The organism is Epilithonimonas sp., from assembly GCF_056329745.1.
Genome location: NZ_JBWEYV010000007.1, coordinates 57,301 through 114,033 on the forward strand (window position 1 = coordinate 57,301; position 56,733 = coordinate 114,033).

The window sequence follows — 56,733 nt, forward strand, 5'->3', positions numbered from 1 at the left end:
ACAAAACTTCCCTCATCTGCCAATCCATTGATATAATCCAATGTATATGGCCTGTCCGGATGTCTAGAAAGCTGTACTCTTTGCCACGGTGTAAGATTACCATATATTTTTTTCTTGGTATCTTCTATTTTATTTTTGATTTTTTTGCAGGATTCATCTACATCTATTCCGCTTTCTGTGCCCAGCTGGACGCATTTTTCGTATTGTTCGATGAGTTCCTGTACAGGTTGTTCAAATTGTAAATACTCCATAAGATGTTTGGCTTAAACCAGTCCAAAAATAGTCTTTTTTTTTGAATTATTTTTAAAGTTTCCAGGAGCCATCTATTGATCATTTCAATCTTTAAATAATCAATATGAACTCACTTAAGATTTTTTTATTGATTTGAATGAACAGCTTTTTCTATTCTTGCAAGCGTTTCTTCTTTCCCTATGATATTCATAATGTCCGGTACGTCTGGGCCTTTAAGCTCACCAACCAACGCAAGGCGAAGCGGCATCATGACTTTCCCCATTCCCAAAATATGCTTTTCAGCAAAATGATGAATCGTTTCTTTAAGAACTTCAGGTTCAAAATTTTCTAATGTGGCAAGCTCCGCAGACAAATTAGAGAGTGTTGCAGATGTAGTATCGTTCCATGCTTTTTTTAGGGCTTTCTCATCGTAGGAAGTAGGTGCCTCGAAAAAGAATTTTCCATCATTGTAGATATCTGTTACAAAAGTGGCTCTTTCTTTCATCAAGGAAATAATTCTAAGCAATTTCATATCTGACAAACCAAAATGAGTGACGCCGTCAATCTCTTTTAACAAAGCTAAAACATCTTCGTCCGATTTCAGTTTCAGATACTCATGGTTAAACCATTTGGCTTTTTGAGGATCAAATCTTGCGCCTGCTTTATGGACTTTGTGCAAGTCAAATTCAGCAATCATCTCATCCATGGAGACAATCTCTTTATCGTTGGCGGGTGTCCAACCCAATAGCGCTGTCATATTGATAAAAGCTTCTGGGAAATAGCCGGATTCTTTGTAGCCTTTCCAGATCTCACCACTTTCAGGATCTTTGAAATCCATTGGAAAAACCGGGAACCCAAATTTGGCGCCATCTCTTTTGCTTAATTTTCCTTTGCCCTCTGGCTTTAGGATTAATGACAGATGCGCAAATTCCGGTGCTTCCCATCCCATAGCTTCGTACAGTAAAACGTGTAGTGGCATTGATGGCAACCATTCTTCCCCGCGGATAACGTGGGAGATTTTCATTTCATAATCATCTACAACGTTAGCAAAATGATAAGTTGGCATGCCGTCATTTTTAATCAAAACTTTGTCATCCAGCGTACTGGTATTCACAGTGAAATTACCTCTAATAATATCCTGAAGATGCAAAACGCGATCCACCGGCATCTTGAAACGCACTACATAAGGCACTTTATCATCCAAAAGTTTCTGAACTTCTTCCTGGGAAAGTGATATGCTGTTCCTCAATTGCTGCCTAGTCTGGTAATTGTAAGAGAAAACATCACCTTTGGCTTCAAATTCTTTACGGATGTTGTCCAGTTCTTCTGGCGTGTCGAAAGCTAGATAGGCATAGTCTGTTGTAAGGATTTGCTCTTTGTACCGGTCATAGATATCTCTTCTTTCCGACTGGCGGTATGGGGCATAAGGTCCTCCGATTTTGGGACTCTCATCAGGTATGATACCGCACCAGTCGAGGGATTGCATAATGTAATCTTCGGCACCTTCTACATATCTTGCAGTATCTGTATCTTCGATTCTTAGAATGAACTCTCCACCTTGGTTTTTTGCAAAAAGGTAATCGTATAATGCTGTTCTTACACCGCCAAGGTGTAATGCGCCCGTTGGACTTGGTGCAAATCGCACTCTTACTTTCTTCATTTTAAAAAATTGTTGTGCAAAATTAATAAATTTTTAACCGTTTAAGGGATTCGAGTTTGGTTAATCGTCAAGTAAATCATTATTTTTGACAGTCAAATTGATGACTATCTTAGAAATTGGAGAATAGCCTTGGGGTAAATATTATGTGTTGGCAGGTGAGCCTAACTAAAAACTTCAAAGAATAGAGGTAAACCCTGGTCAGAAATTATCTTACCAATACCATTACAAGAGACAGGAGCAATGGACGATCATAGAAGGCCATGCTACAATTGTGTTGGATGATGTAGAAATTCCGTTGGCTTATGGGCAAAGCATATTCATTCCGCAAGGTGCCAAGCACAGGATCATGAATCTTACAGACCAGCCCGTTGTTTTCATCGAAGTGCAGACTGGTACTTACTTTGGAGAAGATGATATTGTGAGGTTGGAGGATGATTATGATAGAAGTTGATTAAAAATATGTTAATATGAAAATAACTTTAAGTATTTTATGTATAGTATTTTGTAATATTATTCTTTTTGCCCAGAGTATAATTGCCGGAAAAGCTTTTGTAAATGAAAGAAAATATTATTCTGAGAATCGTCAATATTATTTAGTGTTCCAGAATGATGGCAATTTGGTGATGTATAATAAAAATCGTTCTTCTGTATGGGATTCTAAAACTACAAATAAAGGAATGAGAGCAGAGTTTCAAAGGGATGGTAATCTGGTCGTTTACAATAGTTCCGGAGTTCCTGTATTTAGTACGAATACAAATGGAAGAGGAAATAGCTTAATAGTTCAAAATGATGGAAATGTTGTAATATACGGCAACAGAAACAGTGTTGTTTGGGCATCTAAAGATAATGGAAGCAGTCAATCCGGAAATTATAATACGGGTATTATATATAAAGACAAAAGGATTATTAAAAACAGTAAGATATATTCTGAAAATGGAGAATATTATTTAACCTTTCAGACGGATGGTAATTTAGTTGTATATTATAAAAATTCAACATCTCCATTTTGGGCTTCTAATACTGTTGGAGTAGGAAACAGAGCTATATTTCAATCGGATGGTAATCTGGTTGTTTATGATAAATCGAATCGCGCGGTTTTTAATACCAATACAAGTAATAAAAACTCAGATCGACTTGTAATCCAGAATGACGGGAATCTTGTTATTTATAACACTTCTGGTGCTTCTGTTTGGGCTACGAGATAAAATAGTGTGTATTGAAAATTATGTTGTTTAATTTTCAATAAATCTTAATAATATTAGTACTAATATTATTTAGCCTTTCCCAGAGATTACATAGCAGTCAATAAATATATATTACATTTGTTTAGGATAAATTTTTTTTATGAGTATTAAGTTGATTTTTGATGTAGAAGTTATTGGAAACTCTTTCCGGATAAATGAAACGGGAATTTTTAGGGTCGCGTATGAGTTGTTTAGTCGTCTAAATAGTCATCAGGAGATAAGAATGCTACATTCAAATTTTAATTTCAATAATCATAGACAAACCAATGAAAAAATAAATCATTTTTTTGAAGAAAAGAATTTAATCATCCCTAACGTTAATAATTGCGATAGAGTAAAGTTCATACCATTTAGAAAAGAAAAACTATTTAAGTTTTTTTATAAAAAACTGGGTATAACTGATTATAAAATTAGTTATAATGAATCAATTAATGATTCGCAAATATACCACTCCGTTTATTATCCCCTACATGAGAGCTTGAATACTTACCCTCATTTAAAAAAAATTGTTACAATTCATGATTTGATCCCTATTTTGTATCCCCAGTATAACGAAAATACAGAACTTCTCAAAAATACAATACAAAGTATAGGTAAGGATAATTATGCAATTTGTGTTTCAGATAATACAAAAAAAGATCTGCTAGAGTATGCACCTTATTTAGATCCTGACAAAATTTTTGTGAGTAAGTTAGCGGCATCTTCGGATTTATTTTATCAATGCTGTGATGCTGAAAAAATTGAAAGAATTCGGGAAAAATATGGCCTTCCTAAAAAATATTTTTTAAGTTTAAGTACTTTGGAGCCACGTAAAAATATTGATCATGTGATTAAATGTTTTATCAAGTTTGTTAAAGAATATAATATACAAGATCTAAGTTTGGTACTGGTAGGCTCAAAAGGTTGGGATTTCGATAAGATATTTAACGAGTATGATGCAGCGCAAACCCTCAAAGACAAAATTATTATTACAGGACGTATACCAGACGAAGATTTGGCAACTATCTATAGTAATGCAGAGGCTTTTTTTTATATGTCTTTTTACGAAGGTTTTGGTTTACCCCCGTTAGAAGCCATGCAATGTGGTACCGCAACTGTGGTTTCTAATGTGTCATCTTTGCCAGAGGTTGTAGGTGATGCAGGAGTACTTCTTGATCCCCAAAACCAATCCCAGCTTATAGAAGAAATGTGGAAGCTTTATAGTGATAAAGATTATAGAAATGATCTTGGGAAACGTGCGTTAGAAAGATCAAAATTTTTTTCTTGGGATAAAACTGTTGCAGAGCATATAAATATCTACAAAAAGATTCTTCATTTTTAATACATTTGTTGATAAATTATTAATTTCTTGAAGAAGCGCATTCTTTATTTCATGCCAGATAACCCAGTTTCTGGTAAAGCTGGTAATACTGCAAGGCTTAATCAGTTGCTTTCATTCTTTAATGATTGTGACAATTTGGATGTTCATTACGTTTCTTTAAAAGATTGGGGAATGTGGAAATCCATTGATTTACAGCTATTTGAAACCAAATATCCAAATGTAAAATTGCATCTTCTGGATAAAAAGCACAAAAATAATTTTTTTAGGTATTTTTTCCTTTATAAAATTCCTTATCTGTTTAAACAAAATTCAATTGATCTTACGAGCTATATCCTACGAAAGGAATTTCGTGATATTTTTTTTAGTTTTGGTCATTTTGATACAGTTTTGATAAGTTATGCTTCATGGGGTAGATTAATTGATAAGTTGGATGAAAAATCATATAAAATAATTGATACTCATGATTTTATTACTGCTCAAAATAATAAGAAGGGTAATTTAATTGGAAAAATGTTCCAAGATGAGATGAATATCCTAGATCAATATGATGAGATATGGACTTATTCTATTGAGGAGGAATATATTTTTGAACAATTTACAAATAAGAAAGTGGTATTGATGCCTGTTTCTTATCCTCAGAAATTCATTTGTAATTCCGGAAATTATAAATATGATGTTTTATATGTCGCCAGTGAAAATCCTCATAACATAAAGGGAATTACTTGGTTTCTTGATAATGTTTTACCGTACTTGAACAATATCCAAATTCATATAATAGGAAAAATTGGAAATACAATAAAAAATGAATATTCTAATGTTGTAAAATATGGAGTGGTTGATGACTTGGAGGATTTCTATAACAATGCAAGAATGGTAATCTGTCCAATGTTAAGTGGAACAGGTGTGAAGATTAAAGTCCTAGAAGCTTTATCTTTCGGGTTGCCTGTAGTTACTAATAGAAGAGGAGTTGATGGCTTGATCAACAAAAGGAATAATGGTTGTATAGTGACGGAAGACCCCAAAGAATTTGCTGAAGCTATTGAAAAATTGATCTTTGACAATAAGCTATACGAACTTATTAGATCAGAAGGAATTTCCTATTTTACCGAAAATCATAATTTGGAAAATGAAAAAGAATTAATAAATCTATCTTTACAAAAAAAAGTTTGAAAAGAAGAATCCTCATAGACCTCGAACGTTTGCGTTATCCCAACTCTGGGATTGCATTTGTATTTAGAAATCTTGCTAAGGGATTATTACAGTCAAAGTCAGGTTTGTCTTATGACTTTTACGGTCCAGAAAAAGAACTGAATTGTTTTTTAAAACCCAAACATATTGTTAAACGATTATTCTGGCATAAGATGGTTGATTTTTTTAGTTCGACTTATGATTTAATCCATGTCAGCCATCAGCTTTCACCTTATTTCAAAAAGAATTATAAGACTTGCAAAAAATTGGTTACCCTGCACGATCTTAATTTCTTGCATGAGGATTTGCCTGTTCGGAAAAAAGGTAAAATGCTGAAGAAAGTGAATAGAAGCCTAAGGTATGCAGATGCCATAGTCTGTATTTCCAATTTTGTCAAAAATGATTTTGAAAAAAATAGGCACCTTCTGGATCTTCAAAAACTAAAGACTGTGGAAGTGATTTATAACGGGCTGATTTTTCCGGAAGAAAGGCAATACGATCTGAAACAGTTTTCCGATTTGGGTAATAGAAAATATTTTCTTAACATCGGTGTGCTTTTTAACAAAAAAAATCAACTGGCATTGGTGAAAATGCTGCAGTTTGTAGAAGAAGATTTGGTACTTGTTGTCTCGCAAAGTAATAAGAATTATGAGGAAGAAGTACTGTCATTCATTCAGCAAAATAACTTGGGAAGCAGGGTTCATATACTCAGAAATGTTACCAATGAAGAAAAGTATGCCCTCTTACAAAACTGCGAAGCACTTTTGCAGCCCTCTTATGCCGAGGGTTTTGGGATTCCTCCGATAGAGGCGATGTATTTTGGGAAACCTGTATTTTTGTCGACATTTACCAGTCTGCCGGAAGTTGGTGGAGATCTGGCGTATTTTTTCCATGATTTTGAGCCAATGTCGATGGCAGATGTTGTGAAGGACGGTCTCATAAAATACAAAACCCAACCGGAACTGAAAAAACAGTTGACCAATTGGGCTCTTAAGTTTGATTACAAGATTATGGCTAAACAATACAACGACTGTTATGAGCGTTTACTGAAAGTTTAGGTGTTAAACTCCAAAACTGTTTTCTCTATAATTTTCACACAATCCAAAAGTTGGTCTTCGGTAATAACCAAAGGCGGCGCCAATCGGATGATATTGCCATGGGTTGGTTTGGCAAGGAGGCCGTTATCTTTCAGTTTTAGGCAAATATTCCAGGCAGTTTTGCTTTCAGGCGTGTCATTAATAAGGATCGCGTTTAAAAGGCCTTTTCCTCTTACCGCGGTAATTAAATCTGTTTTTTCTATCAGTTTCTCAATCTCGGAACGGAATAATTTTCCCAATTCTTCAGCTCTCTCAGATAACTGTTCATCTTCCACAACATCCAAAGCTGCAACAGCCACCGCGCAGGCGATAGGATTTCCTCCGAAGGTTGAACCATGTTGCCCAGGCTTGATAACGTTCATAATATCATCATTTGCCAAAACGGCAGAAACCGGATACATCCCGCCAGATAACGCTTTCCCGAGGATCAAAATGTCGGGCTGAACATTCTCATGATAACAGGCAATGAGTTTTCCGGTCCTTGCAATTCCGGTTTGTACTTCATCGGCAATAAAAAGAACATTGTGTTTTTTGCAAAGTTCCGATGCGGTTTTCAGATAACCTTCATCGGGAACAAATACGCCAGCCTCACCTTGAATAGGCTCCACCAAAAATGCCGAAATGTGCTGCGCTTCGTTGGTTAAAACCTCTTCAAGAGCGGTTAAATCATTAAAAGGGATTTTTATAAAGCCTGGTGTAAAGGGACCGTAATTTTGATTGGCATCAGGATCATTGGAGAAAGAGACAATTGTAGTGGTTCTCCCGTGGAAGTTATTTTCGCAAACGATAATTTTTGCTGCATTTTCAGCAATTCCTTTCACTTCGTAGCTCCATTTTCTGGCTAATTTTACAGCTGTTTCTACAGCTTCTGCACCCGAATTCATAGGGAGGACTTTGTCAAAACCGAAAAGCGTTGTTATTTTCTTCTCGTATTCACCTAGTTTATTATTGTAAAATGCCCTGGATGTCAAGGCCAGTTTTTGAGCCTGATCTGTCAAAGCCCTGACGATTTTTGGATGCGAATGACCTTGGTTGACAGCCGAATAAGCGGAGAGGAAGTCGTAATATTTCTTTCCTTCCACATCCCAAACATACACGCCTTCGCCCTTTTCCAAAACTACAGGAAGCGGGTGGTAATTGTGTGCACCATGTTGGTTTTCTAACTCAATAAAATATTGTGAAGACTTGTTTTCCATAAAAATATTTTTTCAAAAATAACGAATTTGATAGCTATAATGCTAATAAAAATGCCCAACTTATAAAGTCAGGCATTTTATCTTTAAGGATAATATTTCTTAGATATTATTATCAAAATTTTTGTCCATTACAAAAGTTTCCATAAATTTTGTAGTGTAGTTTCCTGCTACAAAATCCTCATTTTCCAATAGTTGTCTGTGGAAAGGGATGGTTGTTTTCACACCTTCGATGTAGAATTCTTCCAAGGCACGTTTCATTTTTGCAATCGCCTCTTCTCTGGTCTGCGCCGTTACGATTAGTTTTGCAATCATAGAATCGTAATTAGGTGGAATAGAATATCCGGAATAAACATGCGTGTCAACTCTCACACCATGACCGCCGGGGATATTTAATTCTGTAATTCTGCCTGGAGAAGGTCGGAAGTCAGCATAAGGATCTTCTGCATTAATTCTACACTCGATCGCATGCATTTTTGGATAATAATTCCTACCGCTAATCGGTGTGCCTGACGCCAACAAAATCTGCTCACGAACCAGGTCATAATCTACTACCTGCTCGGTAATAGGATGTTCTACTTGGATCCGGGTATTCATCTCCATAAAGTAGAAGTTCCTGTGTTTATCAACCAAGAATTCAATTGTTCCAACTCCTTCGTATCCAATGAATTCTGCTGCTTTTACCGCTGCAGCGCCCATTTTTTCACGAAGTTCGTCTGTCATAAAAGGAGACGGCGTTTCTTCTATCAATTTCTGGTTTCTTCTCTGTACAGAGCAGTCCCTTTCTGAGAGGTGACATGCTTTGCCAAACTGGTCTCCAGCCACCTGAATCTCAATGTGACGAGGTTCTTCGATCAGTTTTTCCATGTACATCCCACCGTTTCCGAAGGCTGCTACAGCTTCCTGAATGGCAGAGTCCCAGTGATCTTTCAGGTCTTCTTCTTTCCAGACGGCTCTCATCCCTTTTCCGCCACCACCTGCCGTAGCTTTGATCATCACAGGATAACCAATTTCTTTGGCAGTTACTTTAGCATCTTCATAAGAATCGATTAGGCCGTCAGATCCGGGAACACAAGGGATGCCGGCAGCTTTCATTGTTGCCTTGGCTGTTGCCTTGTCACCCATTTTTTCGATCTGTTCTGGCGTGGCACCTATAAATTTGATCCCGTTTTTTGCACAGATTCTTGAGAAATTTGCATTTTCCGAAAGGAAACCATATCCCGGATGGATGGCATCTGCATTGGTAATCTCTGCAGCGGCAATAATGTTAGGGATTTTCAGGTAGGAGTCTTTGCTCATTGGAGGGCCAATGCACACAGCCTCATCAGCAAAACGCACATGTAGGCTGTCTTTGTCGGCCGTAGAGTAGACCGCTACTGTTTTTATGCCCATTTCTTTGGCAGTCCGCAAAATACGCATGGCAATCTCGCCACGGTTTGCGATCAATATTTTTTTGAACATCTTAAATATGGTTTGAAATTTGAAAATTTGAAATTTGAAATTGATTTTGTGATCAATTATCAATCATCATAAATCAATTATAATTAAGATGGATCAACTAAGAATAGCGGTTGGTCATATTCTACCGGAGAAGAATCTTCTACCAATATTTTTACAATTTTTCCGCTGATTTCTGATTCTATCTGGTTGAAAAGTTTCATTGCTTCAATTACGCAAACCACTTTACCTTCTGTAACAGAGTCACCTACGTTAACAAAAACGTCTTTGTCTGGTGATGGCTTTCTGTAGAAAGTACCAATCATAGGAGACTTGATGGTGATGTATTTGCTGTCATCTGCAGTGTTTGCAGTTTCAGAACTTGCAACGGGAGCTGCTACAGGCGTTACTGCCGGAGCCGCTGCCGGCTGATAGGCTACCTGAGGCGTTACATAGCTTACAGGTTCTCCACCCAGCGGTGTTTTGATATAGATTTCGAAGTCTTTATTTTTATATTTAACTTCGGAAACACCTGCCTTTGCAACAAATCTTACAAGATTCTGAATGTCTTTTATATCCATATAATTTTTAAATTGTTTTGAACGCCAAATATAATAAAAAACCACTCAAATTGATAAAATCCGAGTGGTTTTTTATGCTAAGTATAAGATTATCAAAGATAGATCTTAGTTTTCTTCTGTTGTTTCTACAGTTTTCTCTAATACAACTTTTCCTTTGTAATAAAGTTTTCCTTCATGCCAGTGCGCTCTGTGATACAAGTGTAGTTCACCAGTCGTAGCATCTTTTGCCAACTGTGGCGCTACAGCTTTGTAGTGAGTTCTTCTTTTATCTCTTCTTGTAGACGACTGTCTTCTCTTAGGATGTGCCATTGTAAATTATTTTAAAAAAATTCTAAAGAATTATATTGTTATTATCTTAATTATTGTCTTTTAATTTTTTCAAAGCTGCCCAACGCGGGTCTATGCTTTGTTCCTCTTCTTCTTCAACTATTTTTGGACTGTATTGGTCAAGTAACTTTTGGTACTCGTCATTATCACTTACCGATGGTGCCAGTTTCTTCATGGGAATGGCAAGCACTACGGCTTCGTAGATAAGGTTGGCGATATTAAACTCGCTGTCTTTATGAGGAATAGTGATGATGTCTTCGTTACTGTCATCATATTCTTCACCAAATTTTACAAGAACTTTTATATCATTACTAATGTTTTCGGAAAACTCATCATTGCTGATGTCGCAAATTAATTGCACCGTTCCGGAAACATTAATGTAGAACTCCAAAAAAGTGGTGTGTTTGTCCAGATGAACGGTTACCTCTATTTTTGGGTTAAAAAACTCCTGCTCAGTCTCAAATAAATCAAAGAACGCTTGATTGATCTCAAATTTGAAATCATGCTTTCCGGTTTTTAGACCAGAAAAAGCAATATCGTAGTTTCTAAATCTGTCCATAAAAATGGTGTGCAAAAATAATTTATTTTTTTTAAATAACAAAATCTTTTTGGAAATACTTGACTTGCAAAAAATTACTTCCTTTATTTTGCCTTATTCAGTCACGGTTGGCAGGTCTTCGTCAACACCGTTTTTCAGGTGTGTGGATTTGGGACGCAGTCGGTTGGCCATTAAGTCCTGATATTCTGTCCTGTTGTTAAATATTTTAATGGCAGTAAAAATAGCTTCGGAAAAAGAGGTCTCGTCTGCCAGGTTTTTTCCCGCAATGTCATAAGCCACACCATGATCCGGCGATGTCCTGATAAAAGGCAATCCCGCAGTGTAGTTAACGCCATCTTCATAAGCAATGGTTTTGAAAGGTGCCAATCCCTGATCGTGATACATGGCCAAAACAGCATCGAAGGCGCGGTATTTTTCTGGTTGGAAAAAACTGTCCGCCGGATAAGGGCCAAATGCCATGATGTCTTGATCAAACAATTCCCGTATTGCCGGTTCTATAGTTTCGATTTCTTCCCTTCCGATGGCGCCGCCATCCCCGGCATGTGGGTTGAGACCCAGAACCGCAATTTTTGGTTTTTCTACGCAAAAGTCTTCTTTAAGCGTAGAAACCAGCTGTTTGATTTGTTTTTTGATTTTCTCTTTAGAGATATTGGCGGCAATTTCAGATACCGGAATGTGGTGTGTGGATACTGCTACTTTGAGGTCGTCTGTCACCATGAACATGACGGCTTTTTTCTGTGCCTTTTCTTCAAAATAACCGGTGTGCCCAGGGTGCGAAAAACCAAACTTCATCATCTCATCTTTGTTGATAGGAGCTGTCACCAGGACATCTATTTCATTTTTGAGAAGAGCTTCTGTAGCGGCATCCAAGGATGCAATGGCCATCTTGGTTGATTCTTCGGTTGGTATGCCAAATTCTATGGTGCTGTTTTCTTTGGTAAGGTTCACCATATTAATCTTGCCGTTCTGTGCTTCTGTGGCAGAATTAATATAATTAAAATTAGTCTGTAGCTTAAAAACATTCTTCTGATAGGTGAAGAGTTTTCCTGAACCAAAAATAATGGGCGTGAAAAAGTCGGTGATGCTTTTGTCTTTCAGAGATTTTAAAATGATCTCGGGTCCGATGCCATTGAAGTCACCGATGGAAATTCCTACTCTGATTTTATGATGTTTGGAGCTCATTTGTTTATCTTTGAAGATTAAAAGAATTGTACAAATTTACAATTTTTTAGGATAGGATTAAAGTTAGAAGTGATTATCAATAGGCCAGCAAACCCGGAAATGCAAAATTTTATATAATCCAAACTATAAGTTGGGTTGTAAAAGTATGACCATTGAGTGGGTTGGATCTGGAAAGGTCTTATGCAGACAAAGCCCATAGCCCCGATAGAAGCGGCATCCTTTTTTTGCGATGGCTTGCAAAAGGCGGAGGCAAAAAAGATACAGCGGATAGCGGGATCAAGCTCCTAAAAAATTTGAGAAATATTAGAAATAACATGTTTACAGGAATTATAGAAGCGACAGGGAAAGTCGAAAAAATTGAAAAAAACGAAGGTAATATTGATTTTACATTAAGCTGCCCGTTTACGCAGGAACTGAAAATAGACCAAAGTCTGGCGCACAACGGCTGCTGCCTAACGGTGGTGGAAGTGAACAGTGATTCTTATAAAGTGACGGCGATTAACGAGACGCTTGAGAAAACCAATCTCGGGTTTTGGAAAGAAGGAACGGAAGTGAATTTGGAACGTTGTTTGAGGTTCGAAGGCAGGCTGGATGGTCATATTGTACAGGGGCATGTGGACAAAACTGGGAAAGTAGAAAGTATAGAGGATCGCGATGGTAGCTATTTTATCACGGTTTCTTACGAAGAATCTGCAGATTATACCACGGTGCCGCAAGGTTCTGTAACGATGAACGGGACGAGCCTGACGGTGGCGGCAAGTGGCGATAACCGTTTCTCTGTGGCGATCATCCCTTATACCTGGGAATTTACCAATATGAAACATTTGAAGCCTGGCGATGTGGTAAATCTGGAATTCGATATTATCGGGAAATATGTTGCCAAGCTTTTGCAGTCGCCGATGGCTAATCTTTTGCAGAAATATCAATAAAAGATTTGATGCATAATCACCGATGAAAAATAAACACATTTGAAAACACACCATGCCATTAAGCGAATATAAAGGTTACAGGTTAAGGAATAGGGTATTTATAGGGTTTTTGGCGATCTGCCTGCTCAGTGTGGCAACGTCGGCGGTTTTGTCATTTGTCATTCTGAGGGACAATGCCAAAATGCAGAGCAAGACGGATATGCAGAACAAATCTGAAGCACTAATGTCTTCCTTGGATTATGCGCTAAGCCATACCCAAGTGCAAACCAAACAAATACCGGAAGTCTTGGATAACAAGATTTATGAGATTGCCGATATCAATAAGCATGATATTGTCATCTATGATCTTCAGGGAAATTATCTGCTATCCAATAAGGATCCGAACCTTGTAGCACAGAAAAAAATCCCGGCTTCAATTATTAAGGCAATCAAGAGAAACGGGAAACGCTATGATGACAAGTCTTATGATAATAAGCTGAATGCCACGGTCATATCTTCCTATATGGTTCTCAAGAATAATATGCTGGAAGATATTGCTTACGTCTATTTTCCTTACTATCATAATGAGAGTGCTTATATGGATGTGTTCAAACATTATTTTGCATACATCATTGGTGTTAATCTGCTTATAGTGCTGTTTGGTATCTGGCTCAGCTGGATTATCTCCAACAACTTAACTGATGCCATTACTAGGTTTACATCTATGATCAGCAAGATTAACCTGTTTGATAAAGATCTGAGGCCTATCAAATATTATAAAAACGATGAGCTGAATGCCTTGGTAAAATCGTATAATAAAATGCTCTCCGAAATTGCAGATCAAAGGGAACGTTTGAGTTATATAGAGAAACAGGCGGCATGGCAGGAGATGGCCAAGCAGGTAGCGCATGAGGTGAAAAATCCATTGACGCCTATGAAGCTCATGATGCAGAATTTTGAACGGAAATTTGATCCCAACGATCCCAATATAGCCGCCAAAGTGAAGGGTCTTAGTGAAGTGATTATTGGGCAGATAGATGTCATCAGCCGAGTGGCGAATGCGTTTTCAGAATTTGCACAGTTACCGCAGCGTCATGATGAGGAAATCTCCCTCAATAAAGAAGTGAGAAATGTCCTAACGATCTTTAGCGACGAAAATGTGTTTGTTCATGCCAGTCACGATGACATCCGGATGAAGATTGATAAATCTTACCTAACCCGCATTATCACCAATCTTGTGACCAATGCCAGCCAAGCCAAGGCAGACGACAGAAAATCGGTGATTAACGTAGATCTGGAGAAAATCGAAAAACGCATCAGGATCACGGTAGAAGATAATGGTATTGGCATCCCGCATGATCAGCTGGATAAGATTTTTGACCCTAATTTCACTTCCAAAAACAGCGGAATGGGGATCGGTTTAACAATGGTGAAAAGAATGGTAGAAGACTACAACGGGACAATTACCGTGCTGTCTACGGTGGATAAGGGTGCGATTTTTACCATTTCTATGCCTTCTAAATTTATAGATGAAAGCGTTCCGATTCCAGCAGTTTGATATCCGGCAAAGCAAAGACGTTTTCCGGGTTGGGACAGATGCGGTGCTTCTTGGTGCTTTGGCAGATGTTTCCCATGCAAAGCAAATTCTTGAAGTGGGTACAGGAACAGGGATTATTTCCTTGATGCTCGCACAAAGAAATCCACATGCTCATTTTACAGCAATAGACATCAATCCGAAGGCTGTCACACTATCACAAGAAAATTTTTCAGCATCGCCTTTTTCCGGTCGGATGGATGTGGAATGTGTTGATTTCAAAACAATGAAACCAGATGAAAAATATGATTTCATTGTTTCCAATCCGCCATATTTTGAGATTAACACTTCTTCCAAAGATGTTTTGGCAAGGCAAAGGCTGGAGTTGGATTTCTCGGATTTAATTAGAAAATCTTCCGAATTGCTCTCGGCTGATGGATTGTTTTCCGTCATAATTCCCATCTCTTATGAACCGGAATTTACAGGGATATGTTATGAAAATTCCTTGTTTATCAATAGAAAAGTCATCATCAAAGGTATCAAAACCGCCGATGCAAAGCGCGTGATTTTAGAATATTCTTTTAATGATAAAGAAGGCAAAATAGAAAATTTTGTCATAGAAAAATCGCCTAGGGTTTATTCTGATGAATATCTTGCGCTGACACAAGATTTCCATCTGTTCAACAAAAAACCTCTCTGAAATTTCAGAAAGGTTCCGTATTTTAAATGCTTTAGAATTTAAATCTAAATTCTAACGGCTCTTATTCAAAAAGTTCTGCCGTATCCAGCACAGAGACCTGTCCGTTTTCGCAACGGATAGCTTCCCCGGGATAGTTCTGGATCATGTGGTAATCATGCGTAGCCATTACCACAGCACAATTGTTTTCTTCTGCCAGGTTTTTGAGCAGCGTCATAATATCGTTGGATGTTTCAGGATCTAGGTTTCCTGTAGGCTCATCGGCAAGTATCAATTGCGGATGATTTAGGAGTGCTCTTGCAATGGCAACACGCTGCTGCTCACCTCCGGATAGTTGGTGTGGCATTTTGTGTTTTTTGGTTTTCATGCCAACACTCGAAAGCACTTCGTCAATCCGGGCTTCCATCTTTATTTTATCAGTCCAGCCGGTGGCCTGAAGTACAAAAAGGAGGTTCTTTTCAATATTCCTGTCGGATAGCAACTGGAAATCCTGAAACACGATTCCTAACTTTCTTCTGAGGTTGGGGATGTCAGACTGTCTTAGTTTTTTGAGGTCAAAACCTGCAACCTGTCCGCTGCCACCCTGTAGAGGTAGTTGGCCGTAAAGCACTTTCAGGAGGGAACTTTTACCCGAGCCGGTTTTCCCAATAAGATAACAGAATTTACCTTTCTTGATGTGCAGGTCGACATCATTCAGTACCGTAAAATTTTTCTGTACAACTTTAGCTTTGCTCAGGTCAATAATGTCGGATCCGGGATCATTTCTGTGTGGCATAATTTTGAAAATTTGTGAATTTCAAAAATAGCAAAAACTTAGTTTTTAGCTTTTACTTTTGGCAAATTTTAACAACAAAAAATGTCCGGAACTGTGCCCGGACATTTTTTTTATATGATAATTAAAGAAAAATTATCTCTTAGCGCGTGCTGCACTAACAGTTAAACTCTTTCTGCCTTTTGCTCTTCTAGCTGCCAACACTCTTCTTCCGTTTGGAGTTGACATTCTTTCACGGAAACCGTGTTTGTTTCTTTTTTTTCTTTCAGATGGTTGGAATGTTCTTTTACTCATCACTAATATATTTAGTTCGTAATTATCTATTAATTTTCAGACTGCAAATATAGGGTTTTTATTTATCTCGGCAAATATTTCAAAACTTTTTTGTGTTAATTTTTTGCTTTCTTTTGAAACTAATAATTTGGGCGCCTTTATCCGTCCTCCGTTCCCGCTTTTTTATTTTTTCCAATACTTTTCTCCACGCAAAAAAATAAAAAGAGCTCCACTCAGGCCGGGGCGCAGATGCCACGCCGATTCAATTTATTCTACAATACCGAGTTTACATCAACAAACAGAGTTTCAAACTATGAAAGGGTTAGATCTTTTCTTTATTTTCTAAAAGAGTCAATTAATTTGTATCAGAAAAGATAAAAACCAATCCAGAAAAGATTTGGAATTTCTTGTCATACCCAATCCTTCAACAAATAATGATAAATTTGCATTAGAAAATTAAAGGATGAGATTTCTATACAATATCTTCGTTTACCTGATGGTCTTTGGGATGAATATTTTTGCATTGTTTGATGCCAAAACCAAGAAAGGGATCCGGGGAAGAAAACTTTCACTCAAAACGGTGCGCGAAAAACTTGGCGGGCAAAAATTGATCTGGATGCACGCCGCAAGCCTGGGAGAGTACGAGCAAGGCCTGCCAGTACTGGAAAAATTTAAAAAACTGCATCCTGAATATAAAACCTTGGTAACCTTCTTCTCACCTTCCGGCTACGAAAATGTGAGGAAAAGAAAACAAATTGCCGATGTAATCTGCTATTTGCCGTTTGATAAACCTGGAGAAATGAAAGCTTTTGTGTCTTCATTCCGGCCTCAGATCTTTTTCACGGTGAAGTATGATTACTGGTACAACCTTTTGGCAGAGTTGAGAAAATCAGGCTGCAGAAATTACGTGATCTCGGCATTGTTTTATGAGAACCAGTTTTACTTCAAATTTTATGGTAAATGGTTTGTGGAACAGCTTCGGCAGAATATCGACTGGTTTTTTCATCAGACAGTCAAGTCTTCGACACTGGCCAAGAGTATCGGACTGGTCAATTCATCGGTGTCCGGGGATACGAGATTTGACCGTGTAAAACAGTTTTTGGAAAAAGATAAGCATCTTGATTTTATTGAGGAATTCAAAGAAGATAAAAAGCTGGTGGTTTTTGGCAGCAGCTGGGAGGCGGAAGAAGATATTGCCCAGATTCTTTCCAAAAAGTTGCCGGATGCCAAGTTGGCTATTGCACCACACGATTTGCAACGGGTTCAGCATTTGCAGAAATTATTCCCGAATGCTGTTTTGTATTCCCAACTCGAAAAAAATAATCAATTATCATTTATCAATTGTCATTTATTAATCATTGATAGCATCGGAAAACTGACTAGGTTGTACGCGTACGCAGATTTGGCGATTGTTGGCGGAGGTTTTCATTCCGCAGGTTTGCATAATATTTTGGAAGCTGCTGTTTACGGCGTTCCCGTTATTTTTGGGAACCGCTACAAAAAAAATCCCGAAGCCGATGCGCTGATTGCAGCCAACGGCGCAGGGCGTTTTGATGATTTTGTAGCCGCTTCGGCCTTTGCAGAAGAGGTTTTGAAAGATGACAATGTCCTAAAAAAAATGGCTGAGAATGCAAAACAATTTGTCATTTCCCAGCCTGATTCTACAGAAATTATTATCGCTAAAATGTCATCTTATGAATCCGAAAATCAAATGCTTTCGGATCAAGATTCTTAAATTTTAGTTTTTGCAAAATACCAGATGAGCATTGCCCAGCTTAAGATCATAAACAAACCGCCGAGAGGTGTGATTGGTCCCAAAAACTTGAGATTAACGCCCCAAACATCCTGAAAACTCAAAAAATAAATACTAACTGAAAACAAGAATGTTCCGGCAATCATTAGAATCGAAATCCATTTTTCGGAAGTCGTTTCAAATTTTAAAATATACCCGACAATGAGTAAGAAAAAGGCAGCGTAAATCTGATAGCGTACGCCTGTTTCAAAACTTTCCAGCCGTTCTACAGATAATATTTTCTTGAATGCATGTGCTCCAAAAGCGCCCAGAATGACGGATAACAAACCGTAGATTCCGCCGATGATTAATGTTAAGTTTTTCATTTTATAATTCTCCTTTTTGATTTAAAATAATAATTCTTCCGACCATCGTAACAATTCCCAAAATGATAAAAAGCCAAGCAAATCTTTTGGAACTGGCAAAGCCTGGATTTTTTGTTAACTTAAGAAATATTCCAAAAATCAGCATAAAAGCTGAAAGAGCGATTCCAAACATAATTCTATTTATTTCTCAATTTTTCCAATTCTGCAATTACTTCGTGGTGGCTCACCGTTTTATCTTTGAAGTAAGTCACAAAATGCTGTTTCTCTTCTTCTGTTGCGCCAAACTGGTTCAGAATATTGAACAAATGCATTTTCATATGGCCTTTCTGGATTCCGGTCGTTACCAAGGAACGGAGCGCTCCAAAATTTTGTGCCAATCCCGAAACTGCCAAGATGCTCATCAATTCCTGAGCAGAAGGTTTTCCTAATAAAGCCAAAGAAAATTTAACCAAAGGATGAAGATTCGTTAAACCACCTACTACACCAACAGAAATTGGCAAATCGATCCAAAACCTGAAAATCCCGTTGTCTGTTGTACAATGTGTTAACGAAGAATACTTCCCGTTTCTCGCGGCATAAGCGTGGGCGCAGGCTTCCGTCGCACGAAAATCATTTCCGGTGGCTATCACCACAGCATCCACACCATTCATAATGCCTTTGTTATGCGTGGTTGCTCTGTAAGGTTCTATTTCGGCAATGGTTACGGCACGTTTGAACTTCCAGGCAAATTCTTCGTTGGAGATGCCGCTATCATCTTTCAAATCTTCAATTTTGCAGGAAACTTCGGCTCTTACGATACAATCTGGCGTATAATTGGACAAAATATTCATTACAATTTGCAGCGATTCTTTCTCTTCCTGAGTGAAACTTTCTTCGTTCGCCACTTCTGTTTTAAGCGTTTTTCCAAATTGCTCCAAACAGGAATTGATGAAATTGGCACCCATAGAATCTACGGTATCGAAACTCGCTTTCAGCTGGAAATAATGTTCCAGTTCCTCGGTTTTGTCAATCAGTTTGATGTCCAGGATTCCGCCGCCTCTTTTTCTCATATTGGCTGTGATATCCTCGGTGGCTTCCAGCAGTTTTTTCTTTAGTTTAAAATTGAAAAAATGAAGCAGTTTATGTGGCTCTACATTCAGGATAAAATGTGTGTGACCCAGTTTTTCTGTATTGATAATTGTTGTCTTGAAACCGCCTTTGTCAATCCAGAATTTGGCAGCTTTACTTGCCGCAGCCACTACAGAACTCTCTTCCACAGCCATTGGAAGAGCCAAAAGTTTCCCGTCAATCAGGAAATTCGGGGCAATCCCGTAAGGCATGTAAAAATTGGAAATGGTGTTTTCCGAGAACTCATCGTGGAGTTTTTGCAGGTCTTGGTCGTTATTCCAATATTGCTGTAAAATCTGCTCGTAACTGCGGTCATTACTTAGGTATTCCGAGATTAGCCAGTCTATTTTTCTTTGTTTGGAAAGTTTTGAAAACCCTTCAACAGGTTGATGTTGCATAACAATAATTATAAGTTGTAAAGATATAAATTTTAACACATTTTGTTAATAACTTAACAGTTGTACGTGTTGTTAATTTCATTTATGGACTTATTTTTGACATTGAGATTTGATATTCTATCTCAAATTAAATTTCCTAAAATATGAACTTCGACCGCATCAAAGAAAAACTCGAAATATTGGCTGATGCAGCCAAATACGATGTTTCGTGCTCATCCAGCGGTGGAAAGAGAAAAAATAATGGTGGTTTGGGTGACAGTTCTGCCAGCGGGATTTGCCACACTTATACAGAAGATGGACGCTGTGTCTCGCTGCTCAAAATTCTATTGACCAATCATTGCATATACGATTGTATCTATTGCGTTTCCCGAAAATCCAATGACATCAAGCGTGCCGCTTTTACAGTGGAAGAAGTCGTGGATTTGACCATCAGTTTTTATAGGCGTAATTACATCGAAGGTCTTTTCCTGAGTTCAGGGATTTTCAAAGATGCCGATACCACAATGGAGCGCTTGGTTCGTGTGGCCAAAAAACTAAGGAATGAACACAAATTCAATGGTTATATCCATCTTAAATCGATTCCGGGAGCGAGTGATGAACTGATGCAGGAAGCGGCTCTCTATGCAGATCGGCTTTCCGTAAATCTTGAAATTCCGACTGAATCGGGGTTGAAATTATTGGCGCCGGATAAAAACCGGGAAGATATGCTGCAGCCGATGCGTTACGTTCAAAAAGGGATTCAGCAGTATAAAGACGAGAAGAAAGCCATCAGGAATACCCCGAAATTTGCTCCGGCAGGCCAGTCGACACAAATGATTGTAGGCGCCACCAATGAAAACGATTTGCAAATCATCAAAGTGGCAGATCATTTCTATAAAAATTATGGAATGAAGCGGGTTTATTATTCCGGATATATTCCTGTGACAGTGGATAACCGTTTGCCTGCCATTACCGCAGAAGTTCCTGTTCTTAGGGAAAACCGTTTGTACCAGTCCGATTGGTTAATGCGTTTCTATGGTTTTAAAGCCGATGAAATTCTCGATTTTAGTATGCCTTTTCTGGATCTGGAAGTGGACCCGAAACTCAGTTGGGCATTACGCCACTTAGAACAGTTTCCCGTTAATCTGCAAACGGCAGACTATAAAATGATCCTCAGGATTCCCGGGATAGGTGTAAAAACCGCGCAGAAAATTGTGAGCGCAAGGCGGTTTCAGGTTTTAACGATTGACCATCTCAAAAAACTGGGTGCCGCCGTTAACCGTGCCAAGTATTTTATCGATTTCACTTACGGAAACCCTTTTCTGAAACATCTTACCGACTTAAACCTGAGGAAATTGATCATTGGTGGAAGCCAGTCCAAATTTCAGAATCAGTTTTCCCAACAGCTGACATTATTCTAGAATTTCAGTAAAAATTAATTATGATTTAGGAATGATTGGTTATTTTTGATCGTTAATCAAAAAAATAATTAAGCCATGAAAAAATTAGTACTTCTATTAAGCATCTTCTTCTACATTTTTAGCAGTGCACAAGTGCCTCCGCCCCCTTCAAAATCTTCTTATAAAACCAGCAATAATGGTTTGACAATTAACTCAAGACGCGGAACATTAATTCAGAAAGAAATTACCACGTTGGGGAAATTCAAAACTCTGAATTTTCAAAAAATAAGTTCAAAGGACTTGTCGGATGGAACCGTGGAAAATGTTCTGGGCGTCATGTTGCAGTCGGAAACTTATGACCAAATCTGGAAAAGAACTTTGACAATTGATAAAGCAGAACTTACCAAATTAATTGCTGCATTGCAAACCGTAGAGCAGAAAGAGCAGGAGAGAACGGCGGTGGAAACCAAATATAAATTTGTAACCAATAATAATATCGAGTTTGGAGGTGTTTATAATAATGATTCAAGACTTTGGAACAATTACATCAATTTCCCATCCAACTCCTTCAACCAAAACTTCATCGAATATTCTAAAGATGAACTAAAAGATTTTTTAAAAATTCTAAAAGCTGTTGAAAAAGAATTGTAATAACAGTCACGTTCACCAATGATTGAATGAAATTCCGAGAAGTTCACCATGTTTGTTTTTGTCGGTTAGGTTATATTTAGAAATTTTAATACAACAATTTTATGGACAATATAACCGACGAAGAACTCAAAAAGCGAAGCCGGCATATCACCGAAAACTATTTCCTTTTTCTTGACCGGCACATTGCAGACGTCATTGCCGGAAAAAAGGACGAGTTTATGGAGATTAACCAGATTGCGGCAGAACTTTTTCTGTCACACAAGCATCTGACGGATTGTGTTCAAAAAGAAACCGGTCATCATCCGTGCCATTATTATGACCTCCGGATTGTTGATGCGGCCAAAGATATGCTTGCCACAACAGACCAATCTGTAGCACATATTGCCAAGGTTTTGACTTATGATCCTTCTAATTTTTCCAAATTTTTTAAGAAATTCACAGGGCTTACGCCAGGGCAATTTCGTAAAGAGAGCAAAAAATAAAACATGTTAAAATCGATAGTTAGACAAGTGAGGAATAGCTTGTCTTTTTGCTTTTCTGTGCTAATATTTATAAGCATTAGAGGCAAAAAATTATCTTTGTACGTCAATAACTGGTATGAAAAAACTCTTCCGCCTGTCTACGGTTCCTGTTTCCCTCAATATTTTGCTAAAAGGGCAGTTGGCTTACCTTATTCATTATTATGATGTGACGGCCATTTCCGGCAATGGTAAAGACTTGGATGAGGTGGAAAAGCGGGAAAATGTTAAGGTTTTCCCTATTGAGATGCAGCGCCAAATTTCACCTTGGAAAGACTTCGTGGCACTTTGCAAACTCTACAGGTATTTCAGGCTCGAGAAGCCGGATATTATCCATTCCATTACACCCAAAGCTGGGCTTCTCAGCATGTTGGCGGGCAAATTAGCTGGCGTCCCGGTGCGGATCCATACTTTTACAGGTCTTATTTTCCCTTCCCGATCGGGCATGATGCAACAATTACTTATCAATATGGATCGGTTGCTTTGTCTTGCCGCAACACATATTATCCCCGAAGGCGAAGGCGTGAAAAAGGATTTGCTGCATTTTCGCATTACCAAAAAACCTTTGAAAATTATTGCCAACGGGAATGTTAATGGGATAGATACGGCATTTTTTGATCCAGCCTGCATTGATGAACAGGAAAGAGCAGAACTTAAAAACCAATTGGGGATTTCTCCGCAAGATTTTGTCTATGTTTTTGTAGGCCGGCTTGTAAGTGAAAAAGGGATTAATGAACTTGTAGCTGCCTTTAAAAATGTGCAGCAAACGGTTAACGGGAAAACGATAAAACTTCTTTTGGTAGGTCCGGAAGAGGCAGAACTTGATCCTTTAAAAACAGAAATCCTTAACGAAATCAGAAGTAATAAAGATATTATTACGGTTGGGTTTCAAAAGGATGTGCGGCCCTATTTTGCAGTTTCCGATGCATTGGTTTTCCCTAGTTACCGCGAGGGTTTTCCTAATGTGGTGATGCAGGCTGGCGCTATGGGTTTACCTTCGATTGTGACAGATATTAATGGTTGCAATGAGATTATCGAAGACGGCAAAAACGGTATGATTATTCCTCCAAAAGATGAAGTTTCTTTAGAACAGGCAATGTCCCGGTTTGTGAATGATACTGCGTTGCTTTCTCATTTATCAAAAAATGCAAGACCAATGATTCAGCAGCGTTATACGCAGGAAGTTGTCTGGGAAGCTTTGTTGGAAAAATACCAAGAAGTTTCCAAGTAATCAGTAAAGAAATAGTTAATTTTAATAATGAAAATCAATGACATGTCCCTGTTGTTCCAGAAATTCTTATAAAGATTGTTGCCAACCTTATCATTTGAAGGCGAAATTTCCTGCAACGGCAGAAGCGCTGATGCGGTCGCGTTTTTCAGCCTTTGCCGTCCCAAATGGCGAGTATCTTTGGGAAACCACTTCGCCGAACAAGCGGCAGTTTCATCACAAGAAGGATTTACAGGAATGGGGTGAGATTAATGTATGGACAAAGCTGGAAATTGTGGATAAGCCATCGGCTAACAAGGTTGAGTTCAAAGCTTTTTATATTGATGAAGATGGCAACGAGCAGGTTCATCACGAGTTGTCAAAATTTAAACTAATCAGAAACCGCTGGTATTATGTTAGCGGAGAATTTTTGTAAGTAGATGAAAAACAATATTTAAAAGATTTTTTATAAATTCTTCTTCTTTTGCCTCAATACATACAGATACAGGCTTTCCACTTTCTCTCTTGCCCAAGGTGTTTTCCGCAGAAATTTGAGGGAAGAGCTTACACTTGGGTTTTCGCCTGTAAAACAACGGATGTTGATCTGCTTGCCCAGCTCGCCATAACCTTTGTAATATTCCAGCAACTCTTCCAGAATAGCATCCAGCCGCTTGCCGTGTAAAGGGTCTTTCGAATTGTTTTCCATCCTGTAAAATTATTGATTTTATTATTTTAAAAACCACAAAAAGGCACATAAGTTTTAGTTTATAAAAAATGCTATGGCTTTTCTTTTGTGACTTTTTTAGTAAAAAAGAAGTATCTCAATTGTCATTTCATATATTTGAAATCAAATAAAGAGATATGAAATTCCTAACCTTCGCATCCATTATACTTTCCACTATGTTATCAGCTCAGGATTTTGCCAATTTTGGCAGATATGCACAACAAAACCAACAGGTTATTTCTCAAAATATGGTGCCAACAGCCGTTCTGATGGGCGATTCCATCACCGAAGGCTGGTTTGCCACAGACCCCGGATTTTTTACGAAAAATAATTTTGTTGGAAGAGGGATTGGCGGTCAGGTAACGTCTCAGATGTTGTTGAGATTTCAAGAAGATGTTATCAAACTGAAACCAAAGCTTGTCATTATCCTTGCCGGAACCAATGATATTGCGGAGAATCAGGGTCCGATTTCTTTGGATAAGGTTTTCGGCAACATCGTTTCAATGGCAGAATTGGCGAAAGCGAATCATATTAAAGTCGTTTTGTGTTCTGTGCTCCCGGCTTATGATTTTCCTTGGAAAAAAGATATGAAACCTGCGGATAAGGTGATTGAGCTTAATAAAATGATAAAAGATTATGCTACAAAAAATCATCTTCCATATGTGGATTATCACTCAGTTTTAAAAGACGATAAAAATGGCCTGCCAAAACAGCTCGCCGAAGACGGCATCCACCCGACAAAATTGGGTTATGAAAAAATGGAGGCAATTTTGATGAAAAATTTGAAATAATAACAATTAAGGACAAAAATCCTTTTTCAAATTCCTCCCGAAAAGTGTATTTTTAAACCAAATTTTTCAGTAATGATTTACGGGATAGACCAGCTAACATTTCGCGATGTTTTGGAGATTGTAAAGAATCCTTCCAAAGCCAAACTCAATAAAAAATCAAAAGACCAAATCATAAAATCCCAGCAGAATGTACAGCAAATTGTAGCATCTGACAGAACGGTTTATGGCATTAATACCGGTTTTGGGCCTCTTTGCGATGTGAAAATTTCCGAAGAAGAAACGGCGCAGCTTCAGCATAATCTCATTATTTCTCACGCCGTTGGTGTGGGAAAACCGATTGATGCGACTATTTCCAGGATAATGATGATTTCCAAAATCCACGCATTGTCAAAAGGATTTTCTGGCGTGTCATTAGATGTTATCGAACGCTTGATCCTGATGCTGGAACTGAACATTATTCCCGTTGTTCCAGAGCAGGGTTCTGTGGGTGCTTCCGGCGATCTGGCGCCGCTGGCGCATTTGGTTTTGCCACTTTTGGGATTAGGTCAGGTTTGGGAAAATGATCAAACTGTTGAAACTGCAAAAGTTTTAAAAAAGCATAACATAAAACCTTTGAAACTCGGACCAAAAGAAGGTTTGGGACTGATTAACGGGACACAGTTTATTCTTGCTCACGCAATTACAGGCCTTGCCAAATTCGAATATCTGTTGGATTTGGCAGACTTGACCGCTGCAATGAGCTTAGAAGCTTATCGTGGTTCGGCAAGTCCTTTCAAAAAGGAATTGCACGAGATTCGACCGTTTGACGGGAGCCAAAAAGTGGCGGAAAGAATGCAGAATTTCTTAAAAGATTCCGACAATCTTAAATCCCACGAGTTCTGCGACCGGGTTCAGGATCCTTATTCTATGCGTTGTGTACCGCAGGTTCATGGTGCCAGCAGAAATGCGTTTGAACACCTCAAACAAATGGCAGAAACCGAACTGAATTCCGTTACGGATAATCCGATTGTCCTTAGTGCAGAAGAATCCATTTCCGGAGGTAACTTCCACGGTCAGCTGATGGCTTTGCCTTTGGATTACGCCTCGCTGGCGGTGGCAGAATTAGGAAATATCTCGGACAGAAGAAGCTTTCTTTTACTCGAAGGAAAATATGGTTTACCCAAATTGTTGGTGGAAAGTTCCGGGCTTAATTCCGGGTTTATGATTCCTCAATATACAAGTGCAGCTTTGGTGACGGAGAACAAAACGCTTTGTTTCCCGGCATCCGCAGACTCTATCCCCACAAGTCTCGGGCAGGAAGACCACGTTTCTATGGGCAGTATTTCCGGAAGAAAATTTAACCAGATTTTAGGGAATCTTGAAAATATCTTAGCCATAGAATTAATGTTTGCGGCCCAAGGTTTGGAATTCCGAAGACCTGCAAAATGCTCCAAAATAGTCGAGAAAAACTATGGCATCATCCGCTCTGTTGTCCCAAAACTGGAAGATGACCGATTGATTGGCGAAGATATTTTGAAAATTGCAGAGTTGATTAGAGAAAAGAAATTGGTTGTGAATTAAATTTTATAGCACAATCAATTTCATTTGTAATTAACTACCAAGTTGATAATCCAAAGGCAGCATGTTTGAAACATTCTGCTGGGAAAAGTCTCCTTCCAAAATCAATAAATCGGGCTCGGAGCAATTTCCTTCGGGGTAAATTTCAAATTCTACCGCGTCAGGATGTACCAGCGATGACTGGGAAACTGGCACTATAGATTTTACAAATTCTCCTTTTTTGATTTCGTAATAATATTTCTGATAATTAACCATCAGCAAATCATTGAAATCCAGAAAAAGCCTGCCGTCTTTCCGCTTTGTAAAATCGGATTCCTTTATTTTGGTTTTCAGAATTGCCAATGCAAATTGAGGATTTTTACTTTTCCTTTGGGCAATATCTTCCAGCTCTGGCGACAAGTGTAAGTTCATCACTTTCTGAGTTCTCACAAAACTCATATAATCTTCCAGCTTTTGTAATTCGGCTTCGGTGGGATATTTGGGATTTGGGATGCGTTTGGCGTGGTTCACGATGAAACCTTCTTTTTCCAGTTCGTTTTTATAGAGGCTCCTCAGGAAGTGCATCAGGCTGCCATTGTAAGCATTCATCCGGTTCAGGATAGCATTTTTCTTATTGTTGCTTTCTTTGAAGAAAGAAGTGCCCAGGTAACTGTTGGTTTTCTTTTTAAAATCTGCCTCGAAATTGATGAGGTTGTACCGGATACTGTAACCCAGATTTTTATTTTCGATGACCAAAGTCTGTGGTGCTTTTACTTTCAGGAATTGATTCTTTTTATCATACGAAAATTTGAGTGTCCGTTGGTTTTTAATGCTTACATTTTCCCTGTCAAAGCCAATAAACTTGTCCAGGAAATAATTGATAAAATCTTTGTAAGCCTGTTCTGTGTAAGGGATGATGGTAACTTCTTCGATTTCGCTAACCGGGTTGATAATCACTTTTACAGATTTTCCGATGGCCTGATTCAATGGGAAAATACTGGTCTCGTAATGGTCTTTCTGGAAAATCAAATTTCCGCTTTTCTGTCCCTGCACATCCAGCCGGAAACTTCCGTCATTGGCAGAAACGGTCGATGTTTTGGTACCATCCAGATAAACGTTAACATTAGGGGTCAGATTCCCATTTTCGGTCTGGATTTTACCGGAAATAATTTGAGAAAAACAGCACGTGACAAAGCTCAGATAAAAGCCAAATAGTAATAATCTTTTCATATGAAGATATTTATTATTTTAATGGACATATGCAATCTCCGAATCTTCATAGGTATTTGGTTTAATATTTATGACGATTTCATTAAAACAATATTACTAATTTTTTAGTTATAAAAACAGGGGTGGATAAAAATTTCCGCTTTTACCCAATTCTTACCGAAGTCATACTTAATGATCCACCTATCAATTCATCATTGAACAAAGACAGGTTGTCTGATTTTCCTTTCAGTCCGAGGTTGTAAATCAAAGGCAAGAAATGATCTGGCGTTGGCACTGCATATTGCAAAAATGCACCTTGTTTCTGATAATCAATTAATTTTTGAACATCACCATCCAGAATCCAGTTGTTGGTTTTTTCCTTGGCTTCTATCGCCCAGTCCCAGCCTACGCCTACGGTATCAATATTTTTCCAGTCAATCAATCGGAGGTTGTGGACAATATTGCCGCTTCCGATAATCAGGATTCCCTTTTCGCGGAGTTTGGATAGTCTTTTTGCTAAATCATAATGGTATTGTGGCGGTTTTGTATAATCGATGCTCAGCTGGATAACAGGAATATCCGCATTGGGGTACAGATGCCGCAATACCGACCAAGCACCGTGATCCAATCCCCAGCTGTGGTCTTCTTCTACAACAGGCATCAGGAGATCAACGGTTTCTCTTGCTAATTCCGGGCTACCTTTGGCTGGATATTGCACATCAAATAAAGCTTGCGGGAAACCTCCAAAATCGTGAATGGTTTTCGGCATTTCCATTGCGGTAACAAAAGTCCCGTTCGTAAACCAATGTGCAGAAATACAAATAATGGCATTTGGTTTTGGGATTTCTTTGCTGATGTTCCTGAAGCCCTGTACAAAGACATTTTCCTCGATAGCATTCATCGGTGAGCCGTGCCCAAGAAACAGAACCGGCATTTTTACCGTACTCGGGAAGTTATCTGATATTTTTGAAAGGTCGTTGAGGTTCATTTTATGATTGTATAAAATGGTTAAAGTATTTTAATTGAGTTTTAAAATCTTTGATTTTTTGACAACTGTTGTTTTTTAGTTGAATCTGCAGCCCGACTTGAACGGAGCTCATTTTTCTAGCGGAAGGAGAGGCTTGGGAAAAATAGCGGGAGTGGAAGGCGGAAAAGCTGCCCTAAAAATAATATTAAATAGGTTTTGAGGGAGTCAAAAGCTGCTCTAATAAAACAAAAAAGTATAAACAAAGCGGACTCTGTTTATACTTTTAGAAACTTAAACTCTAATATAATCTGTGTCCTATTATTGTTTTATAAATTGCAAGTCGCCGGCAATTTTGACGTCATCACTTACCAAAACGCCACCTGCTTCCAGTGCCGCATTCCAGTTAAGGCCAAAATCTGATCTTTTGATTTTGCCTTCAAAAGAGAAACCAGCTTTGGTATTTCCCCAAGGATCCTGCCCAATTCCACCAAAATCCACATCCAGAGTTACTGGTTTTGTAACGCCATTGATTGTCAGGTTACCGGTAACATCGCCCGTCAAAGCATCTGCTTCAAAAGTGATGGCTGGGTATTTCTCTGCATCAAAAAAATCTGCGGATTTCAAATGTGCATCCCTATCTGTATTGTTGGTAAAAACAGAATCCGTTTTAATAGTAGCGCTCACTTTAGCTTTAGAAAAGTTGTCGTCTTCTGATGTAATTTCTGCTTCAAAATTCGTGAATTCCCCTTTAACATTGGAGATCATCATATGTTTTACTTTAAAAGTAAGTTCGCTGTGTGTTGGGTCTAATTTCCAAGTAGTTGACATAATTTTAATATTTTATTGATTAATTGTAGTGCAAATTTACAACCTCTATTCAGCTTACGCATTGATATAGGATAAGAATTAATATTGGGCTATTTTATTTTGGGCAGCCCACCAGATTTCTCCCTGGCTTTCCCCGTACCCAATCTGCCGGTCGGGCTGTCCGTTTATATCTTTTTTGCCCACGCTTTTTCCCCGCAAAAAAGGATAACCACTACCATCCCTGCTGCGGTTGGGGTACTGTTTCACCATTTCTCTGTCAGGTATTTCCAGTACCGCTTCGGAACGTGTTGGATGTGGAGTTTCGTATTTTTTCGTTCCTTAATGTTGGTTTTGGTAAAATAACTTTGCCACAGCGTCTGGTATTTTTTCTCCTCATCGTGAAATTTTTCCTGATATTGGTTGAGGTTCAGTTTTTCATCGGGATAGAAGAATTCGCAGTTTTCCAAATCGTAGAATAATCCATAATGCCTTCTCAAATCATAGATCATCCACTTCTGGTCAGCATAGCGGTCTTTAAAATGTTTCCGGATCAACGGCAAAACATTAAAGTCCGGATCAATCTTGGCAAAATAAACATCGTCCTGCATTTTTTCGAATCTTACAAAAGCGGTCATCCTGTGTCTTTCTCGGCTGACGGATTTGCAGATTTTTGCGATTTTCAGAATATCATCATTGGCAAAGTTTTTCATGATATTGTCATCAGGATGCCGGATGGATTGCCTGACGGCGGAGAGGATTAGCTGTTCCATTTCTGCATCTTCTGAAAGGTAAACCCTCATCAAATCATTGATTCCGGATTTGCCGATATTCTGCTCCAGTTTATTTAGAACCCTTTCGGATTTTTCCTGTTGTGTCACCACCTCGTGGATCTCGGCAAACATATTGTCCTGATGGAAATTATCCCGGTTTCTGATTTCCACATCTCTGTAACGGTATTCAAAAACCTCGAATATCGCTGTAAAAAGTCCATCGAAACTGCCGTCGTAGAGAAGCGTTGTCATCATTTGATTATAAAAAATGGGTTCCTTTATCCTGATTTAATTCTTTTTGTTTCGCATTGCAACTCTGCCCAAATGTTTTATTTTTATCCAATGAAATCGCCATGCTTTTAAAATCTAAAAATTAATAAAAATACAGCGATAACATATGACCTGTGAAATAAAATAAATATCTGCCTATGCAATCAAAAATCATCCTTGAAAATCTGAAAATCTATGCCTATCACGGTGTTTTGGAAGAAGAAGCGCTAATTGGCAATTATTACATTATCAATGCCGAGCTGCATGCTGATCTGCAAAAAGCATCCCAAACAGATGACCTGCAAGATACCGTTAATTATGCAGAGATTAATGAGATTATTCATCAGGAGATGCTGGTGCGGTCCCAACTTCTGGAACATGTGATTGGTAGAATCATCAATAGGGTCGAACGTCAGTTTCCACAGATCAGCTTTATAAAAATCAAATTGACAAAGACAAAACCACCAATGCCGGGCGAAATGGATGGTGTAAGCTTGGAGTTTGAGAAAAAACTTCATCAGTAGTATAAGGATTTTGTCAAGCTTAAACTATTGGTACTAAGTTTGCTGCGAAAATCTAAAATTAAAGTGAGATGAAAAATTATATCGCTGTTGCCATTGCTGCGTTGGGGCTTATTATTGCGGCTGCCCTATTGGGGAGTGCCGTTAAAAACCGTAACAGGTCAGAGAATACGGTGTCTGTCACCGGATTGGGATCCAAAAACTTTACATCGGACCTGATTACTTGGTCTGGTAGTTTTTCCAAAAACAACGCAGATCTTAAGTCTGCGTATGATGCTTTGGCAGTAGATCGACAGGTGATTTTTGATTACTTGAAATCCAAAGGGATCAAAGAAAACGAGATGGTTTTTTCTGCCGTCGATATTCAAAAACAATTCCGTAGTTATACAGATTCCAATGGCAATTACCAACAAGGTGAGTTTTCGGGGTATAATCTGACCCAGAATGTATCGATACAATCCAAAGAAGTTGGTAAAGTAGAAAATATTTCCAGAAATATTACCGAGATTATTAACCGAGGTATTGAGTTTACATCGTCTTCGCCACAGTATTTTTACACCAAACTCGCCGAAGTAAAACAGCAGATGATTGCCGATGCCACCAAAGATGCCAAAGAACGTGCAGAAAAAATTGCGGAGAATGCAGGAAGCAGCCTCGGAAATCTCAAAAAAGCAACCATGGGCGTGATCCAGATTACGGCACCCAATTCCAATGAGGACTTTTCGTATGGCGGCACTTATAATACCGCCTCAAAAGAGAAAGTGGCTAGTATTACTATAAAGTTGGAGTACGAAGTGGACTAAAATTCAATCTTTACAATTTGGTTTTACTGTCAAAAACTAACGTCACTGGGCCGTCATTGATTAAAGACACCTTCATATCTGCGCCGAAAATTCCGCTTTCTACCTTTAAACCTGATTTCCTGAGTTCGTCTTTAAAATATTCGAAGAGTGGAATGGCTTTATCGGGTTTTGCAGCTTTTATAAATGATGGGCGGTTGCCTTTTTTGTAATCAGAAATTAATGTAAACTGGCTGATGCACAGGATTTCGCCGTTAATATCTTTTACAGATTGATTCATTTTACCGTCGTTGTCAGAAAAAATTCTGACATCCAATATTTTTTTAGCAAGCCATTCGGCATCTGGGAAATCATCATCTTCGTCCACGCCGATTAACAGCATCAGGCCCTTTTCTATTTTTCCGACAACCTTGTGTTCTACTTCAACATGGGATTCTTTAACACGCTGGATAACAATTTTCATGATATTTTATTTGGTAATTAGTTATAAATGGACAATACATTGCTGTTGGCGTCAAAGGAGTAGGAGCGGTAGGTTTTGAGAGCGGTTTTCGCCGTGTTGTTCAGTGGTTGCCCTGTCGTCAAAAACCATTCTGCGCCATCATGTGGGCAAACCACCTTGGTGCCGTCCTTCACTTCTAGGATTGTATCGCTTCCGGGGCAGATGTGTGGTGCATTTCGGTCGTATATCATAAAGCCGCTGCTGGCTCTGTAAACGATTAGGCCATTGGTACCAGCACCCACTTCGTTGATATAAGCCCATGAGCCTACAGTTTGCAATTTGTAGTATGTTGGAAGGTTAAGATTAAGCTGTACCGATATGACAGATCTTGGGAAGCAACTAACAGTTTCGTTTCTTTCGCTGCAGGCATTAATAATTGTTAACGAGCTGATAATCAAAAATAATGTAATTGCGCTTGCAATTTTTTTGGCATTCATTTCAAAATAAATTATATATTTGTAAACTCGATTCGAGACAAAATAGTATCCGGCAAAGGTCGGATTATTTTTTTATACCAACGATAAATTTTATTGTTATGAACTATGTAACCAAAGAAGGTTTGGATAAAATGAAAACCGAACTGGAACAATTAGAAACGATTGAAAGACCAAAGGTAACCCAACAGATTGCCGAGGCAAGAGATAAAGGCGATTTGTCAGAAAATGCAGAATACGATGCGGCTAAAGAAGCCCAGGGTATGCTGGAAATGAGGATTTCTAAACTTAAAGATGCTATTGCAACGTCTAAAATTATTGACGGAAGCCAACTGGACCTTAGTAAAGTTTCTATCCTTACTACTGTGAGACTGAAAAATAATGCCACCAAAGGGGAGCAGAAATTCACGCTTGTTCCTGATAACGAAAGTGACCTGAAATCTGGTAAGATCTCGGTTAATACACCAATAGCCAAAGGCTTATTGGGTAAAGCTGTAGGCGAGACGGCAGATATTGTGTTGCCAAACGGGAACAAGTTATCTTTTGAAGTTTTAGAAATCTCTTTATAACCAAGGGTTGGTTTGATAATTGCTGAGCGTAACATCAATATTTAATTAGTATCATGAGCAGTATTTTTTCTAAAATCATAAGTGGGGAAATCCCAAGCTACAAAATTGCGGAAGACGATAAACATATTGCCTTTCTAGATGCTATGCCCTTGGTAAAAGGTCATACATTGGTAGTTCCCAAAAAGGAAGTGGATCTTATCTTTGATCTGGAGGCTGATGATTATAAAGATCTGTGGGCTTTTACCCAAGATATTGCCAAACAAATCAAAAAAGCCGTACCATGCAAAAGGGTAGGTATTGCTGTAGTGGGCTTGGAAGTTCCTCATGCTCATATCCACCTGGTGCCGCTTAACTCGATGGATGATCTTAATTTTAAAAATGTAAGATTAATCTTTACCCCAGAAGAATATAAAGACATACAGGAATCCATCATTAACGCATAAAAGAAGTCAAGGCTTCTTTTTTTAATTTAGAATTTTAGATTACTATGAATCCAAATCAATGCTCATTTTGCGGCAGAAAAAAGAATGAAGTACAAATTCTTATCTCTGGCCAAAATGGCTTTATATGTGAAAATTGTATAGAACAGGCTCACGCCATTGTAAAAGATAGTGTCAACCATTCCTCAGATGCAGCAGATATTGTAGACTCTATGGAGGCACTTAAAAAACCAAAAGAAATCAAAGAATTTCTGGATGAGTATGTAATTGGCCAAGATCAGGCCAAGAAGCAACTGTCCATTGCGGTTTATAATCATTATAAAAGATTGTTGCACGCGCAGGACGAGAACCGAGAAGTGGAGATTGAGAAGTCCAATATCATCATGATTGGTGAAACAGGAACCGGAAAAACACTTTTGGCTAAAACCATTGCCAAACAGCTGAATGTCCCTTTCTGTATTGTGGATGCTACCATCCTTACAGAGGCCGGCTATGTGGGCGAAGATGTGGAAAGTATCCTATCCAGATTGCTGATGGTGGCAGATTATAATGTTGAAAAGGCAGAAAAAGGGATTGTTTTCATTGATGAAATTGATAAAATCGCCAGAAAATCTGACAATCCTAGCATTACGCGGGATGTTTCGGGAGAAGGCGTTCAGCAAGGCTTGCTAAAATTATTGGAGGGTAGCATTGTGAATGTCCCGCCGCAAGGTGGCCGTAAACATCCGGATCAGAAATATATTCAGGTCAATACCCAGAATATCCTTTTCATCGCCGGTGGTGCTTTTGACGGTATTAAGGAAATTATCGAAAGAAGACTTAACAAACAAGCGATCGGGTTCTCTGCAGAAAAACTTAATAAAACCGAAGAAGAAGATTATATCCTAAGCCAGATTAATGCAATAGATCTTAAGACTTTTGGCTTGATCCCAGAACTTTTGGGACGTTTCCCAATTATCACCTACCTTGATAAACTGACCAAAGAGACACTTGTAAGGATAATGCAAGAACCCAAAAACTCTATTATCAATCAGTTTACAGAACTTTTTAAGATGGATGGAGTAGCTTTGGAATTTACGGATGATGCCATCGAAGAAATTGTGGAAGAAACGATGAATAAAGGGCTTGGTGCACGGGGTCTGCGAGGGACAACGGAAAAAGTTTTAGAAGATTTCATGTATGATATTGGTAATAAAAGAGATGTGAGAATTAGCGGTAGTGAAGTAACTAATAAAAATTAGTATTATTTTAAAAAAATAATTATAAATTTGCATCAAGTAATATAAAAACACAAATACTATGTTATGAAAAAAAATCTATTAACGCTATGTCTATTAGCATACAGTTTGTCTTCCCACGCTCAAACTCTTACTTATGTAGGAGATGGTGCTAAGGTGTTTGTATCAAGTGGTACGCTTGTATACAGTGGAGGCAATTGGCAGGTTAATTCAACTGCAGAGAAAACTGTGGAGAATAGGGGCAATGTTATTATTGTAGGTGACTACACAAAAGGTACTACTGTTGCTAATGCTGCATCCGACGGAAAAGAATTCTTAAATGTCTATACAGCCCCAAATGATTATGGGCAGGTTAAGATTGTTAATACAGCGGGTAATACAAATGCCAGAATGTCTATGCAGCGTCCTGCGGCTTCAAGTAATTATTTTGGAGCTATTTATGGGATTAGTTTTCCGTATAAAGATCAGGTTTCTTATGTAATGAAGTCTTTCGGTTTGAATGAATCCGATTTTGTAGGCACCTGTCCAGTAGGGAGTTCTTGTGGTAGTAGGTATAGAATGACTTTGGAGAAATGGAATAATAATAAGGTTGTACATGATGCAGTTGTTAGCAGTTCCAATTTTACCGCAGGTGACTATTACAGTATCAATTTAAGATTACAAAATCTTCAGGCGGCAATGGCAGGTATTGTTGGCTATAAAGGAACGGCCTCGCCTGGGGCTTACCAAGCTACCGGAAGTTCTATTATAGAAGGGCAGACAGGAAGTTCTTTTTCTAACTTGGGATATAACGATTGGAAAACAAAGGTTAATGCTTACAATGAGATGTATCAAACCTATTTAGGTTATATTGATACAACAAATAAAAACTATGGCAAAAATGTTTACCGTTTTGGTAATCCTTACACTTCCAATATTGACTTGAGTGGTATAACTGGATCCACTGGTTGGTTATCTATATTAAATGGAGGAATAAAGGATTTAAAAACTGCTAATAATAATTTTGTACAAGGGTTTTACATTACCAAAGTAACAGAAAATTTCAATTTGGACTGGAATCCTGTATCAGGATCAAGTGATAATGGTAACACATCCGGATCATATTATAAGGTTGTTCTGAATGGAAGTAATGAATGGATTGGGTCTCCAGAAGCATTATTAATAAAACCTTTTGAGGTATTTCAACTTAATTTTCCACTTTTGGATGTGACAAAATTAGGAAATACAAGAATTGTAAATGTACAGGTTGATTTCAATGATTCTCATAAGACATTTGCTTACTCACCTAGTGGATCTGTAAACGGCATTGTAGGTGGTAAAATGGCAAACCGTACAGGTGTTGTTTCTAACCCCAATTCTTTTTATCAGGCAGAAATTTTCTTGACAAAAGATAATTCAGTATTAGGTAACCCCGCATATTTAGTTGGTAGCGATTATAATCAGGAATCTGCAAAAAGTTCCAATAATGATAATGAAATTATTGTATATGGGAACTCAAATAATGGCAATGTAGCTTACGATAGCAAAAAGGATATTAATGAGTTCAACTCTGTAGATTATGTTGGAAAACCCCTAGGTTTAGGTTTCAATAATTTAAAGTCAGGAGACAATTACGAATTGAGATTTAATCTTTATGAAGGTTCTATCTTTAATAAAGTAAAGAATCTAAGTGATGGTAAATTTTACATCCTTGATAAAAGCAATGATAGTGTAACCGAATTATCAGCTGACAAATCTTACCCATTTGTAGCTTCTGATTATATGGACGCACGTTTTGAGATCTATTGGAAAGAAGTAAAATCTGGAACTTTAGGAACAATCGATAATGATGCGAAAAGTGCAACATATGTTTATAGAGACAAAGGTGTTGATCAGAATAAAATAAGATTTGAAAAGGGTCATAATACTGCAAAGGTAGAGATTTATGATATGGCAGGTAAATTGATGCTAGAGCAAAAATCGATACAGACTTCTAATGATTTTTCTGTTAGTCTGAAAAACGGAAAAGCTGTGTATGTTATCAAAGTAACATATGACAATGGTGATATTCGAACTTTAAAAATGATCAATTAAAAGCACTGAAATGATAAAAAAAATTAAATATATCTACACGACGATTTTAATCTTCCTTTTTAATCTTTCACTATTTGCTGGTTTTGATGATGGTGGAGGTGATGTACCTCCTAATCCACCAGGACCTGGTGATGGTGCACCGGCTTCGCCAATTGATATGTATATTCCTATGTTGATTATTTTAGCTGTAATTTTTATAGTGTTCTACATAAGGAAAAGAAGGATTAATATAGCTAAGCTTAATTAATACTTAAATTTGATAATTTATTCAAAGAAATATATTGAAAACCCACTTTATACAGTGGGTTTTTTTTATTTTTACTCTATGAAAAAAATTTTATTAGCAGGTTCATTTTTTCTATCTGCATGGGCATTTTCGCAGTTTACAGTTAAGGTAACAGTTCCGGCTAAGCTTGACGGTTCTGAGGTTTACTTGTATGGTTTCAACGGGTCAAAGGATATTTTATTTGCTAAAGGGAAGGCGAGCGGGAATGTTGCACTGGTAAAGGTTGATAAGCGCTATGTGGGTATGATGCGGGTTTTTTTTCCAAAAGCTAACGGGTCGGTTAATCTAATTTCAGAGAATAAAGATGTAATTTTTGCTCTAGAATTGGATGGTAAAGAAAAAATTTCAAATGTTGTTTTTCAGGATGAGAGCAACAAGCTTTTTAGCAATGAAGTAGATGCCCAAAGGAAAAAAGAGTTGATTTTACCGGCACTTATTCAAATAAAGGATTTTTATAGGCCGGCAGATTCTTTTTATAAATCTTTGGACCAGGAGATTGGCACGTTATCAAAAAAAGATAATGCAGAATATGCGTCCCATCCATTTTTGGAATTTTATCAAAATAGTCAAAAGTTTGTTGCTCAAGATAAGGTTGCAGAATTAAAGCCAGATGATTATATCAATTTTTTCACAAAATCGGGTGAGTTTTTGGAAACATCAGGATTAATGAAAGCTGTTTTGATCAATTACCTTAATGGATCAAAAGCCAATGTGGAAGCCCGTGTGGATCAATTATTGGGAGCTGTTAATATTGAGACACCCAGAGGCCAGATTGTATTGTCGGAGTTAATAGACCTTTTTAACTCTTATAATATGGATAAATTGAGAGATAAGTATTTGAAGGAAGGTAATGATTTGAAGTGCACGATTAATGACCGCTTAGCATCCACTTTAAAAGCTAATAACAATACAGAGATAGGTGCACAGATGCCGAATAACATTTTTGTAAATGCAGTTCATTCAAAGTATAAATCTCTGCATGATGTAAAAGCAGCTAAGAAAGTAGTTGTATTTTGGTCTTCTGCATGCTCTCATTGCGAAACAGAACTTCCTAAATTACTTGAGAAATATTCCCAACTTAAAGCACAAAATATTGAGGTAATTGGCTTATCACTTGATAGCAATATAGACGATTTTAAAGCTAAAGCAAATATCTACCCTTGGATCAGCGCATCAGAGGGGAAAGGTTGGTACAGCTCTTATGGAGATACTTACAATGTAAATGCAACACCAACTTATTTTGTTCTAGACAGCAACAACAAAATTATTGCTAAACCTAATCATGTTGGAGATGTACTAAGTTTTTTAAAAATCAATTAAAAATTTGTGGTAATCCAAAATATCATTATATTTGCACCACGAAAAAGGCGAGGTAGCTCAGATGGTTAGAGCGCAGGATTCATAACCCTGAGGTCACGGGTTCAATTCCCGTCTTCGCTACTAAAAACCTCCTATTTAAGGGAGGTTTTTTTTATGCATTATTTTCCACCGAAGTCGGCAAAAAAGGGATTATGATATTTGGGACCACTTGTTTTTCCCCTTGTATTGTCTAATATAATGTTGTTTCATTGTTTGGTTATCAGGATGATTCAGTAAAGAATCTTGTACCAATATTTTCTCAACCGCAGATTTGGCCACTTTTATGATTGCAGAATCTTCAATAAGACTTAATTTCTTAAAATCAATAGTGCCGCTCTGCTGAGTTCCAAGGATATCACCGGGGCCACGGAGTTCCATATCAACTTCAGAAATTTTGAAGCCATCATTGGTTTGCACCATCGTTTTAATTCTAGTACGGCTTTCTTTGCTGAGTTTATCGTCACTCATAAGGATGCAATAACTTTGCTCTGCGCCTCTGCCTACACGGCCGCGAAGCTGGTGAAGCTGCGAAAGGCCAAATCGCTCCGCACTTTCTATGACCATAACGGATGCATTTGGAACATTTACACCAACTTCAATTACCGTAGTGGCTACCATAATCTGGTCTTTTCCCGAGGCAAAATATTGCATGTTGGCATCTTTTTCTGCAGGCTTCATTCGGCCATGAACCATGGTGACATTATAATCCTTGAAAAAATTCATAACATGATCCAGCCCTTCCATCAGGTTTTTGTAATCCAAAGTTTCAGATTCTTCAATCAAGGGATACACAAAATAGATTTGACGGCCTTTTTCTATTTCCTCCCGGCAAAATTGATAAACAGAAAGTCTGTCTTTTTCCCGCCTGTGTGCGGTGATAATTGGTTTTCTACCTACTGGTAGTTCATCAATGACAGAAACATCCAAGTCCGAGTAAAAACTCATCGCCAAAGTCCTAGGGATAGGCGTTGCGGTCATAACAAGGATGTGTGGCGGAATATTATTCGTCGCCCAGAGTTTGGCACGTTGCGCCACACCAAACCGGTGCTGCTCGTCAATAACAGCAAGACCAAGGTTGTTGAATTTTACTTTATCCTCCAACAAAGCATGGGTGCCAACAATGATGGACAATTGCCCATTTTCTAACTCTTGATGTATAATTTTCCTTTCAGCAGTTTTTGTAGATCCGGTGAGCAGTCTTACGCTGACATCTGTCTCAGCAAGGAGGTCTTTGATAGAATTGAAATGCTGCTGCGCCAATATTTCTGTTGGAGCCATTAGGCAAGATTGGAAGCCATTATCCATCGCAATAAGCATCGTTAGAAGGGCTACCATTGTTTTCCCTGAGCCTACATCGCCTTGCAAAAGGCGGTTCATTTGTGTAGATCTCCGCATGTCCGTTCTTATTTCTTTCAGAACGCGCTTTTGAGCATTGGTAAGTTCAAAAGGAAGGTAGTTTTGATAAAATTGGTTGAAATAATCTCCAACAATAGGGAAGGGATTCCCAAATGATTTGGTTTTCTGATGCATTTTTTTAAGACCATAACCCAATTGGAAAAAGAAAGCTTCTTCGAATTTGATACGTCTGTCTGCCGCTTCAAAATGTTGGTAATCTTTTGGGAAATGAATATTGTAAAATGCATTCTTTCGATCCATAAGTTGCAGAGGCTTAATGAGATATTCAGGCAGATTTTCAGAAATGAGAACCGGTAATTCTTTTAGAATACCGATGATGACATTTTGAAAAAACTTATTATTAATTCCTCTTTTGCTAAGCTTTTCGCTGCCCGGATAAATGGGTAATAATGTTCCATGAAGGGCTTTTTTTTCGTCGGATTCTATTTCCGGATGAGGCATAGAGAAATTCCCGTTGAAAAAATTAACCTTTCCAAAAATAAAAAGATCCTGATTGAGCGGGATACTCTCCTTCATCCATTTGCTGTAGCGGAACCAAACAAGATCCAAAGTCCCGGTTTCATCCCGGAATTTGGCCGAGAGCCGCTTGCCCTTATTATAAGCTATCTCTTGGATGTCTGTGATTTTCCCCCTTAGCTGAATATCTGCATCAGATTCTTTTGTAAGGTCGCTTACCTTGTAAACCTTACTTTTATCAATATAACGCAGCGGATAAAAGGTAAGAAGATCTTCCACGGTTGCAATGCCTAATACATTTTTAATGAATTTTGCACGCTCTGGGCCAATGTTTTTGAGAAATTCTATGGAGGTTTCTAGAGTCAAGAAAGAAAAATTTGTTTCCACGAATTTCGGGAAATTATCTGATAACTGAAAGACTTGCTATAAGGCTCATTCATTATCCATCCCAATTAATCCCTGATTTTTGATCTAAACTTTTTCTGATAATTTTCCCACTCTTTACGCGACTTTATATTTTTATAAAGATTATTGGCAATCATGGTAAAATAAGGTTCCACTTCCTTGGCCTTCAGATCCCCGGAAAGGCTGGTAATAGGATTGGCATTTTCGTCCAGAAAAACCATGGTGGGGATCATATTGATATTCATATATTTTGAGAATTGATGAAGTGGGTTTTTCATTTTTTTCCCTTTGTAATCCGGGTTTGTAAAACTGCGCCCGTCAAAATGAACGGCTTCATTGCCATCACTTTCAAACCGAACCGCATAAAAATGATCATTGATAATTCGGGCAATTTCAGGATGGTTAAAGGTGTATTTTTCCATCTCTTTGCAGGGTGCGCACCAGTCAGCATAAAAATCTATCAGGATTTTCTTAGGCGTTTTTTTCTGGACTTCCAGTGCCTGCGAGATCGTCATCCAGCGCACCTGGGCGATACCTGAGCTCTCGGCAAGAAACAGAATAAGGATTAATAATATTTTTTTCATTGGTGTTTTTGTGTTGGTTTTATTTCACGCCCTGCATAAGTTTTTTCACGAATGGTGATATCAAAATTAATATAATCCCTGCAATTAATGCATACAATCCCAATTGTTTATATCCATCGGTGTAAGTGATGAGTGCATCATAATTAGACGCGCCGGATTTTACCTTGGCAAGGCCTGCTCCAATCTGTCCTGCTACATATTGGCCATACGCAGACGCCAAAAACCACATACCCATCATCATGCCCTGTAATTTTTCTGTAGATAGTTTGGTCATAATGGACAGACCTATTGGGGAGAGGCAGAGTTCTCCAAAAGTAATGACCAGCAAAGCAATAGTGAAAATATTAAGTGATGTGATGCCTTGTAATGTGGCAAAAAATTTGGTCCCGAAAAGAATATAATAACCTAATCCCAGAAAGATAAATCCTAACCCAAATTTATTAATAGTATTAGGTTCCAGGTTTTTTTTGCTCAGCCAGATCCATACAAGTCCTATTAACGGCGCTAGGAAGATGATAAACAATGCGCCTGCTGAGTTATTCACACCATTAGGATCAAGCCCCAGAAGGTCTTTGTTAAGGTTATTTGCGGCAAAAATACTTAACGAACCACCGCTCTGCTCATAAATTCCCCAAAACAGGATAGAGAATATAATAAAGACTAGGGCTGCCCAAAGTTTTTTCCTTTCTGAAGATGTTACTTTGGTCATTTCATAAAATAAATAAAGTAAGGTTAATGGTCCTACTGTCCACATAAAATAATCGGTGTATTCCGGAACGGAAACCATAATCATGATTAGTGGAATAAAGACGATGGACAAGATGTAGACGCTATATTCTTTCCATTTATCCAGTGGTGAAAATGTACCATCTGCATTCAATTTTTGAGGTTGAAGTCCAATAGGACCGAGCCTTCTTTGCGTAAAAATAAAATTGACAAGACTCACTAGCATCACGATTGCGGCTAAACCGAATGCCACGTTCCATCGTTTGGATTCGGGAATCAGGTCAGAAAACATTTCGCCTTTACCGATGGCAATACATAGATAACCACCTAACAATGCTCCTAAATTAATCCCTGCATAAAAGAGAGAAAACCCTGCATCGGTCCTGCTATCGTTTGCTTTGTAAAGTTTACCCACCATTGTTGAGATATTCGGTTTGAAAAAACCGGTACCAACAACTGTGAAAGAAATCCCGAGGAAAAAATAATCATGCGGATTGGCAGCCAAAATAATACTCCCGATGATCATGAGAAAGCCTCCCCAAAAAAGGGATTTCCTAAATCCTAAAATCTTATCAGCAAAAAGCCCACCTACAAAGGTAAATGCATAAACAAAGGCTTGTGTGGCACCATATTGTAAATTAGCCTGCTCGTCATCAAACTTCAGCTGGGAAATCATGAAGAATACAAGCATGCCGCGCATACCGTAAAAACAGAAACGTTCCCACATTTCTGAAAAAAATAATGACCATATTTGTCTGGGATATTTGCCTTTGAAGTTCTGAATTTCTTCAAGTGTAAGATTCATCAGGTTTAGATTTTGTTTTTGATAAAAAAAGTACCAACAAAATTAAATAAAAAAAACCACCTAAACGGTGGTTTAATTTTATAAAAGCATAATGCCAAGATTATTTGATACCGTGCATCATCTTTTTAAGGAATGGTGATATCACCGCCAAAATAATACCTGCAATACCACAAAGAACTACGAATACCATAAAAAATTCGTACAAATTATGGATTTCGAAACCGGCAAAAGTATGATTGGCCAAAGGGATTTGGTTTTTGGTTAATAAATCAGTCTGAGATGCAGTTAAAGTTACTTTTTTATCGAGTACATCCTGTAGATTAATTCCCAATTCTTCTGCTTTTTTAAACTTGTCGCCAGTGGCCGGCATGATAGATCCCAAAGTTCCCGCAAGGGCATAACCTGCTGCATTGGAAATGAAAAATACACCATATAATAATGACGCAAATCTTTTGGGAGCCAATTTTCCAACCAAGGATAAACCAATTGGTGACAGACATAATTCGCCACAAGTTTGCAAGAAATAAAGTAAAATTAACCACTTGATAGCCAGTAATCCGGAGTTACCCAAATCTTTGACATTGTGTGCCAAGATAAAGTAACTGATGGCAATGATTACAAGACCCATAGCTTGTTTTAGGGGAGACACTGGCTCTTTTCCAACGCCTCTCAGCTTATCCCAAAGAAAACTGAATGGTACCGCCATTACAACGATGAATAGCCCATTGAAAATCTGAACCATAGACGGTGGCATATTCCAACCGAAAAAGTTTCTGTCGGTTTGATTGTCTGCAATAAAGGTTAAAGACGAACCAGCCTGTTCAAAAGCGGCCCAAAAGAAAATTACAAAGAAGGACACCACGTAGATAACTAGGATTCTGTCTCTTTCAATTTTTGTGATGGATGAGTCAGATATAATAAGTCCGGCCAATGTTAATCCTGCAGAATATACAAGTGAATACACCACGTTTTGACCTATCCCAAAATGGAATAAAAGTCCTAAAACCACAAAAGCGATGACCGCTCCAATAACAGATTTTTGCGTAAACTTGGCAGATTGCGCTTCGCCTTCTTCAAAATCTTCTGCGGTATTGTTTTTAGGCAAGCCGCCAATTGGGCGACCTTCTGGCGTTACTACATACCTGTTTTTTAGGAATAAAAAAGTTAATGTTCCAAAGAACATAGCAATAGATGCTGCCAAGAATCCCCATTTAAAGGCATGTATATCCCTAATGCCATCCACACTCTTCACGTCACCAAGAATTGGGCAGATCAATTGGCCAAGGAATGCGCCAAGGTTAATACCCATGTAGAAAATCGTGAAGGCAGAATCTAGCTTATTTTTCTCTTGCTTAGGATACAGACTCCCCACCATGGATGAAATATTGGGTTTGAAAAAGCCGTTACCAAAAATAATGACACCTAGTCCAACCCATAACAGCGTTTTAGCTAAATCAAGATTTTCCCCGAATAAAGTGGCACTGAAAAAAAGAATCAGCTGACCAATTCCCATCAGCGTACCGCCCAACAAAATACAATATCGGTTACCCAAATATCGGTCTGCGATGAAACCACCTAGCATTGGTGTCAAATAGCATAAGGCTAAAAAACCACCATAGATTATGGATGTTTCAGATTCTATGATGCCAAGGGAATTGATCATGAACAGCGTTAATAGCGCTCTCATCCCATAAAAGTTAAAACGTTCCCACATCTCGGTTCCAAATAATACCCACAATCCTTTTGGATGCCTGGAATTGGATTGAACTGTTTCCATATAATTTAATTGTTAATTTTTATTAAAGGTAACAAATATAGTTTTTTTTAATAAACAGGATGGCTAAATTGCACTTGATTATTACAAATAACAATAGTTTTCTTAGGTAATGATAATTAGAAATTCGACCGCCGAGGATATCAACGAGGTGATGACCTGTATCAAAATGGCAAGACAGCAAATGCGCAATAGCGGCAACACGGTACAATGGACTAATGGTTATCCTTCTAAAGAATTGATGTTGCAAAGTATTGCACAAGGACATAATTTTCTGATTATCAATAATGACGAGATTGTAACAACTTTTGATTTCATTATCGGAAATGAGCCCAATTATGACATTATAGAAAACGGAAACTGGCTGAATGAAGAAAAATATGGTGTCATCCATCGCCTTGCGTCCACCGGAAAAGCCAAAGGTGTCGCACGTTTATGCCTAGAATGGTGTTTTTCACAATTCCCTAATATCAGAATCGATACGCACGAAACCAATGTCGCTATGCAAAAAGTTCTGGATGGGCTCGGTTACAAAAGATGTGGAATCATTTATGTTGCGGATGGAACGCCAAGATTGGCCTTTCAGAAAATAAATGATAATTGATTGGTAATGTCAAAATTGTTTATCAATTATCATTTATAATATCAATGTCCGCTTTCTCTCATTATTTTGTTCAGCCTCTTCAGCATCATTAATCCTAATAATGTGGCAAAAATTAATAGTCCAAAATTTACTAAAAAGTAATTGGCTTTGTTGTCGTAATTGTACCAAGTGCTGGCAAGGATTCCCGACAACTTATTCCCAACTGAATTGGCAAGGAAAAAACCGCCCATCATGAGGGCTGTCAATCTTGCGGGTGACAGTTTGGAAACGAATGACAATCCCATGGGTGAAAGGCACAATTCCCCGATGGTAACAACGCCATAACTGGCAACCAACCAAAGCGCTGAAACTTTTTCCGCACCATTATGGCCGGCATAGACGGCGGCCACCATTACAAGGCAGGAAATGCTGGTGATGAATAATCCCAAAACAATTTTGGAAGGCGTGAGTGGTTCTTTTCCACGTTTCCTAAGCATTGCCCATACGCCGACAATGACTGGTGTTAAAGCAATCACCCAAAACGGATTGATGGATTGGAATAATTCTGTATTATAAAGGAAAACTGGCTTGCTCGGTTTTGATTCTAATTCTGCCTTTTTCTCAGGAGAAATATTTCTGAAATAAATATCTTTCCCGGTTGCTTTCAAAGTTTTCCCTTCGGTATCTTTTTGAGAACGATATTGGTCGTCAAAAACCGTAGCTTCTTTGTCAGCGTAACTTTTTTCTTCAACCAAATAGAGCGATGCCAAAGGTTTTTCTACTTTTTCAGAAACGCTTCTGTCGGTGTAATAATTCGCCCATCTCGTTAGTGCTGTTCCGTTTTGTTTAAAAACTGCCCAGAAAAACATACTTATTAAAAATATCGATAATAATGCGCCAATAGCCGGTTTTTCCAGTTTATTCGATTTAAAATAAAGCGAAACGTAAAAGTAAATCACCGGAACACATGCGAAAATAAAAGCATCTGTATTGGTGCTTCCAAAGAGATTGCTTCCCAGAATCATCGTTGGAACAAACCATCCGATAACGCCGGCAAGAATTGCAGGGACAAATACTTTCATCAATATTTCCGATAATTTGGTGTCGCCTTCTTGGCTTGGTTTCATCACAGCTGCGTGTCTGTAGTGTTTCATCCCGACCGTAAAAATCATCAATCCGAGCAACATCCCGACTCCGGCTGTGATAAACGCTTCGCCCCAGCCAAATTTATTCCGCATAAAGGCTGCGATAATATTGCAGATAAACGCCCCGATATTGATTCCCATATAGAAAATGTTGTATCCGGAATCTTTGTTGGCTTTGTAAGGTTCTTCGGAGTATAGATTCCCTAAAAGTGTGGAAATCGTAGGTTTGAAGAAGCCATTTCCTATAATAATTAACGCGAGAGAGCCGTAGAATAATGGCAGCTCTTTGAAAACGCCAACGCCAATATAGCCAATCGCCATCAGAACGCCGCCGAGATAAATAGATTTTATATAACCCAAAACGCGGTCAGCCAAAAACCCGCCAAGAAATGGCGTAAGATAAGTGAGCGCGATGAAAGTCCCGAAAATATCATCAGCATCTTTGTCAGGAATTCCCAATCCGCCGTTGAGGCCTTGCGGTTCTATCAGATACAAAACAAAAATCCCGAGAATCAGATAGTAACCGAAACGTTCCCACATTTCGGTGAAGAAGAGAAAAGGTAAACCTTTAGGATGTTTAGACTTCATAGTTTTATTTTTCACAAAGTTCCCAAAAATAGGATTTTAAATTTAATTAAAGAAAAAGCCTTTCAAATTTGAAAGGCTTTGATGTTTATTCATGATTTAGATTACAAATTCTCCAAAATAAAATTCGTCATTTTCTCATAAAGTTGAGGCCTTGTGTTTCCGCCATAGATGCCGTGGTTTTTATCGGGATACGCCATAAAATCGAACTGCTTTTTATTCTGAATCAATGCTTCAGAAAACTCCATTGAGTTTTGAAAATGAACGTTATCATCGGCTGTTCCGTGGATGAGAAGGAATTTACCTTTTAGTAATTTTGCGAAAGTAGTGGGCGAATTTTGGTCGTAACCTTCTGGGTTTTCCTGAGGCGTTTGCAGAAATCTCTCGGTGTAGATGCTGTCGTAATATCTCCAGTTGGTCACCGGCGCTACCGCAATTCCCATTTTGAAAACATCGGCACCTTTTGTCATTGCAAGACTCGTCATATAACCACCGAAACTCCATCCAAAAATTCCAATTCTGCTTTTGTCAATATAGGACTGATTTCCAAACCATTTAGCGGCTGTAATCTGGTCTTCGATTTCGTATTTTCCTAACTGTTTGTAGGTTACTTTCTTGAATTTTGCTCCTTTAAAACCGGTTCCACGCCCATCTACACAAGCGATGATGTAACCTTTCTGAGCCAGCATCTCAAACCACAGTGCGTTTCCGCCATCCCAAGAATTGGAAACCTGCTGAGAACCCGGACCTGAATATTGGAACATAAATAGCGGATATTTTTTGTTCGGGTCAAAGTTTTTCGGTTTGATAATCCACGCATTCAGTTGGTCGCCAACAGTATTGGGAATCGTGATGAATTCCTTGGTTACAAATTGGTCTTTGTTGAGTTTGGAAAGCAGTTCATCATTATTTTGCAATTCCTTGATTTCCTTTCCTGAAGCATCGTTCAGTACATATTTATTAGGAGTTCCTGCGGTGGAGTTGGTATTTATAAAATAATTGAAAGACTTGCTAAAAGCCGCTTTATTATTGCCTTCGGGATAAGAGACCAATGTTGTTTTTCCGTTTTCAATGTTTAGTTTGGAAACCACTTTGTTCAGACTGCCTTTTTCAGTCGTTTGGATGTAAACTTCTTTGGTTTTCGGGTTGTAACCGTAGTAATCTGTGATTTCCCATTGCCCTTTAGAAACCTGTTTTTTCAGTTTTCCGGTTTTGTCATACCAATACAGATGTCTGTAGCCATCACGCTCCGAAGCCCAAAGGAATGAGTTATCATCCAGGAACGCCATTGTCAGGTTATCTGTGTCAATCCATGCCTGGTCTGTTTCTGTGAATAATTTGCCTACGTTTCCGGATTTGGTGTCCACTTTCAGAAGGTCCACTTTGTTCTGGTGTCTGTTGCTGGTCGCCAATACGATTTCGTTGGCATCATTGGTTTGGAAAATCTGCGGAATGTAATAATTTTCAAAATTTCCCAGATTGAGCGGTGATGTTTTTCCTGACGATAACTGATAAAGCTGTGCAGAAACGGTCGAGTTGGTTTCTCCGGCTTTTGGATATTTGTACCGCATCTCGGTCGGATAAAGCGATTTTCCATAGATTGGAATGTAAATTTCCGGTACTTTTGACTCATCGAATTTTACGAAAACAATCGCATCGCCAGCTTTATTCCATTGATAAAAATCAGCGTGACCAAATTCCTCCTCATAAACCCAGTCGCCCAATCCGTTAATAATCGCGTTTTTCTTTCCGTCTTGGGTAATCTGAGTGATTTTTCCGGAAGTCAAATCCTGATAAAACAAATTATTATCAACGATGTAAGCAACTTTGCTTCCGTCTGGAGAAAATTTTGGTTCCTGAATAAACTTCCCGTTGTTCAGCGGCGTCACTTTATTGGATTTTAAATCTTTAACGTCAAATTTTCCTAGGAAAGAATGTCTGTAAATTGGTTGGCTCTCCTTTTGAAGAAGAATTTTGGATTCGTCTGGCGAAAAAATATAGGATTCAAAGCTTCCTTCTACAATATTTCCGACCTTTTGTAAGGTTTTGTAGCTGTATTTTGCGATACCGTCTTTTTCTATGGTTGCGTAATTTTCGCCATCGTTAAGCGAAGCAATGCCTGAAATGCCTTTTCCACGGTAATAGCCGGAGTAGATTTTGTCTAATGTAATTTCCTGAGCATTGATATTTTGGGAGAAAACTGCTGTCATTATAACAACAGATAAGAGGGCTTTCTTCATTTTTCAAATTTTAATGACGTAAATATAATAAAGTTATATCGTTTTGATTGTAATCTTAAAACAGAGAATTGCAAATGCGTGAGGGATAGTAGTGAAAATCCTTTTTTGGTGCTGGCAATTGGTGATGGGAAAAAGATTGCAACGGATAGCCCGACCCGAGCTTTGGCCTTTAGCTTTGGCGAGGGGCACGCCCAAACTGACAACTATCAACTAAAAACTATCAAGCAAAATCCCTATCTTTGCGCCATTATTTTTCTCACTTAAAACGTTTATAGCATGCAACTGTACAACACCTTAAGCGCAGAAGAAAGAGCCAGACTTATTGATGAAGCTGGTAAGGAACGCCTTACATTATCTTTCTATGCGTATGCCAAAATTGAAAATCCTAAGAAATTTCGTGACGACCTTTTTATAGCTTGGAATGCACTTGATGCGCTCGGCCGTATTTATGTGGCGCACGAGGGCATCAACGCTCAGATGAGTGTTCCTGCAGAAAATTTTGAGGCTTTTCGGGATACGCTGGAAGTTTACGATTTTATGAAAGGTATCCGCCTGAACGTAGCTGTGGAACAGGATAATCATTCTTTTTTGAAGTTGACTATCAAGGTTAGAGATAAAATTGTAGCAGATGGATTGAATGACGAGACTTTTGATGTGACCAATAAAGGTGTTCATTTGAAAGCTCAGGAATTCAATGATATGTTGGCGAATCCAAATACAATAGTCGTTGATTTCAGGAACCATTATGAGAGTGAAGTTGGGCATTTTGAAGGCGCAATAACACCGGATGTTGAGAATTTCCGAGAAAGTTTGCCTATTATTAATGAGCAACTACAAGATTATAAGGAAGATAAAAACCTGCTGATGTATTGTACGGGGGGAATCCGTTGCGAGAAAGCGAGTGCTTATTTCAAACACCAGGGCTTCAAAAATGTGTATCAGCTGGAAGGCGGGATTATTGAATATACCCGTCAAATCAAAGAAGAAAATATTGAAAGTAAATTTATCGGGAAAAATTTTGTGTTTGACCACAGATTGGGTGAACGGATTACAGACGATATTATTTCACAATGCCACCAGTGCGGTAAACCTTGTGATAACCATACTAACTGTGCAAATGATGCGTGCCATCTCTTATTCATCCAATGTGATGAATGTAAGGCCGCGATGGAAAACTGCTGCTCTATAGAATGTCAGGAAACAATTCATCTGCCTTGGGAAGAGCAGGTGGCTAAAAGAAAAGGGCTTCAGGTTGGTAATAAGATTTTCCGAAAAGGAAAGTCTGATGCGCTGAAATTTAAACAATCCGGAGATTTGTCAACGGCAACTTTGGCCAAAGCTTCAAAAGCAGAAACTAAAGATATCCGGCAAAAAATAAAAGTCAAAAAGATTTTGATAGGAAAAGCGGAACATTATTTTACCAAATCCAAGATTGCTCAGTTTCTAATTGAAAATAATGGACTTTCATTAGGTGATAAGGTTTTGATTTCTGGTCCTACAACAGGAGAGCAGGAGATTATCATTAATCAGATTTTCGTCAATGGAAATTTTAGTGATGTTGCAAAGGCCGGGGATCAGGTTACTTTTGAGTTGCCATTCCGGGTGAGGTTGTCTGATAAGTTGTATAAAATCTTGGAAGATTGAGATGACAAATAGTGGTAAAATAGAGTTAATGGCTCCTGCCGGCGATTTCACATCAATGCAGGCGGCGCTAGATAACGGTGCAGATTCGATTTATTTTGGCGTTGAGCAACTTAATATGCGAGCCAGAGCATCTATGAATTTTACAATAGATGACCTTCCCGAGATCAGCAGGCGTTGTAGCGAAAAATCTGTCAGGACATACCTGACGCTGAATACCATTATATACGATCACGATCTTTCTATTATCAAAACACTTCTTGATAAAGCAAAAAAAGCAAATATTACAGCTGTTATTGCAATGGACCAGGCGGTGATATCTTATGCCAGGCAAATCGGTATGGAAGTCCATATTTCTACTCAGATCAATATTACGAATATTGAAACGGTGAAGTTCTATGCACTTTTTGCGGATACAATGGTCATGAGTCGTGAACTGAGTATTTCGCAAATCAAAAAAATATGTGACCAGATTGTTAGAGATGATGTGCGTGGACCATCCGGAAACTTGGTGGAGATTGAGATCTTCGGTCACGGCGCACTTTGTATGGCCGTTTCCGGAAAATGTTATCTGAGTTTACATTCAGCTAATTCTTCTGCCAATAGAGGCGCTTGCAAACAGAATTGCAGGAAAAAATATACGGTGATTGACCAGGAAACAGGTTTTGAGATAGAACTTGACAACCAATACATGATGTCTCCGAAAGACCTTTGTACGATCGGTTTTCTTGATCAGATCATCGATACTGGTGTGAAAGTTTTAAAAATTGAAGGTCGTGGACGTGCACCTGAATATGTTGCTACTGTTGTAAAAGCTTATAGAGAAGCGATTGATTCTATTGCAGAAGGTAGTTTTTCTAATGATAAAGTTGAAGAGTGGATGTCAAGATTAGAAACCGTTTACAACAGAGGATTCTGGAGCGGTTATTATCTTGGACAGCAGTTGGGAGAATGGTCTAGCGATTCCGGGTCTAACGCTACTCAAAAGAAAGTTTATATTGGTAAGGGTCGTCATTTTTATCCAAGACCTAGTATTGCCGAGTTCCTCATAGAAGCGTATGATATAACGGTGGGTGACAAAATTTTGATTCAGGGACCAACGACGGGTTCTCAGGAGATGGTAGTAGAAATGATGCAGGTTGATCAAAGGCCTGATGCAGATAAAGCATCTAAATCGGATGTGATAACCTTTAAAACCAATTTTCGGGTTCGACCTTCGGATAAATTATATAAAATAATCCAGTCCTAATATGGTTATTGTTACATTGCAAAGGGATAAATGTATAGGCTGTAATTACTGCGCGGAGTTTGCACCAGATTATTTTAGAATGTCCAAAAAGGATGGTAAATCCGTATTATTGCATGCACTTGATAAAAAGGGTTTTTATACAATAAAAATTCCGCACTACAGTGCTTTTGATGTTTGTGATAAAGCTTCAAAGGCTTGCCCAGTCAATATTATTTCAGTTAAAGAAATCTAGAATGAATCTCAACCTCAAAAAAGACGAACTTAGAGCCATTTATAAGGGGAAAAGAATGGCCTTATCTGAGAAAGAGGTTGATTTTTTGTCGAAAAAAATCTTTGAACAATTTATTTTACAATTTAATATAGTTGAAAATCAAAAGGTTAATGTTTTTTTGCCTATTAAAAAATTTAATGAAGTCGACACATGGTTGTTTGTCAATTATTTTTTTCAAAATAATAATCGCGTTTTTGTTCCGAAAGTTCAAGGCAATGAAATGATTTCTGTCGAAATTTTTCCAGATTCTCAATACGAGGTTAATAAATGGAGTATAACAGAGCCCGTCTCAAATTCTGCAGAATACATTGATTTTGATATTGTTTTGACTCCAATGTTATACTGTGATCGGTGTGGTAATAGAATTGGATACGGAAAAGGCTTTTACGATCGCTTCTTTTTGGATAATTTGGGTATTCGTAAAAAAATTGGTTTAAACTTCTTTAATCCACATGAAGAAATTATAAATGTTTTCGGTTCAGATGTAACTTTAGATGGATTAATTACAGCTGATAGTTATTATTCTTTTTAGATAATATTCTGATTATCATTACTGTTATTTTGTAAAATGCTTTACAAAACCTTTACAAGTTATTTTTAGATTTTTTTTTGATGCTGGTACTACCTTTGTCATGTAATTATCACCGAATAATTTTAAAAAGTAAATAATAATAATTAATTTAAATTTTTAGAACATGAAAAAGTCATTATTTGTAGCTGCTGTTGCTGCTATCGCTCTTGTAGCTTGTAAAAAAACTGATAAAGTAGAAGCTGCTGCTGTTGATTCAGTAGACGCAAAAGCTGATTCTGCTGTTGCTGCTATCGACTCTACTAAAACTGCTACTGTTGATTCAGTAAAAGCTACTGCTGATTCTGCTAAGTCTGAAGTTAAAGCTGACGAGAAAGCTGCTAAAGAAGCTATCAAAAAATAATTAGATCTTTCTAATTAAAGAAAAAAGGCCGCTATTTAGCGGCTTTTTCTTTTGGTATGCTATCAGATTTTTTCTGATAAAAATGAATGAAATAGAATTTGAATTCTTTTTTAAACTGCACAGGTGATGCCTTTAAAAGATATTGGGCATTTCTATTAACGGTCGTAATGAAGGTCTTCTTGTTATCATAGTATTCGACATCGAAATTTGCAAAGTCCAAAGTATCCTTATTTCGGTATGATTTGGATGTAGTCAGATTGTTTACTTTTACATAGCGAACTTTCAAACTGTCCATTTCCTTGAGCAGAGGTTTCAAGTTATTGGAATCTCTTTTTAGAAAATGGGCTTGCATTTGCGTATAAATAACCGAGTCAATTTCGGTATCTTTATTACCTGACGTGTATAAGGTAGAAAGTTCAAGCAAATCCTGCACTTTCTGAGAAGTTATCAGATTGATAGCTTGCAAGCTGTCTAGCTTAGCTTTTGAATAGGTTTTCTGGTTATTTTTATATTTGATGCTCTCTAGAGATGAACCATCTCCATCAAACTTTTTGTTACACGATGCGGCAATAACCAGAATTGTTAAGAAGGCTAGAAGGATATTTTGTTTATTTCTTTTTTTCATCGTCTGTAATTTTGAATTTAATCATGACAATTTTTCCGTTTTTCATCTGAGAATCTATTACTTCCAGGTTCTCAAGCGAAGTTGTAGGAAGTGTGACTAATGAAATGTATTTCTGTTTATCCAAGGTTTCTATACCATAAATATCACTGTCAACTACCTGATAAATAAGCGCATTATCGCTTATTAATTTATTAAGTTCACTCGTTTTTTTCTTAAAATCCTTTATTGATTTAGAATAATAATACAATTGAACGGCGTACTCGTTGGGTTTTAGTTCTATATTTTCGTTAGCCGGTGCGTTGGTAAGGTCCCTTACTATAGTTTCCGATTTATAAAATGGTGATGATATTTCCATTTTAAGACTCTTACTTTTAGTCTCATATACAAATGGGGAGTTGGGTTTAACCTTGAACAAGATAGGCGATTCGTTCTCTCGAATGATTTTTACATCCAATTCCCCTTTTATAGATGAGTTTCTGTCAGCATCTGTAAAGGCATACGTATATTTTTTATAAAAGAGGTTATCATAAAAAACCAATATTAATACAACAGCAAAAAGAAAAATAGAAATACCTAACCATAGATATTTTTTAAGGAAATGGGATTGCTCTTGGGAGTTTGAAATGTTAGTATTAATCTCATCAATAACCTGATTATCAATAGAAGGTATTGGTTTTTCTGTTGGGGTGATATTGATTTCTTCCTCGGGAGAACTATTTATATCACTATCAATGTTTTCGCTATCACTCGTGATTGGTTGTTTAGGTTGCGATACGATAGTGGTAACTGGATTTTTCTTTTTAAACTCAAACCATGAATTGTATCCCACGTAGACCGAAAGAATATTAAGCATATCAATTCGAGGTGTTTTTTCGTGGGTGTTATTCTTGAAATAAGTATAAAATGTCTTTTCGCTGATGTTTCCTTTAGCTTTTTGTCTTAAATCTTCCTGAAAATAAATAATATCAATGCCTCTCCACTTAGAGATATCGTCATAAGATGGGGAATGTGTTTCAAGATATTTATCCTGAATTGCATTTTTTAGGGATTGAAAATATGAAAACTCTATATCGCTCAAAATTTATTTTGTTCTTAATTAATTGATTTACAGTTGTACTTATTTGTAAATCGTGTTTTACAAATATATTACAATTAATTTTCAAATACCAAATTTATTTATTGTCATAATTTTGACCCGTTCAAATAAGGACAATCTATTAACTAACAATTTAAATTTTAATTATTATGAAAAAGTCATTATTCGTAGCTGCTATCGCTGCTGTTGCTCTTGTAGCTTGTAAAAAAACTGAAAACGTAGAAACTGCATCTGCTGATTCTTCAGCTGCTGTTGTTGATTCTGCTGCTACTAAAGTAGATTCTGCTGCTGTAAAAGTTGATTCAGCTGCTGCTAAAGTTGACGGAGCTGCTAAAAAAGTAGATTCAGCTGCTGCTAAAAAATAATCTTAACCTGATTAAGAATTATAAGCCATTTCTTTTTAGAAGTGGCTTTTTTATTTTTCCAACTTTTGCCTCAATATTTCGTAGCAAGTTATAGCGGCAGCGTTGCTTAGGTTCAAAGAATCAATTGTACCTTGCATTGGAACTAATACATTTTCACCCTTTCCGCTCCAAAAATCACTCAGTCCCGAGTGTTCTGTTCCAAACAGTACCGCTGATCTATTTCTAAAGTTTTTATCCTGAAGATATTTGGCATCCTCACTCATAAAAGTTGTGAAAATACTATAATCATTGATTTTCAAGAACTCCAAAGTTTCTTCATTGGAAGCCTGAAAAATATTCATCCCAAACAAGCATCCCACGCTGGAACGGATGACATTGGGATTGTAAAAATCGGTTTTTGGATCGGTAACAATCAAGGCATTGATGCCAAATGCTTCACAACTTCTGAGGATCGCACCAAGGTTTCCAGGTTTTTCTACACTTTCCAGAATGATGACCGCGGAATCTTGTTTGGGCTTGAATTCGTCCAGTTTTCTCTCTTCCAGTTTATAAATGCCAATAATTCCTTCTGTAGTTCCGCGATAAGCGATTTTTTCGTAAAGCTTTTCCGAAACATAATGGATTTTGGAGTCTGGTAATGAACCGCTGAAGATGGTTTCGCAGATGTAAAACTCCTCTGGTTGGTTACCAAAATGCAATGCCCTTTGATTTTCCTGCTGGCCTTCAACAATAAAAATGCCTGCCTTCCTTCGGTCTTGATTTTTGGAAAGAAATCGGGTCAGTTTTTTTATTTTTTCGTTTTGAAGGCTTTCTATGAGCATGTCTGGAATTTTTGACAAATGTACAATGTATAATGTATAATGTAAAATGTACCTTGTAAAAAGTTAAACGTAAATAGGATGCGCAGCGCGTGAGGGATTGCAGTGGAAAGCCCACAGCGAGGCACGAGCGAGGACT

The 56,733-nt window shown here is 38.0% G+C and carries 61 protein-coding genes, 1 tRNA gene and 1 pseudogene (1 of these 63 only partly in view); 33 read left to right on the forward strand and 30 right to left on the reverse strand.

The features are described 5' to 3' along the window. Positions 1–251 carry the 5' portion of an acetyl-CoA carboxylase carboxyltransferase subunit alpha gene (locus tag AC00Y6_RS06970; protein WP_474489895.1) on the reverse strand. It extends 706 nt beyond the left edge of the window, so the window shows 251 of its 957 coding nt (coding positions 1–251); its start codon is at positions 249–251; the stop codon falls past the left edge of the window. Positions 252–376: 125 nt separating this feature from the next. Continuing rightward, positions 377–1,891, reverse strand: a complete 1,515-nt coding sequence (gltX, locus tag AC00Y6_RS06975; protein WP_474489896.1) for a glutamate--tRNA ligase — start codon at positions 1,889–1,891, stop codon at positions 377–379. A gap of 145 nt (positions 1,892–2,036) precedes the next feature. Between gltX and AC00Y6_RS06980 the strand changes: the two are divergent. The 5 genes and pseudogenes from AC00Y6_RS06980 to AC00Y6_RS07000 all read left to right on the forward strand — a co-directional run bounded on the left by AC00Y6_RS06980 (position 2,037) and on the right by AC00Y6_RS07000 (position 6,702). Then, positions 2,037–2,342 (forward strand): annotated as a pseudogene (locus AC00Y6_RS06980) (phosphomannose isomerase type II C-terminal cupin domain). Positions 2,343–2,358: 16 nt separating this feature from the next. Next, positions 2,359–3,096, forward strand: coding sequence for a hypothetical protein (locus tag AC00Y6_RS06985; protein WP_474489897.1), 738 nt, complete (start codon positions 2,359–2,361; stop codon positions 3,094–3,096). 139 nt (positions 3,097–3,235) lie between these two features. After that, positions 3,236–4,456: a glycosyltransferase family 4 protein gene (locus tag AC00Y6_RS06990; RefSeq protein ID WP_474489898.1), complete on the forward strand. Its 1,221-nt coding sequence runs from the start codon at positions 3,236–3,238 to the stop codon at positions 4,454–4,456. A 27-nt stretch (positions 4,457–4,483) separates the two neighbouring features. Beyond that, positions 4,484–5,626, forward strand: a complete 1,143-nt coding sequence (locus AC00Y6_RS06995; protein ID WP_474489899.1) for a glycosyltransferase — start codon at positions 4,484–4,486, stop codon at positions 5,624–5,626. Next, positions 5,623–6,702 carry a glycosyltransferase family 4 protein gene (locus tag AC00Y6_RS07000; protein ID WP_474489900.1) on the forward strand — a complete coding sequence of 360 codons (1,080 nt, stop codon included), beginning with the start codon at positions 5,623–5,625 and terminating at the stop codon, positions 6,700–6,702. Before AC00Y6_RS06995 ends, AC00Y6_RS07000 begins: the two co-directional genes overlap by 4 nt. Here AC00Y6_RS07000 and rocD read toward each other — a convergent pair. The 6 genes from rocD to pdxA all read right to left on the reverse strand — a co-directional run bounded on the left by rocD (position 6,699) and on the right by pdxA (position 12,020). Further along, a complete protein-coding gene (gene rocD / locus AC00Y6_RS07005; protein ID WP_474489901.1) occupies positions 6,699–7,937 on the reverse strand; it encodes an ornithine--oxo-acid transaminase in 1,239 nt (412 codons plus the stop codon). The genes AC00Y6_RS07000 and rocD overlap by 4 nt on opposite strands. A 99-nt stretch (positions 7,938–8,036) precedes the next feature. Next, positions 8,037–9,395 (reverse strand): acetyl-CoA carboxylase biotin carboxylase subunit, encoded by a 1,359-nt coding sequence (gene accC / locus AC00Y6_RS07010; RefSeq protein ID WP_474489902.1) that lies wholly within the window; start codon positions 9,393–9,395, stop codon positions 8,037–8,039. A gap of 83 nt (positions 9,396–9,478) precedes the next feature. Then, positions 9,479–9,952, reverse strand: a complete 474-nt coding sequence (gene accB, locus AC00Y6_RS07015) for an acetyl-CoA carboxylase biotin carboxyl carrier protein (protein ID WP_474489903.1) — start codon at positions 9,950–9,952, stop codon at positions 9,479–9,481. A gap of 105 nt (positions 9,953–10,057) precedes the next feature. Then, a complete protein-coding gene (gene rpmF / locus AC00Y6_RS07020) occupies positions 10,058–10,261 on the reverse strand; it encodes a 50S ribosomal protein L32 (protein ID WP_076781964.1) in 204 nt (67 codons plus the stop codon). A gap of 46 nt (positions 10,262–10,307) precedes the next feature. Continuing rightward, positions 10,308–10,838, reverse strand: a complete 531-nt coding sequence (locus AC00Y6_RS07025; protein ID WP_474489905.1) for a YceD family protein — start codon at positions 10,836–10,838, stop codon at positions 10,308–10,310. A gap of 93 nt (positions 10,839–10,931) precedes the next feature. Continuing rightward, the gene (gene pdxA / locus AC00Y6_RS07030) at positions 10,932–12,020 is read right to left on the reverse strand and encodes a 4-hydroxythreonine-4-phosphate dehydrogenase PdxA (RefSeq protein ID WP_474489906.1); all 1,089 of its coding nucleotides are present in this window, start codon (positions 12,018–12,020) and stop codon (positions 10,932–10,934) included. A 314-nt stretch (positions 12,021–12,334) separates the two neighbouring features. On the opposite strand from pdxA, the gene AC00Y6_RS07035 reads away from it, so the two are divergent. From AC00Y6_RS07035 to AC00Y6_RS07045, 3 genes are read left to right on the forward strand one after another with little or no spacing between them, the layout of a single operon-like run. Then, positions 12,335–12,949, forward strand: a complete 615-nt coding sequence (locus AC00Y6_RS07035) for a riboflavin synthase (RefSeq protein WP_474490008.1) — start codon at positions 12,335–12,337, stop codon at positions 12,947–12,949. Between the two features lie 52 nt (positions 12,950–13,001). Continuing rightward, on the forward strand, positions 13,002–14,486 hold the full coding sequence (locus AC00Y6_RS07040) for a sensor histidine kinase (protein ID WP_474489907.1): 1,485 nt from the start codon (positions 13,002–13,004) through the stop codon (positions 14,484–14,486). Next, positions 14,458–15,162, forward strand: a complete 705-nt coding sequence (locus tag AC00Y6_RS07045) for a tRNA1(Val) (adenine(37)-N6)-methyltransferase (RefSeq protein WP_474489908.1) — start codon at positions 14,458–14,460, stop codon at positions 15,160–15,162. The genes AC00Y6_RS07040 and AC00Y6_RS07045 overlap by 29 nt, the downstream gene beginning before the upstream one ends. 61 nt (positions 15,163–15,223) lie before the next feature. Here the strand turns inward: AC00Y6_RS07045 and AC00Y6_RS07050 are convergent, their stop codons facing one another. Next, a complete protein-coding gene (locus AC00Y6_RS07050) occupies positions 15,224–15,934 on the reverse strand; it encodes a cell division ATP-binding protein FtsE (RefSeq protein WP_474489909.1) in 711 nt (236 codons plus the stop codon). A 132-nt stretch (positions 15,935–16,066) separates the two neighbouring features. After that, positions 16,067–16,225, reverse strand: coding sequence for a 50S ribosomal protein L34 (gene rpmH, locus AC00Y6_RS07055; protein WP_034701860.1), 159 nt, complete (start codon positions 16,223–16,225; stop codon positions 16,067–16,069). A gap of 442 nt (positions 16,226–16,667) precedes the next feature. Between rpmH and AC00Y6_RS07060 the strand changes: the two genes are divergently transcribed. Continuing rightward, positions 16,668–17,939 carry a 3-deoxy-D-manno-octulosonic acid transferase gene (locus AC00Y6_RS07060; protein ID WP_474489910.1) on the forward strand — a complete coding sequence of 424 codons (1,272 nt, stop codon included), beginning with the start codon at positions 16,668–16,670 and terminating at the stop codon, positions 17,937–17,939. Here AC00Y6_RS07060 and AC00Y6_RS07065 read toward each other — a convergent pair. From AC00Y6_RS07065 to AC00Y6_RS07075, 3 genes are read right to left on the reverse strand one after another with little or no spacing between them, the layout of a single operon-like run. Further along, positions 17,936–18,322, reverse strand: coding sequence for a DUF423 domain-containing protein (locus AC00Y6_RS07065; RefSeq protein WP_474489911.1), 387 nt, complete (start codon positions 18,320–18,322; stop codon positions 17,936–17,938). The two genes, AC00Y6_RS07060 and AC00Y6_RS07065, sit on opposite strands and share 4 nt — an antisense overlap. 1 nt (position 18,323) lies before the next feature. Next, positions 18,324–18,494 (reverse strand): hypothetical protein, encoded by a 171-nt coding sequence (locus AC00Y6_RS07070; protein ID WP_474489912.1) that lies wholly within the window; start codon positions 18,492–18,494, stop codon positions 18,324–18,326. 4 nt (positions 18,495–18,498) lie between these two features. Next, positions 18,499–19,827 carry a hydroxymethylglutaryl-CoA reductase, degradative gene (locus tag AC00Y6_RS07075; RefSeq protein ID WP_474489913.1) on the reverse strand — a complete coding sequence of 443 codons (1,329 nt, stop codon included), beginning with the start codon at positions 19,825–19,827 and terminating at the stop codon, positions 18,499–18,501. A 143-nt stretch (positions 19,828–19,970) separates the two neighbouring features. Here AC00Y6_RS07075 and AC00Y6_RS07080 point away from each other — a divergent pair, with 143 nt between their 5' ends. From AC00Y6_RS07080 to AC00Y6_RS07100, 5 genes are all read left to right on the forward strand, one after another. Further along, positions 19,971–21,227 carry a putative DNA modification/repair radical SAM protein gene (locus AC00Y6_RS07080; RefSeq protein ID WP_474489914.1) on the forward strand — a complete coding sequence of 419 codons (1,257 nt, stop codon included), beginning with the start codon at positions 19,971–19,973 and terminating at the stop codon, positions 21,225–21,227. 75 nt (positions 21,228–21,302) lie between these two features. Then, complete coding sequence (locus AC00Y6_RS07085; protein WP_474489915.1) at positions 21,303–21,857, forward strand: hypothetical protein; 555 nt, start codon at positions 21,303–21,305, stop codon at positions 21,855–21,857. A gap of 101 nt (positions 21,858–21,958) precedes the next feature. Next, on the forward strand, positions 21,959–22,339 hold the full coding sequence (locus AC00Y6_RS07090) for a helix-turn-helix domain-containing protein (protein WP_474489916.1): 381 nt from the start codon (positions 21,959–21,961) through the stop codon (positions 22,337–22,339). 115 nt (positions 22,340–22,454) lie between these two features. After that, complete coding sequence (locus AC00Y6_RS07095) at positions 22,455–23,606, forward strand: glycosyltransferase family 4 protein (protein ID WP_474489917.1); 1,152 nt, start codon at positions 22,455–22,457, stop codon at positions 23,604–23,606. Between the two features lie 37 nt (positions 23,607–23,643). Next, positions 23,644–24,018, forward strand: coding sequence for a YchJ family protein (locus AC00Y6_RS07100; RefSeq protein ID WP_474489918.1), 375 nt, complete (start codon positions 23,644–23,646; stop codon positions 24,016–24,018). Positions 24,019–24,048: 30 nt separating this feature from the next. Here the strand turns inward: AC00Y6_RS07100 and AC00Y6_RS07105 are convergent, their stop codons facing one another. Continuing rightward, the gene (locus AC00Y6_RS07105) at positions 24,049–24,288 is read right to left on the reverse strand and encodes a VF530 family protein (protein ID WP_474489919.1); all 240 of its coding nucleotides are present in this window, start codon (positions 24,286–24,288) and stop codon (positions 24,049–24,051) included. A 155-nt stretch (positions 24,289–24,443) separates the two neighbouring features. Here AC00Y6_RS07105 and AC00Y6_RS07110 point away from each other — a divergent pair, with 155 nt between their 5' ends. Next, on the forward strand, positions 24,444–25,097 hold the full coding sequence (locus tag AC00Y6_RS07110) for an SGNH/GDSL hydrolase family protein (protein WP_474489920.1): 654 nt from the start codon (positions 24,444–24,446) through the stop codon (positions 25,095–25,097). Positions 25,098–25,169: 72 nt separating this feature from the next. Beyond that, positions 25,170–26,657 (forward strand): histidine ammonia-lyase, encoded by a 1,488-nt coding sequence (gene hutH / locus AC00Y6_RS07115; protein WP_474489921.1) that lies wholly within the window; start codon positions 25,170–25,172, stop codon positions 26,655–26,657. 30 nt (positions 26,658–26,687) lie between these two features. Here the strand turns inward: hutH and AC00Y6_RS07120 are convergent, their stop codons facing one another. From AC00Y6_RS07120 to AC00Y6_RS07140, 5 genes are all read right to left on the reverse strand, one after another. Continuing rightward, positions 26,688–27,863, reverse strand: a complete 1,176-nt coding sequence (locus AC00Y6_RS07120; RefSeq protein ID WP_474489922.1) for a peptidase associated/transthyretin-like domain-containing protein — start codon at positions 27,861–27,863, stop codon at positions 26,688–26,690. Positions 27,864–28,005: 142 nt separating this feature from the next. Then, positions 28,006–28,830 (reverse strand): 4,5-DOPA-extradiol-dioxygenase, encoded by an 825-nt coding sequence (gene ygiD / locus AC00Y6_RS07125; RefSeq protein ID WP_474489923.1) that lies wholly within the window; start codon positions 28,828–28,830, stop codon positions 28,006–28,008. A gap of 297 nt (positions 28,831–29,127) precedes the next feature. Beyond that, positions 29,128–29,637, reverse strand: a complete 510-nt coding sequence (locus AC00Y6_RS07130; protein WP_474489924.1) for a YceI family protein — start codon at positions 29,635–29,637, stop codon at positions 29,128–29,130. A 78-nt stretch (positions 29,638–29,715) separates the two neighbouring features. Beyond that, positions 29,716–29,886, reverse strand: a complete 171-nt coding sequence (locus AC00Y6_RS07135) for a hypothetical protein (RefSeq protein ID WP_474489925.1) — start codon at positions 29,884–29,886, stop codon at positions 29,716–29,718. Further along, positions 29,880–30,641: a TIGR03915 family putative DNA repair protein gene (locus AC00Y6_RS07140; RefSeq protein ID WP_474489926.1), complete on the reverse strand. Its 762-nt coding sequence runs from the start codon at positions 30,639–30,641 to the stop codon at positions 29,880–29,882. Before AC00Y6_RS07140 ends, AC00Y6_RS07135 begins: the two co-directional genes overlap by 7 nt. A 173-nt stretch (positions 30,642–30,814) precedes the next feature. On the opposite strand from AC00Y6_RS07140, the gene folB reads away from it, so the two are divergent. Next, complete coding sequence (gene folB, locus AC00Y6_RS07145; protein ID WP_474489927.1) at positions 30,815–31,180, forward strand: dihydroneopterin aldolase; 366 nt, start codon at positions 30,815–30,817, stop codon at positions 31,178–31,180. A gap of 68 nt (positions 31,181–31,248) precedes the next feature. After that, the gene (locus AC00Y6_RS07150; protein WP_474489928.1) at positions 31,249–31,980 is read left to right on the forward strand and encodes an SIMPL domain-containing protein; all 732 of its coding nucleotides are present in this window, start codon (positions 31,249–31,251) and stop codon (positions 31,978–31,980) included. 10 nt (positions 31,981–31,990) lie between these two features. On the opposite strand, the gene dtd is transcribed toward AC00Y6_RS07150, so the two are convergent. Together dtd and AC00Y6_RS07160 are read right to left on the reverse strand one after the other, a co-directional pair. Then, positions 31,991–32,440, reverse strand: a complete 450-nt coding sequence (dtd, locus tag AC00Y6_RS07155; protein ID WP_474489929.1) for a D-aminoacyl-tRNA deacylase — start codon at positions 32,438–32,440, stop codon at positions 31,991–31,993. A 17-nt stretch (positions 32,441–32,457) separates the two neighbouring features. Next, entirely contained in the window at positions 32,458–32,916 is a 459-nt protein-coding gene (locus tag AC00Y6_RS07160) for a Rieske (2Fe-2S) protein (RefSeq protein ID WP_474489930.1), read from the reverse strand. Between the two features lie 98 nt (positions 32,917–33,014). Between AC00Y6_RS07160 and greA the strand changes: the two genes are divergently transcribed. From greA to AC00Y6_RS07195, 7 genes are all read left to right on the forward strand, one after another. Continuing rightward, the gene (gene greA / locus AC00Y6_RS07165) at positions 33,015–33,482 is read left to right on the forward strand and encodes a transcription elongation factor GreA (protein WP_474489931.1); all 468 of its coding nucleotides are present in this window, start codon (positions 33,015–33,017) and stop codon (positions 33,480–33,482) included. A 53-nt stretch (positions 33,483–33,535) separates the two neighbouring features. Beyond that, entirely contained in the window at positions 33,536–33,925 is a 390-nt protein-coding gene (locus tag AC00Y6_RS07170; protein WP_474489932.1) for an HIT family protein, read from the forward strand. 44 nt (positions 33,926–33,969) lie between these two features. Continuing rightward, positions 33,970–35,163 carry an ATP-dependent Clp protease ATP-binding subunit ClpX gene (gene clpX, locus AC00Y6_RS07175; RefSeq protein WP_474489933.1) on the forward strand — a complete coding sequence of 398 codons (1,194 nt, stop codon included), beginning with the start codon at positions 33,970–33,972 and terminating at the stop codon, positions 35,161–35,163. Positions 35,164–35,226: 63 nt separating this feature from the next. Further along, positions 35,227–37,233 (forward strand): T9SS type A sorting domain-containing protein, encoded by a 2,007-nt coding sequence (locus AC00Y6_RS07180; protein WP_474489934.1) that lies wholly within the window; start codon positions 35,227–35,229, stop codon positions 37,231–37,233. 10 nt (positions 37,234–37,243) lie between these two features. Next, positions 37,244–37,480 (forward strand): hypothetical protein, encoded by a 237-nt coding sequence (locus AC00Y6_RS07185; RefSeq protein ID WP_474489935.1) that lies wholly within the window; start codon positions 37,244–37,246, stop codon positions 37,478–37,480. Between the two features lie 78 nt (positions 37,481–37,558). Further along, positions 37,559–38,839 (forward strand): peroxiredoxin family protein, encoded by a 1,281-nt coding sequence (locus AC00Y6_RS07190; protein WP_474489937.1) that lies wholly within the window; start codon positions 37,559–37,561, stop codon positions 38,837–38,839. Positions 38,840–38,885: 46 nt separating this feature from the next. After that, a tRNA-Met gene (locus AC00Y6_RS07195) sits at positions 38,886–38,959 on the forward strand. 69 nt (positions 38,960–39,028) lie between these two features. On the opposite strand, the gene recG is transcribed toward AC00Y6_RS07195, so the two are convergent. The 4 genes from recG to AC00Y6_RS07215 form a co-directional block, all read right to left on the reverse strand. Next, the gene (recG, locus tag AC00Y6_RS07200) at positions 39,029–41,116 is read right to left on the reverse strand and encodes an ATP-dependent DNA helicase RecG (protein ID WP_474489938.1); all 2,088 of its coding nucleotides are present in this window, start codon (positions 41,114–41,116) and stop codon (positions 39,029–39,031) included. Positions 41,117–41,202: 86 nt separating this feature from the next. Then, positions 41,203–41,739 carry a thioredoxin family protein gene (locus AC00Y6_RS07205; protein WP_474489939.1) on the reverse strand — a complete coding sequence of 179 codons (537 nt, stop codon included), beginning with the start codon at positions 41,737–41,739 and terminating at the stop codon, positions 41,203–41,205. A 19-nt stretch (positions 41,740–41,758) separates the two neighbouring features. Next, a complete protein-coding gene (locus AC00Y6_RS07210) occupies positions 41,759–43,270 on the reverse strand; it encodes a peptide MFS transporter (protein WP_474489940.1) in 1,512 nt (503 codons plus the stop codon). Between the two features lie 100 nt (positions 43,271–43,370). Further along, on the reverse strand, positions 43,371–45,047 hold the full coding sequence (locus tag AC00Y6_RS07215) for a peptide MFS transporter (RefSeq protein WP_474489941.1): 1,677 nt from the start codon (positions 45,045–45,047) through the stop codon (positions 43,371–43,373). Between the two features lie 109 nt (positions 45,048–45,156). On the opposite strand from AC00Y6_RS07215, the gene AC00Y6_RS07220 reads away from it, so the two are divergent. Then, a complete protein-coding gene (locus AC00Y6_RS07220; protein WP_474489942.1) occupies positions 45,157–45,648 on the forward strand; it encodes a GNAT family N-acetyltransferase in 492 nt (163 codons plus the stop codon). Positions 45,649–45,689: 41 nt separating this feature from the next. Here AC00Y6_RS07220 and AC00Y6_RS07225 read toward each other — a convergent pair whose 3' ends face one another. Next, positions 45,690–47,360 carry a peptide MFS transporter gene (locus AC00Y6_RS07225; RefSeq protein WP_474489944.1) on the reverse strand — a complete coding sequence of 557 codons (1,671 nt, stop codon included), beginning with the start codon at positions 47,358–47,360 and terminating at the stop codon, positions 45,690–45,692. 101 nt (positions 47,361–47,461) lie between these two features. Continuing rightward, positions 47,462–49,597 carry a S9 family peptidase gene (locus AC00Y6_RS07230; protein ID WP_474489945.1) on the reverse strand — a complete coding sequence of 712 codons (2,136 nt, stop codon included), beginning with the start codon at positions 49,595–49,597 and terminating at the stop codon, positions 47,462–47,464. 78 nt (positions 49,598–49,675) lie between these two features. On the opposite strand from AC00Y6_RS07230, the gene AC00Y6_RS07235 reads away from it, so the two are divergent. From AC00Y6_RS07235 to AC00Y6_RS07260, 6 genes are all read left to right on the forward strand, one after another. Further along, positions 49,676–49,861: a hypothetical protein gene (locus tag AC00Y6_RS07235; RefSeq protein WP_474489946.1), complete on the forward strand. Its 186-nt coding sequence runs from the start codon at positions 49,676–49,678 to the stop codon at positions 49,859–49,861. Positions 49,862–49,873: 12 nt separating this feature from the next. Further along, positions 49,874–51,241, forward strand: a complete 1,368-nt coding sequence (trhO, locus tag AC00Y6_RS07240) for an oxygen-dependent tRNA uridine(34) hydroxylase TrhO (RefSeq protein WP_474489947.1) — start codon at positions 49,874–49,876, stop codon at positions 51,239–51,241. 1 nt (position 51,242) lies between these two features. Continuing rightward, positions 51,243–52,487 carry a peptidase U32 family protein gene (locus tag AC00Y6_RS07245; RefSeq protein ID WP_474489948.1) on the forward strand — a complete coding sequence of 415 codons (1,245 nt, stop codon included), beginning with the start codon at positions 51,243–51,245 and terminating at the stop codon, positions 52,485–52,487. A gap of 1 nt (position 52,488) precedes the next feature. Beyond that, positions 52,489–52,719: a ferredoxin gene (locus AC00Y6_RS07250; RefSeq protein WP_474489950.1), complete on the forward strand. Its 231-nt coding sequence runs from the start codon at positions 52,489–52,491 to the stop codon at positions 52,717–52,719. 1 nt (position 52,720) lies between these two features. Beyond that, the gene (locus AC00Y6_RS07255; protein WP_474489951.1) at positions 52,721–53,290 is read left to right on the forward strand and encodes a 5-formyltetrahydrofolate cyclo-ligase; all 570 of its coding nucleotides are present in this window, start codon (positions 52,721–52,723) and stop codon (positions 53,288–53,290) included. A gap of 163 nt (positions 53,291–53,453) precedes the next feature. After that, the gene (locus AC00Y6_RS07260; RefSeq protein ID WP_474489952.1) at positions 53,454–53,690 is read left to right on the forward strand and encodes a hypothetical protein; all 237 of its coding nucleotides are present in this window, start codon (positions 53,454–53,456) and stop codon (positions 53,688–53,690) included. 31 nt (positions 53,691–53,721) lie between these two features. Here AC00Y6_RS07260 and AC00Y6_RS07265 read toward each other — a convergent pair whose 3' ends face one another. Both AC00Y6_RS07265 and AC00Y6_RS07270 read right to left on the reverse strand, forming a co-directional pair. After that, complete coding sequence (locus AC00Y6_RS07265; protein ID WP_474489953.1) at positions 53,722–54,315, reverse strand: hypothetical protein; 594 nt, start codon at positions 54,313–54,315, stop codon at positions 53,722–53,724. Further along, the gene (locus tag AC00Y6_RS07270) at positions 54,299–55,393 is read right to left on the reverse strand and encodes a hypothetical protein (RefSeq protein WP_474489954.1); all 1,095 of its coding nucleotides are present in this window, start codon (positions 55,391–55,393) and stop codon (positions 54,299–54,301) included. The genes AC00Y6_RS07265 and AC00Y6_RS07270 overlap by 17 nt, the downstream gene beginning before the upstream one ends. Positions 55,394–55,560: 167 nt before the next feature. Between AC00Y6_RS07270 and AC00Y6_RS07275 the strand changes: the two genes are divergently transcribed. Further along, entirely contained in the window at positions 55,561–55,776 is a 216-nt protein-coding gene (locus AC00Y6_RS07275; protein WP_474489955.1) for a hypothetical protein, read from the forward strand. A 50-nt stretch (positions 55,777–55,826) separates the two neighbouring features. Here the strand turns inward: AC00Y6_RS07275 and AC00Y6_RS07280 are convergent, their stop codons facing one another. Beyond that, complete coding sequence (locus AC00Y6_RS07280; RefSeq protein WP_474489956.1) at positions 55,827–56,597, reverse strand: TrmH family RNA methyltransferase; 771 nt, start codon at positions 56,595–56,597, stop codon at positions 55,827–55,829. Positions 56,598–56,733 lie beyond the last annotated feature (136 nt).

Bases quoted from the DNA above. Each gene is read 5' to 3' on its own strand.
- gltX (WP_474489896.1), bottom strand. From the start codon at position 1,891: ATGAAGAAAGTAAGAGTGCGATTTGCACCAAGTCCAACGGGCGCATTA.
- AC00Y6_RS06985 (WP_474489897.1), top strand. From the start codon at position 2,359: ATGAAAATAACTTTAAGTATTTTATGTATAGTATTTTGTAATATTATT.
- AC00Y6_RS06990 (WP_474489898.1), top strand. From the start codon at position 3,236: ATGAGTATTAAGTTGATTTTTGATGTAGAAGTTATTGGAAACTCTTTC.
- rocD (WP_474489901.1), bottom strand. From the start codon at position 7,937: ATGGAAAACAAGTCTTCACAATATTTTATTGAGTTAGAAAACCAACAT.
- accC (WP_474489902.1), bottom strand. From the start codon at position 9,395: ATGTTCAAAAAAATATTGATCGCAAACCGTGGCGAGATTGCCATGCGT.
- accB (WP_474489903.1), bottom strand. From the start codon at position 9,952: ATGGATATAAAAGACATTCAGAATCTTGTAAGATTTGTTGCAAAGGCA.
- rpmF (WP_076781964.1), bottom strand. From the start codon at position 10,261: ATGGCACATCCTAAGAGAAGACAGTCGTCTACAAGAAGAGATAAAAGA.
- AC00Y6_RS07025 (WP_474489905.1), bottom strand. From the start codon at position 10,838: ATGGACAGATTTAGAAACTACGATATTGCTTTTTCTGGTCTAAAAACC.
- pdxA (WP_474489906.1), bottom strand. From the start codon at position 12,020: ATGAGCTCCAAACATCATAAAATCAGAGTAGGAATTTCCATCGGTGAC.
- AC00Y6_RS07035 (WP_474490008.1), top strand. From the start codon at position 12,335: ATGTTTACAGGAATTATAGAAGCGACAGGGAAAGTCGAAAAAATTGAA.
- AC00Y6_RS07040 (WP_474489907.1), top strand. From the start codon at position 13,002: ATGCCATTAAGCGAATATAAAGGTTACAGGTTAAGGAATAGGGTATTT.
- AC00Y6_RS07045 (WP_474489908.1), top strand. From the start codon at position 14,458: ATGAAAGCGTTCCGATTCCAGCAGTTTGATATCCGGCAAAGCAAAGAC.
- AC00Y6_RS07050 (WP_474489909.1), bottom strand. From the start codon at position 15,934: ATGCCACACAGAAATGATCCCGGATCCGACATTATTGACCTGAGCAAA.
- rpmH (WP_034701860.1), bottom strand. From the start codon at position 16,225: ATGAGTAAAAGAACATTCCAACCATCTGAAAGAAAAAAAAGAAACAAA.
- AC00Y6_RS07060 (WP_474489910.1), top strand. From the start codon at position 16,668: ATGAGATTTCTATACAATATCTTCGTTTACCTGATGGTCTTTGGGATG.
- AC00Y6_RS07065 (WP_474489911.1), bottom strand. From the start codon at position 18,322: ATGAAAAACTTAACATTAATCATCGGCGGAATCTACGGTTTGTTATCC.
- AC00Y6_RS07070 (WP_474489912.1), bottom strand. From the start codon at position 18,494: ATGTTTGGAATCGCTCTTTCAGCTTTTATGCTGATTTTTGGAATATTT.
- AC00Y6_RS07075 (WP_474489913.1), bottom strand. From the start codon at position 19,827: ATGCAACATCAACCTGTTGAAGGGTTTTCAAAACTTTCCAAACAAAGA.
- AC00Y6_RS07080 (WP_474489914.1), top strand. From the start codon at position 19,971: ATGAACTTCGACCGCATCAAAGAAAAACTCGAAATATTGGCTGATGCA.
- AC00Y6_RS07085 (WP_474489915.1), top strand. From the start codon at position 21,303: ATGAAAAAATTAGTACTTCTATTAAGCATCTTCTTCTACATTTTTAGC.
- AC00Y6_RS07090 (WP_474489916.1), top strand. From the start codon at position 21,959: ATGGACAATATAACCGACGAAGAACTCAAAAAGCGAAGCCGGCATATC.
- AC00Y6_RS07095 (WP_474489917.1), top strand. From the start codon at position 22,455: ATGAAAAAACTCTTCCGCCTGTCTACGGTTCCTGTTTCCCTCAATATT.
- AC00Y6_RS07100 (WP_474489918.1), top strand. From the start codon at position 23,644: ATGACATGTCCCTGTTGTTCCAGAAATTCTTATAAAGATTGTTGCCAA.
- AC00Y6_RS07105 (WP_474489919.1), bottom strand. From the start codon at position 24,288: ATGGAAAACAATTCGAAAGACCCTTTACACGGCAAGCGGCTGGATGCT.
- AC00Y6_RS07110 (WP_474489920.1), top strand. From the start codon at position 24,444: ATGAAATTCCTAACCTTCGCATCCATTATACTTTCCACTATGTTATCA.
- hutH (WP_474489921.1), top strand. From the start codon at position 25,170: ATGATTTACGGGATAGACCAGCTAACATTTCGCGATGTTTTGGAGATT.
- AC00Y6_RS07120 (WP_474489922.1), bottom strand. From the start codon at position 27,863: ATGAAAAGATTATTACTATTTGGCTTTTATCTGAGCTTTGTCACGTGC.
- ygiD (WP_474489923.1), bottom strand. From the start codon at position 28,830: ATGAACCTCAACGACCTTTCAAAAATATCAGATAACTTCCCGAGTACG.
- AC00Y6_RS07130 (WP_474489924.1), bottom strand. From the start codon at position 29,637: ATGTCAACTACTTGGAAATTAGACCCAACACACAGCGAACTTACTTTT.
- AC00Y6_RS07135 (WP_474489925.1), bottom strand. From the start codon at position 29,886: ATGGTGAAACAGTACCCCAACCGCAGCAGGGATGGTAGTGGTTATCCT.
- AC00Y6_RS07140 (WP_474489926.1), bottom strand. From the start codon at position 30,641: ATGATGACAACGCTTCTCTACGACGGCAGTTTCGATGGACTTTTTACA.
- folB (WP_474489927.1), top strand. From the start codon at position 30,815: ATGCAATCAAAAATCATCCTTGAAAATCTGAAAATCTATGCCTATCAC.
- AC00Y6_RS07150 (WP_474489928.1), top strand. From the start codon at position 31,249: ATGAAAAATTATATCGCTGTTGCCATTGCTGCGTTGGGGCTTATTATT.
- dtd (WP_474489929.1), bottom strand. From the start codon at position 32,440: ATGAAAATTGTTATCCAGCGTGTTAAAGAATCCCATGTTGAAGTAGAA.
- AC00Y6_RS07160 (WP_474489930.1), bottom strand. From the start codon at position 32,916: ATGAATGCCAAAAAAATTGCAAGCGCAATTACATTATTTTTGATTATC.
- greA (WP_474489931.1), top strand. From the start codon at position 33,015: ATGAACTATGTAACCAAAGAAGGTTTGGATAAAATGAAAACCGAACTG.
- AC00Y6_RS07170 (WP_474489932.1), top strand. From the start codon at position 33,536: ATGAGCAGTATTTTTTCTAAAATCATAAGTGGGGAAATCCCAAGCTAC.
- clpX (WP_474489933.1), top strand. From the start codon at position 33,970: ATGAATCCAAATCAATGCTCATTTTGCGGCAGAAAAAAGAATGAAGTA.
- AC00Y6_RS07180 (WP_474489934.1), top strand. From the start codon at position 35,227: ATGAAAAAAAATCTATTAACGCTATGTCTATTAGCATACAGTTTGTCT.
- AC00Y6_RS07185 (WP_474489935.1), top strand. From the start codon at position 37,244: ATGATAAAAAAAATTAAATATATCTACACGACGATTTTAATCTTCCTT.
- AC00Y6_RS07190 (WP_474489937.1), top strand. From the start codon at position 37,559: ATGAAAAAAATTTTATTAGCAGGTTCATTTTTTCTATCTGCATGGGCA.
- AC00Y6_RS07205 (WP_474489939.1), bottom strand. From the start codon at position 41,739: ATGAAAAAAATATTATTAATCCTTATTCTGTTTCTTGCCGAGAGCTCA.
- AC00Y6_RS07210 (WP_474489940.1), bottom strand. From the start codon at position 43,270: ATGAATCTTACACTTGAAGAAATTCAGAACTTCAAAGGCAAATATCCC.
- AC00Y6_RS07215 (WP_474489941.1), bottom strand. From the start codon at position 45,047: ATGGAAACAGTTCAATCCAATTCCAGGCATCCAAAAGGATTGTGGGTA.
- AC00Y6_RS07220 (WP_474489942.1), top strand. From the start codon at position 45,157: ATGATAATTAGAAATTCGACCGCCGAGGATATCAACGAGGTGATGACC.
- AC00Y6_RS07225 (WP_474489944.1), bottom strand. From the start codon at position 47,360: ATGAAGTCTAAACATCCTAAAGGTTTACCTTTTCTCTTCTTCACCGAA.
- AC00Y6_RS07230 (WP_474489945.1), bottom strand. From the start codon at position 49,597: ATGAAGAAAGCCCTCTTATCTGTTGTTATAATGACAGCAGTTTTCTCC.
- trhO (WP_474489947.1), top strand. From the start codon at position 49,874: ATGCAACTGTACAACACCTTAAGCGCAGAAGAAAGAGCCAGACTTATT.
- AC00Y6_RS07245 (WP_474489948.1), top strand. From the start codon at position 51,243: ATGACAAATAGTGGTAAAATAGAGTTAATGGCTCCTGCCGGCGATTTC.
- AC00Y6_RS07250 (WP_474489950.1), top strand. From the start codon at position 52,489: ATGGTTATTGTTACATTGCAAAGGGATAAATGTATAGGCTGTAATTAC.
- AC00Y6_RS07255 (WP_474489951.1), top strand. From the start codon at position 52,721: ATGAATCTCAACCTCAAAAAAGACGAACTTAGAGCCATTTATAAGGGG.
- AC00Y6_RS07260 (WP_474489952.1), top strand. From the start codon at position 53,454: ATGAAAAAGTCATTATTTGTAGCTGCTGTTGCTGCTATCGCTCTTGTA.
- AC00Y6_RS07265 (WP_474489953.1), bottom strand. From the start codon at position 54,315: ATGAAAAAAAGAAATAAACAAAATATCCTTCTAGCCTTCTTAACAATT.
- AC00Y6_RS07275 (WP_474489955.1), top strand. From the start codon at position 55,561: ATGAAAAAGTCATTATTCGTAGCTGCTATCGCTGCTGTTGCTCTTGTA.
- AC00Y6_RS07280 (WP_474489956.1), bottom strand. From the start codon at position 56,597: ATGCTCATAGAAAGCCTTCAAAACGAAAAAATAAAAAAACTGACCCGA.